We start from the raw sequence: 54921 nt of genomic DNA, 5'->3' as shown, positions 1-54921 counted from the left end.
CGGCCGCCCGAGCAGGCCGAACCCGGCGCGGGCATCGACGCCCGGGCCGATGTGTACAGCCTGGGCGCGGTCGCCTACCACCTGGTCACCGGCACGGTTCCGGGTGAGCCCGGCAGGGTGGTACGGCCCGACCGGCTGCGTCCGGATCTGGCCCCCGCGGTCAGGCGGGCCCTGCTGCGGGCACTGGCACCGGACCGCAGGCGCCGCTGGCCCGATGCCGAGTCCTTCGCTCAGGAGCTGGAGCGGCTCGCCGCGTCCGGTCACCGGCCCCGAAGACGCCGGACGGCGGCCTTCACTCTGACGGGTGCCGTGGCCGTGGTCGCGGCCGTCGGCGTGACGTTGGCGCTGGTGAACCGGCAGTCCCCGGCCACGGAGGTACGGGTCACGGACACGACCGGACGGGTCGTCGCCGAGGTCCCCCGCGGATGGGACCGCCAGGTACGCGACTCCGGGTGGGATCCGCGGGCGCTCGGCCTGCCCTCCGGCCACGAGCCGGGGTTCGCCGTCGCGGACCACCTGACCCGGTGGCAGGACCTGACGGCCGAGGTGAACGGCGTGCTGGTGGGCCTGAGCGAGCACGGCGACCTCCCGTCCGCGGTGAACGCCCTCACCCACCCCGGCTGCCACTACGGCGGCGGCCGCGCCTACACCGGCACCGTCTGGCACGGCAGGGTCCGCACCTGGGACGGCTGCCCGGGCGGCGGTTCGGTCACGGAGGCCGCACTCGCCCCGGCGGACCGCAGCGAGCAGACTCGGGTGTACGTGCAGATCCGCCAGGGTGGCCGAGCCTCGGCGACCGACCGCATCCTCGCCTCCGTACGCATCGGAAGCTGACGCGGAACACTCGAGCCGCGCGCGAACTTTTTCGTCCCGCCACGCATCGGACCTGTGTGACGGGGCACAGAAGCGCCGTACGTACACGCCAGAGCGTGTGCGCGGAATCACCGGGAGTGTTGAGGCACATGGCGAAGAAGTCCCCCTCCGTCCACCGGGCGGCCCTGCTGGCGAGTGCGGTCGCGGTGCTGGGGCTGCTGACGGCCTGCGGCAGCAGCGGCGGCGGCACGGCGAGCACCCAGACACTGCCCGGCACGGCCGCGCCCGCCACCGGGGGCCACAGCACCGACGCGGCGAGCGCGTCCGCATCCGCCTCCGCGTCGGGCACCGCTCCCGGCGGAGCCACCGTGACCGCGTCCCCGGCGAAGTCCACGCCCGCCGGCACGACCGGGGGCCGTTGTCACACCTCCGAGCTGCGGGCGACCGTCGGGCGCAACAACCCCGGTGCCGGGCAGGAGAACTTCCCCATCGTCCTGACCAATGCGTCCTCCCGCACCTGCACGGTGCGGGGCTACCCGGGTGCCGCGTTCGTCGACGCGTCGGGCAGGCAGCTGGGCCCGGACCCGAAGCGCTCATCGGGCACTCCTACGACGGTGACACTGGCGCCGGGCAAGAGCGCCTGGGCGGGGCTGACGTTCTCCAACCCGGAAGTCAGCGGCGCCCATACGGCCACCCCCGCCTCGCTGCTGGTGACGCCGCCGGACGAGCGGGACCACCTCACGGTGGCGTGGAAGGGCGGTCAGGTTCCCGTGTCCGGCAACGCCTCCTCGGTGTGGCTGACGGTGTTCAGCCCCGGCACCGGCGCCTGAGCGGGCAGGGCCCCGGCGGGTCTGTCACCGCGACCTGTTTTCATTGAGGGTCCCCCACTGATCCGCCCTGAAGGACCCTGCCCTGAACACCCCGCTTGCCGAAATACTGTCCGTCGCCCTGCTCGTCGCAGTCCTTGCCTGGGCGGTGCTGCGCCCGAGGGGCCTGCCGGAGGCCGTGCTGGCGGTCCCGGCCGCGGGGATCGTGATCGCCACCGGTGCAATCTCGCCGGCCCACGCCCGGGAGGAGGCCGCCGGTCTCGGGCCCGTCGTCGGCTTTCTCGCCGCCGTGCTGGTGCTGGCCCACTTCTGTGACGTGGAGGGGCTGTTCCAGGCGTGCGGGGCGTGGATGGCCCGGCGGGCCGCGGGCTCTCCCGGGCGGCTGCTGGCGGCGGTCTTCGTGCTGGCCTCGGCGATCACGGCCGTGCTCAGCCTGGACGCCACGGTGGTGCTGCTGACGCCGGTGGTGCTCGCCACGGCCACCCGGGCCGGCGTGCGGGCCAGACCGCATCTCTACGCGTGCGCCCACCTGTCGAACACGGCCTCGCTGCTGCTGCCCGTCTCCAATCTCACCAACCTGCTGGCGTTCGAGGCGAGCGGGCTGAGCTTCACCAGGTTCGCGGCGCTGATGGCACTGCCGTGGCTGGTCGCGATCGGCGCCGAGTACCTGGTCTTCCGGCGGTTCTTCAACGACGACCTGACCGCGTCCGTCCACTCCCCCGAACCCGGCGAGACGCCCGAGCTGCCCCTGTTCGCGCTGGTCACCGTGGGATGCACGCTGGGCGGATTCGTCGCGGCCTCCGCGGTCGGCATCGACCCGGCCTGGGTGGCCGCCGCGGGCGCGCTGGTGCTGGCCGGCCGTGCGCTCGTACGGCGGAAGGCCACCGCGCTGTCGGTGGTGCGGGCCGCGTCCCCGGCGTTCCTGGCGTTCGTCCTCGCGCTCGGCATCGTGGTACGGGCAGTGGTCGACAACGGGCTCGCCGACCTGCTCGGCCAGGTGCTGCCCGGCGGCTCGGGGCTCGTCGCGCTGCTGGGCATCGCCGCGCTGGCCGCCGTACTGGCGAACCTGATCAACAACCTGCCCGCGGTGCTCGTCCTGCTGCCGCTGACCGCCGCCGGCGGGCCCGGTGCGGTGCTGGCGGTGCTGCTCGGGGTGAACATCGGCCCGAACCTGACGTACGCGGGATCCCTGGCGACGCTGCTGTGGCGGCGCATCCTGCACCGGCACGATCAGGAGGTGCAGCTCGGGGAGTTCACCCGGCTCGGCCTGCTCGCCACCCCGGCCGCGCTCGTCCCGGCCGTGGCGGCGCTGTGGCTGTCGCTCCAGGTGGTCGGCTGAGCCTGTCGGTCAGCGGTGGCCGCCACCGCCGTATCCGGAGCCGTTGCCGTACCCGGAGCCCGAGCCGTAGCCGCCCCATCCGCAGTAGTTGGGGTTGTAGTAGCAGTAGGGGTTCGTGGGGTAGGCGCCCGTCGGCGTCGGCTGTGCGGTCGTCGCAGTCGCGGACGGCGTCGGTGTGGGGCTCGGTGTCTTCGAGGCCTTGGTGGTGGCCTTCGGCGAGGGCGACGGGCTGTTGTCGGCGTCCCAGTTGACCACCTGCATCTGGAGGTCGGCCTTGGACGTGTCGAACACCCAGTGCTGGGCGGCGCCGTCGTCGCGGGTCTTGACCACCAGCGCACCCGAGCCGTCGGTGGCTGCGGGAGTCAGGGCCAGGTCCTGGTCCCAGCGCGGCACCAGGGTGCCTTGCAGGGTGAAGTCGTAGCGGATGTTCTTGGCACCCGGCTCGGAGGCGCCCGTGCACGGGGCGAGCTGCACCGAGTAGCCGAGATGGGAGTCCAGGCACAGGTCGGGGTCCGCGACACTGCGCAGGCGGCCGTCGGTCTCGTACGACCACTGCTGGACGGATGCCGAGGAGCAGTCGGCGAGTTCGGTCTCGGCTCCCTTGACGGCCTTCTTGCCGACGACGGCGACGCACAGCCCGGAGTCGGCGTTGTGCAGCTTGCCGCGCATGGTGCCCTGGGAGCCCGTACTGGTGCCGACCCAGGACGGGCCCGCGGACGGGGTGCCCTGGCCGCTGCCGGGGGTTTCGGAGGGGTGGTCGCCGTCGGCCGTGGTGGTTCCGTCGCCGGAGCCGAGGACGGACCACAGGACCAGTGGGAGGACGACCAGCCCGCTCACCGTCAGGACGGCCGCGGCGAGATTGCGGCGGCGGGCGGCGGCGTGCCGGGCGGCCTTGTGGGCGGCACGGCGGGCGGCGGAGCGGCCACCGGGGCGGGGGCCTGTGCCGGGAGCCGGGTGGGCGGGGGTGAAGAAGGGCTCGCCCGGCATGGGCGGGGTCGGGACCTCCTCGGGAAGCGCGCCGGGGCTCTCGGGCGCGACGACCCGGGACTCCACGTAGGCCCGCGCGCCCCAGCCGAGCACCGCCTCGGCCAGTGCGAGGCCGAGTCCCTGGTTGAACTGTGCCAGTTGGTCGGCGGTGTGGCTGCAGTGTCTGCAGCGGGCGAGGTGGACGTTCAGGTCGGGGTCGATCTCGACTCCGCCGCGCCGGTAGGTGACGTCGAGCATCCGCAGGTAGCGCCGGCACTCCTGCTCGGGGGCGAGCTCGCGGTGGACCTGGAGGCACTCCTCGCGCAGCCGTTCGCGGGCCCGCTCCAGTTCGACGCGCGCGTCCTCCTCCTCGATGCCCAGCAGGCCGGCGGGTATCGCCAGCGGTTCGGCCTCGACCTCCACGTGCCACAGCAGGCAGCGGGCCGTCTGGGGCAGCCGCTGGAAGGCCCCGGACAGCAGGCGCCGGTCGGACGGCGGAAGCAGGCGGGCCGCGACGCGGTCCCCGCCCTCGGAGCCCAGCTCGGGGTGGAGGTGTTCCCGTCTGTGGTCGTTGTCCCACTCCGCCGCGATACGGCGCACGGTGACGAGGAGTTGGGGCCGCCACGCGGAGGTCGGCCCGTTCTGCCGCAGGGTTTCGCCGAAGAGCCTCGTGAACGCGGCCGTCGTGAGCATGCCCGCCGAAGGGACGCCGTCGGTGCACAGCCGGGCGTAGGCGAACGCCGCTTCCCAGTGCCGGTCGAGGAGTTCGCCGACGGGCTGCAGCGCGGGCGTCGTCCCCGTCCACTTCTTCAGTTCTGCGCTCAGCTGTTCGTCCGTCACGAAGAACCGGCGGTCGGGCGTGGGGGAATTCGACAGGCCCGCGTCTTTCACGGCTGCATTCCTCTCGGGGGCATGCGTCATAAAGTCCATACCAACAGGTATGGGTACAGGATTCGGCAACTCCAACGCCCGCCTGGGGAAGCTCTTTTGGAGCGTAGGTCGAACAAGAGGTGCCTCGTGCACACAGGGGGAAAATATATTGTCCGTGCGCCGACAGGCACACCTTTGCACAGGTCAGGGAGGCCTAACAAGAGATCCAGCGGTTTTGTGCTTTGCCTGCCCGCCGACGGGATTTGACCGGACGTCAACCTGTCGGGGCGGCAATTGGGAATGGGATCCAGTTGGCTGGCGCACAGTCTCCCCCCAACAACCATTGACCTGGCGTTCCGCCGCACATCCGAGGCGTCGGCCGGGGTGCTTCGGCTCATGTCCCAACCATTGAGCCGCCGGTCCGGTAGGCGCCGGGCGGCACCCCGTAGCGTGCGCGGAAGACCCGGTTGAAGTGAAACGGGCTGGCGAATCCCGAGGCCGCGGCGACCCGGTCCACGGACAGGTCGGTGCTCTCCAGGAGCCGTGCGGCATGTCGCAGCCGGGCCTCGCGCAGGGCCCGCATCGGGGACTGGCCCAGTTGCCGGGTGAACAGATGGGCGAACCGGGAGGGCGACAGGCAGACGCTTTCGGCGAGCGAGCGCACCGTGTGCGGGGCGCCCGGGTCGGCGGCGATCAGCGCCTCGGCGCGGCGCACCCGGGCGTCGACGCCGGGCGGCGGCGACGGGGTGCGCGCGGTGGCGGCGGTGAGCAGGACGATCTCCTCCAGGGAGGACAGGGCGAGCTCCCGCGCCGCGGTGCCGTGCGCCACGGCGACCCTGTCGTCCGGCGCGGCGGCGGGTGGTGCCTCGGTGCCCGTCCAGCGGGCGTCGGCGAGCATCCGCCGGAAGGCCGCGCCGACCCGGTCGTGCAGGGCGGCCGGGGTCGGCGTGACGACGAACAGTCCGTCGCCGGTGTCGTAGGGCCGCAGCCACGGCGACCAGGACGGGCGCGCCTGGCAGTGCACCCACCAGAACTGCCAGCCGTGGGCGCCCGGTCCGACGGCGTACTCGTGCCGGACGCCCGGGGCGAGTGCCACCAGGTCCCCGGCACCGGCCCGCGTCTCGGCCCCGCCCTGGCGCAGCCGGCCATGCCCGCCCGTGGTCCAGGTGAACAGCCAACTGTCCGCGCCGCGCGGCCGGTTGACGCCATACCCCGGCAGCTGGTCGTAGCGGCCGACCACGACGAGGCCGGGCGGCGGGGCGGGATCGCCGGGTGCAGCAGTCTCGGGCAATCCGTCAGCGTTCACGGGCATCCTCCTGAAGTGCACGGCGACCTAGCGTGATGTGCCGAGGACACCTCACCGAGGGAGCGGACACATGACAGCCATGGGAATGGGCGCCGCCGGCGCTTCCATCCTGACCCAGGACGGGCTGAGGCGGTTCCAGGAGGACGGGTTCACCGTCGTACGCGGACTTTTCGGGTACGACGAGATCGACCGGCTGTGCGCGCAGTTCGCGGCGCTGCACGCGGCCGGGCCGGTGCCCGGGCACTTCGAGCCGCGCGCGTCCGGGGATCCGCTGGCGGCGTACCCGAGGGTGATGCACCCGCACGAGATCATCGAGGCGGCGCTGCGCGTCCTGCTCGACGCCCGGCTGCGCACGGCGCTTCAGGCTCTGCTCGGCGAGGAGGTCCTGGCCGCCCAGAGCATGTTCTACTTCAAGCCGCCGGGCGCGCGGGGGCAGGCCCTTCACCAGGACAACTTCTATCTGCGGGTGGAGCCGGGCACTTGTGTGGCGGCGTGGGTGGCCTGCGACGTCATCGACCGGGACAACGGCGGTCTGGAGGTCGTTCCCGGTACGCACCGGATGGACCTGTTCTGCCCCGAGGAGGCGGACGCCGAGGTGTCGTTCGCGCGGGAGTACGTTCCTCCGCCGCCGGGCCTTGCGGCCGTGCCCGTCGACATGGCGCCGGGGGACGTCCTGTTCTTCAACGGCAGCCTGGTGCACGGCTCCCAGCCCAACGGGACCACCGACCGGTTCCGCCGGTCGTTCATCGGCCACTACGTGGGGCGCTCGGCCGAGCGTATCGGGCACTACTACCGCACGCTGTCGATGGACGGCGAGCGGGTGGTCCTTGCGCAGAGCGAGGGCGCGGGCCCGTGCGGCACGGAGTTCGCACCGCACGGGCCTCACTGAGCGGCACCGGTCAGCTGTGGCCGACGATGGCATGCGGGGTGTAGGGCTGCTCGAGCTCCTCGATGTCCTTGTCGCTGAGCTCGAGTTCGACGGCGGCCACGGCGTCCTCGATGTGCTGCGGCTTGGCGGCGCCGACGATCGGTGCGGCCACCGTGTCCCGGTGCAGCAGCCAGGCGAGGGCGACCTGGGCGCGCGGGACACCGCGGTCGTTCGCGATGCGGGTGACGGCCTCGACGATGGTGCGGTCGCCCTCCGAGTAGAGGCGGCTGCCGAAGTTGTCGTTGGAACTGCGCTCCGTGACGGTGCCCCAGTCCCGGGTGAGCCGGCCGCGGGCGAGCGGGCTCCAGGGCAGGACGCCGACGCCCTGGTCGGCGCAGAGCGGCAGCATCTCGCGCTCCTCCTCGCGGTAGAGGAGGTTGTAGTGGTTCTGCATGGACACGAACTTGGTCCAGCCGTGCCGTTCGGCGGTGTACTGCATCTTCGAGAACTGCCAGGCGAACATCGAACTCGCCCCGATGTAGCGCACTTTGCCCGCCTTCACCAGGTCGTGCAGGGCCTCCATCGTCTCCTCGACCGGCGTGTGGGGGTCGAAGCGGTGGATCTGGTACAGGTCGACGTAGTCGGTGCCGAGGCGGCTGAGGCTGTGGTCGATCTCGGCCATGATCGCCTTGCGGGACAGGCCGCCGCCGTTGGGCCCGGGCCGCATCCGGCCGTGCACCTTCGTCGCGAGGACGATCTCGTCGCGGTTCGCGAAGTCGCGCAGTGCCTTGCCGACGATCTCCTCGCTGGTGCCGTCGGAGTAGACGTTCGCCGTGTCGAAGAAGTTGATCCCGGCGTCCAGTGCCTGCCGGATCAGGGGACGCGAGGCCTCCTCGTCGAGGGTCCACTCGTGCACGCCGCGGTCGGGCAGGCCGTAGGTCATGCAGCCCAGACAGATCCGCGAGACGTCCAGGCCCGTCGAACCGAGCTTCACGTACTGCATCGTTGCTGCTCCTGCCTTCGGGATGGGTACGAAGGGGAGCGTACGGCTTGGCCCGTACTTCAAGTACCACGCCCGCCGGGCGCCGGCCGTTGCTGCCCGCAGGTGACCGCCCGGCGTGGGAGCCGCGGGGCGGTCGGCGCGCTCGCGCATCCTCGGGCAGGTGACCGGCGCCCGGCCGGTCGTGGCCCTGCGGGAGGAATCCGGTGCCGACACGTCCGACGAAGCTGAAGCTCCTGATCGGAGCGGCAGTACTGCCCCTCACTCTGCCCCTCATGCCGGTCTCGCCCGCGTGGAGCAGTCCGAGTCCGCCTCCGCAACCGTCGACGCTGTGCGCACCCGCGGGGATCCTGCGGGGCGCGGACGGGCAGCGTGCCTCGGTCAGCCTGTGCGCGGGCAGCGGCACCCCGACGATGGCGGTGTCGGCCCCGGCGACATGCAGTGGACCGGAGTCGGACGGCGGCCTCGCCTGTCTGACCTCGGGCACCTGGACCGCGCGGAAGGGCGGCGTGACGGCGGTGTCCGGGAAGCTGCCCGGTTCGGGCGAGTATCCCGGTCCGGGGACGTACGACGTGACGGCCGACGTCCATGTGACGTCGTCGCCCGCCGGCGTGGACCTGCACGGCACCGTCCGCGCCACGCTGACCCTGACCGCGCCGAAGCCACCGGCCACGCACCGCATCGAGGTCGACCACGGCACGCTGCGGCGCGGCGCGGCGACCACGCTGACGTACCGGATCTTCCGCGACAGCGAGCAGGGCGACGGCAGCGCGCGGTTCGGGCTGATCGGGGAGGAGAGCTCGGGGGTGCGGCTGTCCACGTCGGACGCCCGCTGCGTCAATCCGCTGACCGGCCGGTATCCCGCGACGACCAGGAACGCGTACGCCCTCGACTGTGCCATCACCGACCTGCAGCCGGGCCACCCGGCCACGGTCGTGGTCCGCGCCTCGGTCGGCACCGACTGCTCGACGGTCGTCTCGAAGCTGGGCTACTGGATGCCGCAGGGACAGGCGCTGTACACCGGGGGCATGCTGGCGGGCCCGACGGTCGGCTGTGCCTGACCGGTCACCGCCGTTCGATCAGGTCCAGTGCCCGCTCCCAGCCGAACTCCGGTCGCGAGCCGTCTTCTTCCGGCTCGCCGGAGTACGGCTCGCCGAACCGGACGCCCATCCCGCGCAGCCGTACCAGGCTGTCCCGATAGGCGGGGTGGGCGGCCAACGCGTCGGCCACGCACGGGAGTACGGCGACCGGGACGCCCAGGCCGTACGCCTCGCACAGGGTGGCCACGGCGAGGGTGTCGGCAAGCCCCGCCGCCCACTTGTTGACGGTGTTGAAGGTGGCGGGCGCGACCACGACGGCGTCCGGCGGCGGGAAGGGGCGCGGGTCGCCGGGAGTGCGCCAGGCGGAGCGTATGGGGCGGCCGGTCTGCGCCTCGACCGCGGCGGTGTCGAAGAAGCCGTTCATGGCGACCGGCGTGGCGATGACGCCGACCTCCCAGTCCCGCTCCTGCGCGGCGGTGATCAGCTTGCTGACGTCCGCGGCGATCCCGGCGGCGCACACGACGACGTAGAGGAAGGGCTTGTCGGCCTGTTCGGTCATCCGCGAACCCTACTCACCGGCAACGCTATTCGAGCGGGAAGGACCGTCCCCGCTCGGCCTCGGGCCGCGGGCCGTGGATGCGGCGCTCCTTCTCCTCGATCGGCATGTCGTTGATGCTCGCCTCGCGCCGGGTCATCAGGCCGTGCTCGTCGAACTCCCACAGTTCGTTGCCGTAGGAGCGCCGCCACTGGCCGTCGGCGTCCCGGGACTCGTACTGGAAGCGGACGGCGATGCGGTTGCCGTCGTACGCCCACAGGTCCTTGCGCAGGGCGTACTCCTGCTCGCGCTCCCACTTGGCCGTGAGGAACTCGACGATTTCGGCGCGGCCGGTGACAAAGGTGTCCCGGTTGCGCCACACCGAGTCCTGCGAGTAGGCGAGGGCCACCTTGTGCGGGTCGCGGGTGTTCCAGGCGTCCTCGGCGGCCTGGACCTTCTGTGCGGCCGTTTCGCGGGTGAAGGGGGGCAGGGGCGGGCGGTCGGCCATGGTTCCTCCTGGATGGGCGGACAGACGCGGAGAACGAGCGTTCTCCGACGGGCTGCTACCGTAGGAGAACGCTCGTTCTCGCGTCAAGGAGAACACGTCAAGGAGGGGTTGTGAGCCGCATGGCCGTCATGGACAGTGCAGTCGCCCGGGAGCAGGCGCTGGACGCCGCGGAGGAGCTGTTCTACGGGCGGGGCATCCAGTCCGTCGGCATGGACGACATCCGCGGCGCCTCGGGGGTCTCGCTCAAGCGGCTCTACCAGTTGTTTCCGGCGAAGGAGCAGCTGGTGGAGGCGTATCTGGAACGGCGCGACGTGCGCTGGCGCGCCCGGCTCGCCGAGTTCGTGGAGCGGCAGGAGGGGCCCGAGGAGCGGATCCTGGCGGTCTTCGACTGGCTTCAGGTGTGGTTCGGCGAGGACGGTTTCCGTGGGTGCGCGTGGATAAATTCCTACGGTGAGCTGGGCGCCTCGTCGGCCCGGGTGGTGGCCCAAGTGCGGGCGCACAAGGGGGCGTTGCGGGAGTATCTCGCCGGGCTCGTGGCGGACGCGGGGCTGCCCGGCGCCCTGGCCGGGCAGCTGTTCCTGCTGGCCGAGGGCGCCATGGTCACCGCCGGGATCACCGAGAGCACCGAGCCCGCCGGGGAGGCGCGCGAGGCGGCACGGCTGCTGCTGCGGGCCTGCTGAGCCTCAGAGCCCGTTCACCGGCTCTCAGCTCTCGGACACGGTGATCGCGCCGACCGGGCAGGCCCGGGCCGCTTCCCGCACCATCGGGTCGCCGCCGCCGTCCTCCCGTCCCGGCAGCAGCATGCTGAATCCGTCGTCGTCCTGGGTGAAGACGCCCGGGGCGGCCAGGGCGCACTGGCCCGCGCCGATGCAGACGTCCTTGTCGATCTCGATGTGCGTGTCGGTGTGCATGGCCTTGAGCCTCTACCAGGTCACGGGGAGTTCCAGCATCCCCTGGATCGTGTCGCCGGGTTTGAAGGGGATCTCGTCCGCCGGGGCGGCGAGGCGAAGCGTCGGCAGCCGGTCGAAGAGGGTGTGCAGGGCGATCTCCATCTCGGCGCGGGCAAGGTTCTGGCCGAGGCACTGGTGGATGCCGAAGCCGAACGCGACGTGATGGCGGGCCGAGCGACGCCAGTCGAGGGTGTCGGGGGCGGGGTAGACGTCCTCGTCGCGGTTGATGACCGAGGTCGCGAAGACCACGCCGTCGCCCGCCCGGATCGTCGTGCCGCCGGCCTCGATGTCCTCGGTGGCCCTGCGCAGCAGGCCGTCCGCGATCGACAGCATGCGCATCAGCTCCTCGACGGCACCGGGCAGAAGCTCCGTGTTGCCGCGCAACTCGGCCAGCCGCTCCGGGTGCTGGAGCAGGGTGAACGTGCCCAGGGAGATCATGTTGGCGGTCGTCTCATGACCGGCGATCAGCAGGATGGTCGCGAACGAGATGACCTCCTGGCGGTCGAGCACCCCCTCGCGCAGCTGCTGGTGGACGAGTTCGTCCAGCACGCCGTCGCCGGGCTCCGGCTGCTTCAGCTTGCTGTCGATCAACTCCTCGAAGTAGGCGTCCAGTTGGTTGCGCGCGTCCTGCACGTCGTCGACCCCGGGGCCGCGCAGCAGCCGGCGTGACTGCCCCTCGAAGAACTCGTGGTCGGCGTACGGGACGCCGAGCAGCGCGCAGATCACCATCGACGGCACGGGCAGCGCGAAGGCGTTCACCAGCTCGGCGGGCGGCCCCTGCGCGATCATCGCGTCGAGCCGCTCGTCCACGATCCGCTGGATCTGCGGCCGCAGATCGGCGGCGCGCCGGAGGGTGAAGCTGGGGACCATCATCCGCCGCTGTGTGCGGTGTTTCGGGTCGTCGACGCCGAGCAGCGCGACCCTCCGGTCCTTCACCGCGGCGAACCGCTCGGTGGGCGCCGGGAAGTCGGGGTGGGCGCGGTCGGTCGACAGGCGCTGGTCGGCGAGCAGCTCGCGGGCGAGGGCGTGCCCGGTGACGAGCCAGGCCGGACGGCCGTCGTAGAGCGTGATCCGGCTCAGCGGGCGGGTGGCGCGCAGGGGATCGTAGGCGGTGGGCGGGTGGTAGGGGCAGGTCCGGTCCTGGGGGAACGCGACGGGTTCCGTTTCCGTCATGGAAGACCTCGCAGACGAAGAGTGCGTCGTGCAGATCTTCATTAGATGCCCGGGGCATCTATGGGGCGACGTGAAGTTCGGCCAGATCGGTGGCGCGGGCAATCTGGCCGGGGATGCTCGCTCGTGCATCTGAATTCGGCCGGGGCACGGGCAGTGGCCGCCTCCGCAGTCCGGCCATGCCCGCGGCCGTGGCAGGGGCGGCCGGCGACGGCACGTTGTCGAGTGGCGTGATCACGACTCCAAGGGCGGTGCGGTATGGATGAATCTTGCGCACACCGGTGTTGAAGCACGGTGCCAGTCAGCTGCAGGACTCGACGATGGGACGGATGACATGCCTCTTGAGGGCGAGTACGAACCCAGCCCCACGCAGTGGGTGCGTGAGCAGGTGGAGCTGTACGAGAGCTCCGGCGGCACGAAGGGGACGACGCTGCGGGACACCGGCCTGCCCGTCATCCTGGTCACGACCCGCGGTGCGAAGAGCGGCAAGATCCGCAAGACGCCGCTGATGCGCGTCGAGCACGACGGGCGGTACGCCCTGGTCGCCTCGCAGGGCGGCGCGCCCAAGCACCCGGTCTGGTACCACAACCTCAAGGGAGATCCCCGTGTGGAGCTCCAGGACGGGCCGGCGAAGCAGGACATGACGGCGCGTGAGGTCACCGGCGCGGAGAAGGCCGAGTGGTGGGAGCGTGCCGTGGCGGCGTATCCGCCGTATGCGGACTACCAGAAGAGGACGGACCGGCAGATCCCGGTGTTCGTGCTGGAACCGGCCGGCGGAGGGCAGTGATCCGGGCCCGGGTCGGCAGCGCCTGAAGCGGGCCCTCCATCGGCCTGCGAACCACCCTCCGAACCAGGCCGGAAAAAATCTTCGTTCGAGGACGCATGAACCGGGTGCCGCCGGGCACGCGTGCGTCAGGCCCCGCCGCGTTCCCCCGTCGCGGCGGGGCTTTCTCGTGCCTCCTGGGCCGGCCGGTCGGTGATGTCGAGGAAGATCTCGTCGGCCTCGGGCACGGTGTTCGCGAGGGACCGCTTGATCCGCACGGCGACCTCCTCGACCCGCTCTCCCCCACTCTCGGCTCCGCTCGAGCGGGGGGACCCCCAGTCCAGGCCGGGCACCAGGTCGATACGGGCGGCCACGAGAGCCGTGTCGAGACCCGTCTTCATCGTGAAGAGCGCCTCCACGCTGTCGATCTCGGGCTGCGCCTCCAGCAGCGCCTGGATCCGGGCCGCCGTGCGCGGGTCGGCAGCCTCCCCGATCAGCTGGTCGCGGGCCTCGCGGCCCAGGTGATAGGCGACGAAACCGAGCAGCACACCGATCGCGAGCGAGGCGGACGCCTCCCACACCACCTGCCCGGTGACCATGTGCAGCCCCATGCCTGCGGCGGCCAGCGTCACGCCGAGCACCGCCGTGCCGTCCTCGGCGACCACCGTGCGCAGCGCCGGGTCACGCATGCGCTGCGTGCCGCCCTGGCGGCGCACCTGATGCAGGGCCCGCAGCAGTGAAATGCCCTCGGCGACGAAGGCGACGCCCAGCACGATCAGGCCCGCGACATAGCCGCTCAGTTTTTCCTCGGCACCGTTCTTGAGGGCCTCGACGCCCTGGAAGACGGAGAAGCAGCCGCCCATGACGAAGATCCCGACGGCTGCGAGCAGCGACCAGAAGAACCGTTCCTTGCCGTAGCCGAAAGGATGCCGTTTGTCGGCCGGGCGGCGACTGCGGCGCAGTGCGGCCAGCAGGAAGACCTCGTTGAAGCTGTCGGCCACGGAGTGCGCCGCCTCCGACAGCAGGGCCGGTGATCCCGCCGCCAGGCCGCCGACGGCCTTGGCCGCCGCGATCACCAGGTTGGCAGCGAGCGCCACCAGCACGGTGACGTGCGTCCTGCGGTCCTTCTTCTCGTCCGAGGGTGTCCCGCTCACCCTCGCCGACTGCCCCTCTCTTGGCGGCTCACACCGTGCAGGAGACGGAATTGGGGGGACTCGAGGGAATGGGGGGGGGAATGGGGCCATCAGGGGATACTCGACCCAGGGAGGAATCATGGGCGGCGGGGGCAACAGCGCTTACGGGCAGAGGACGTTCAAGCGGTCCAAGAGCCACTTCACGGACCGGATCACGGCGGACGGCCGGGACGGGTGGCCAGTGGCGGCGGGCCGTTACCGACTGGTGGTCTGCCGTGCCTGTCCGTGGGCGAGCCGGGCGCTGGTCTCGCGCCGTCTGCTGGGCCTCGAGGACGCCCTGTCGCTGGCCGTCGCCGACCCCATCCAGGACGACCGCAGCTGGCGCTTCACCCTGGACCCGGACGGCCGCGACCCGGTCCTCGGCATCCGCTTCCTCAGCGAGGCCTACGACCGGCGGGAGACCGGCTACCCGGGCGGCGTGAGCGTACCCGCGATCGTCGACGTACCCAGCGGGAAGCTGGTCACCAACGACTACCAGCAGCTCACCCTGGACCTGGCCACCGAGTGGACCGCCCTGCACCGCTCCGGGGCGCCCGACCTGTACCCGTACGCCCTGCGCGACGAGATCGACACGGTGATGGCGGACGTCTACGAGGACGTCAACAACGGCGTGTACCGGGCGGGTTTCGCCACGGACCAGGAGGAGTACGAGGCCGCGTGCGCCGGTGTCTTCCAGCGGCTGGAGCTGCTGACACCACGGCTGGCGCGGCAGCGCTATCTCGTCGGCGACACGATCACCGAGGCGGACATCCGGCTGTTCACCACCCTGGTCCGCTTCGACGCCGTCTACCACGGCCACTTCAAGTGCAACCGCTGGAAGCTCACGGAGAACCCGGTCCTGTGGGCGTACGCCCGCGACCTCTACCAGACGCCCGGCTTCGGTGACACCGTCGACTTCGACCACATCGAACGGCACTACTACCAGGTGCACACCGGCATCAACCCGACCCGGATCGTGCCCCTCGGGCCGGACCTGTCCGGCTGGCTGACGCCCCATCACCGCCAGGAGCTGGGTGGCCGGCCGTTCGGCGACGGGACGCCGCCGGGGCCCGTGCCGGCGGCCGAGGAGGTTGCGGCGCCCGGGCGCCCCTGACCGACGAAGGAGACAGAAGTGGCGAAGTCGAAGAAGAAGAAACTGAAGCTGCCCCTCGCCTACAAGCCCCTCGGGTTCGCCATGGGCTGGGCCAGCGGTGCGATCGCCGGGTTCGCGTTTCGCAAGACGTGGACGGCGCTGCGGCACGAGGAGGACGCACCCGACGCCCTGGACCGGGACCGCGGCTGGGGAGAGATCCTGCTCGCCGCGGCGGTCCAGGGCGCCCTGTTCGCCGTGGTGCGCAGTGCGGTGGACCGCACGGGCGCGAAGGCCATCGAGCGCTCGACCGGCGTGTGGCCGGCGGCCGACAAGGGCGGCCGGGACTAGGTCTGTCCGGCGGCTCAGGTCGGCTGCAGGGAACAGTGCTTGCCGGGCGCCCCGAGCTGGGGCATGGGGTCCCCCACGCCCTCAAGAGAGTGGCAGAGCCCGCGACGCCGAGCTGATCCGCCGGACAGGCCCTTCCGTCGGCCAGATGTCTCAGGCCTGCTTGGGCGCCGTCGGTGTGACGCGGCGCAGGGTGAAGGAGTGGCCCGCCGGGTCGGCGTAGCCGCGTTCCTCGAAGGGGCCGGGCGCGTCCTTCGTCTCCAGGGGGCGTCCGCCGAGTTCGATCACCTTGCGCTCCACCGCGTCCAGGTCGTGCACCATGAAGTCCAGATGGACCTGGAGGGAGTTCTCGGGGCGCGGCCAGCTCGGCGGCGTCGCGTTGATGTCGCGGCGGAAGGCCAGCCGGGTGCCGTCGGCGCCTCTGATCTCCACGCGGTTGGCGGTCGCGTCCGTCTCCTCGGCCGCCAGCAGCTCCTTGTAGAACACGGCCAGCTTCTCGGGCTCGAGGCAGTCGAGCACCACGTAGCCCGCTTCCACCAGTGGCATGTCTCCTCCGAACGGTCCCGGGCGCGGGACTTCGTGCCCCGCCGCCCTGTACCTCACGGATATCCCGGTCGGGCCGATTCAGTCGGCGAGCAGCCACTTCGGGCGGGGCGGGGCCGTCAGACCTCTGCCTCCTCGCGGATTTCCGCCAGCCGTGCCGCCGCGGCGCTCAGGAGCAGGTCCAGGGCGGCCGGATAGGAGCTGCGCGGCATGTCGGCCACGAGGTGGCGGGCCGTCGCGGCGATGTGCGGGTGTGTGCCGGCGGGCAGCCGGGCGTAGGTCGCCCGCCATACGGCCGTCTCCGCCTCCCGGGCGGCCTTCGGCAACGCCGCGCTCGCCGAGTCGAGGGCGCCGAAGGCAAGGGACTGGTCGACGAAGGCGTGATAGATCCGCACCGCCTCCACATCGGGGAAGCCGGCGTCGCGCAGCACGCCGAGGATGGTCTCCACGGCCTGGATCTCGTACGCCCGCCCGGTCACCCGGTACGAGCTCAGGACAGCCGCCCGGGGGTGGGCGAGGGCGCCCGCGTGCATGCGCAGGCCGAGGTCGCGCAGGTCGGCGCGCCAGTCGCCGGTGGGGCGCCAGATGCGCAGGGTACGGCCGATGAGCTCGTCGGTGATGGCGAGCATCAGGTCGTCGGTGTGCCGGAAGTAGCGGTACAGCGAGCTCGGGTCGGCACCGAGGGCGCGGCCCAGGCGGCGGACGGACAGGGCCTCTGTGCCGTGTTCCTCGATCAGCCTGAGGGCCGTGGCGACGATCAGTTCCTCGGAGAGGACGACGCCCTGTTTGGTGGGGCGTCTGCGCTGCCGGGCGGTGGGCGGGACGACGCGCTCGCTCATGGACTGCCTCCCTGGGCCGGTGCCCGCACCTTATGACAACACCGTTGACCTGTTAAGTGCCCGGGCAGTTTCATGTGCGTTCACCGGGGCCGACCAGGCCCCCCGGTGCGAGCGGAGACCCAGCCATGTCCGACCTCCCCTTCGGCGCAGACCCACCGGCGCGGCCCGCGCTGCGCAAGTCCCTCGGCGTCCTGGACGGCATCGCCATCGCCGCGTCCAGCACGGCCGCGACCACCAGCATCGGCATCGGTCTCGGCGTGACGGCCGGGGTCGTCGGGCTGCATCTCCCGGCGATCATGCTGCTGGCGTTCCTGCCGGTCCTCGGCATTGCGGGCGCCTTCTCCCGGCTGAACCGGGTGGAGCCGAACGCGGGCAACGGTTATGTCTGGGTGGGCCGTTCGCTCAGCCCTTGGCTGGGCTTCATGGTCGGCTGGGTGAACATCGTGGCGACGCTCGCGTTCCTCGCGTACACCACCGCGGTGACCGGGTCGGCGCTGATCCAGCTCGCCGGGGAGGCCGGGCTGCACCGGGTGGCCGGGCTCGCCCTGGACCCGGGTTCGACGGCGCAGACGACCGTGGTCGGCATCGTGGTCCTGATCGCGGTCACGCTCACCGCCGTCACCGGCATCCGGACGGCGGCACGGCTGCAGACCGGGCTGCTGGTCTTCGAGTACGTCGTCCTGCTCGGGTTCTGCGGATACGGCATCGTCCACGGCCCGCACGCCTTCAGCCTGAGCTGGTTCGACCCGTTCGCGATCCCGTCGGCGTCTGCGCTCGCCCAGGGGCTGCTGCTGTCGGTGTTCTGCTACTGGGGCTTCGAGGCCGCGTTCAGCGTCAACGAGGAGGTGCGCGACCCGCGGGACGCCTCCCGTGCCGGGATCATCACGCTGGTCACGATGCTGACGCTGTTCCTGATCGGCTCGGTCGCCTTCCAACGGGTCCTGTCCGAGCCGGAGTTGGCCGGGCACGGCGCCCAGGGGCTGGCGTACTTCGGGGACCGGCTGGCCTCCCAGCCGCTGGCGGCACTCCCCCTCGTGGCGCTGATGTTCTCGGCGGTCGCCTCGCTGCAGGCCGGCGTGATTCCGACGGCCCGGGCGATGTTCGCGATGAGCCGGGACCGTACCCTCGGGCCGGTGTGGTCCAAGGTCAGCTCCCGGTACGGGACTCCGGCCGCCGGGACGCTGCTGATCGGCGCGCTGGCGACGGTGATCGCGGCACTGGCTCTGGTCATTCCGCGGCTCGCGGACATGATCATGGCGACGGTGAGCGCCGTGGGCATCGTAGTCGCCCTGTCGTACGCGCTCACGGCTCTCGCGGCGGCCGTGCGCTTCCGCGCGCTGCTGCGCGAGGACTGGCGCCAGGGCGTGCGGGCGGTGGTGCTGCCCGCCGTGAGTGCCGTGGCGCTGCTCGGCCTCGGCGGGTATCTCGGCTGGTCCTTCTACACCTCCGCCGACCATTTCGAACTCAGTGCGAACAACGGCTGGTTCCTGCTTGTCACTCCCCTGGCGATGATCGCGTCGGGCTTCGTGGCCGCCGCGTGGGCCAAGTGGGTGCGCAGGTCGCGGTACTTCCGCACGGGCGACGGCACGGACGCCGACGCGCCGCAGCTGCTCGCCACCCCCAACTGACCCCCAACAGGAACCGGAACATGCGCGCAGACCTCCTTTTCACCGGCGGCCCGGTCCTCACCCCCGAGGGCCGCACCGCCACCGCCGTGGCCGTCACCGGCGACCGCATCACCGCCGTCGGGCACGACGAGGTCCACGATCTCGCCGGGCCGCGGACCGAAGTGGTCGACCTGGCCGGGCGGTTGCTGCTGCCGGGCTTCCAGGACGCGCACGTCCATCCGGTCCCGGCCGGGCTGGAACTGAGCCAGTGCGATCTGACCGGGGCACGGACGGCGACCGAGACGGTCGCCGCGGTGCGCGCGTACGCCGACGCACACGCCGAGCGGGAATGGATCCTCGGCGGCGGCTGGTCCATGGAGGCCTTCGAGGGCGGTACGCCGACGAAGGAGCTCCTGGACGCGGTCGTGCCCGACCGGCCGGTCTATCTGCCCAACCGTGACCATCACGGCGCCTGGGTCAACAGCCGTGCCCTGGAGCTGGCGGGCATCGACCGGGACACGCTGGACCCGGCCGACGGGCGGATCGAGCGGGACGCGGCGGGCGAGCCGAGCGGCACCCTGCAGGAGGGCGCGATGCAGCTGGTCGGGCGTCTGACGCCGCCGGCCACCGCGGCTGACCGGCTGGCCGCGCTGCTGCACGCGCAGCGCCATCTGCATGCGCTCGGCATCACGGCCTGGCAGGACGCGCTGGTCGGGGACTTCCTCGGCATGGACGACCCCTCGGGTGCATATCTGGCGGCCGCGCGCGACGGCTCGCTGACCGCGCGGGTGGTCGGCGCGCTGTGGTGGGACCGCGAGCGCGGGGCCGAGCAGATCCCCGAACTCGTCGAGAAGCGGGCCGCGTTGAGCCACGGCCGGTTCCGCGCCGCCACCGTGAAGCTGATGCTGGACGGGGTCGCCGAGAACGGCACGGCCGCGCTGCTCGATCCCTATCTGGACAAGTGCGGCTGCGCCACCGCCAACCGCGGCAAGAGTTTCATCGACCGTGGCCAACTCCCCAAGTACGTGACCGAGTTGGACGCCCTCGGCTTCCAGTGCCACTTCCATGCGCTGGGCGACCGGGCCGTACGCGACGCCCTGGACGCCGTCGAGGCGGCGCGCGCCGCGAACGGGCCGAGCGACACCCGGCCGCATCTGGCGCACCTTCAGGTCGTCCACCCCGACGACGTTCCGCGCTTCGCCCGGCTCGACGCGACGGCGAACATCCAGCCGTTGTGGGCCGCGCACGAACCGCAGATGGACCAGCTGACCATTCCCTTCCTGGGGTCCGAACGGGCCGCGTGGCAGTACCCGTTCGGTGCACTGCTGCGCTCCGGGGCCAGGCTCGCGGCGGGCAGCGACTGGCCGGTCAGCAGCCCCGATCCGCTCCAGGGGATCCATGTCGCGGTCAACCGCGTGACGCCGGACGGCGACGGCGCCCCGGTGTTCCTGCCCGGCGAACGCATCGATCTCGCCGAGGCGTTGGCCGCGTACACCGCGGGATCGGCCCATGTGAACCACCTCGACGACACCGGCCGGATTCAGGTCGGCGCGCTGGCCGATCTGGTGGTTCTGGACCGAGACCCGTTCGACGGGCCGGCCGAGGCGATCGCGCAGACGGGTGTGGCGCTGACCTATGTGGGAGGGGAGGGAGTGTACGCAGCTCCTGAGGTCTGAGCAGTAACGGATATCACGGTGAGGTCACGAGTAGATCATTTAGGCTCTGGGCAGCCTCGTACCGCTTCTCGGTTCAACTTTCGGCCACAGAAGCTGAGTTCGAGCGCACGGGTGGCCAGAAGACCACCCGTTGGCAGGGCGGGGGGACTCTGCAACTGCCGTCTCCCGGAAGGAAGCACATGCCTCAGGACGTTCGGTTCGACCTACCGTTCGACACCCCCGTCAGCGAGCATCTCGAATACGCCAGGGCCCGGCATCTGCGCTGGATCTGGGACATGGGACTGGTGCGCAGCAAGGACGGGTTCGAGGAGTACAAGTCCTGGGACCTGCCGCAGGCCGCGGCCCGCACCTACCCTCACGCATCCGCCGACGACATGGTCGTCCTGATGAACTGGTTCTCCCTGGCCTTCCTCTTCGACGACCAGTTCGACGCGGCTCAGCCGGATCGCGCGGACCGGATAGCGGAGGTCGCGCGCGAGCTGATCGTCACGCCGCTGCGCCCGGCGGGCTACCGGCCACGGGTGGTCTGCCCGATCACGCTTGCCTGGGCGGAGGTCTGGAGCCATCTCTCAGCTGGCATGTCCCTGACGTGGCAGACGCGTTTCGCCGCGTCCTGGGGCCGGTTCCTGGTGGCGCACTGCGAGGAGGTCGACCTGGCGGCCCGGGGTCTGGCCGGGACGCTGGGCCTCGACGAGTACGCGCTGTTCCGGCGCCGCACGGTCGGCATCCACCACAGCATCGACGCGGGCGAGCGCAGCCGCGGCTTCGAGGTGCCGGCTCAGGCGATGGGGCACCCGCTGATGGAGCGGATGCGTGACCTGGCCGCGGACACCATCGGGTTCATGAATGACATCCACTCCTTCGAGCGGGAGAAACGGCGGGGTGACGGCCACAATCTGATAGCCGTCCTGCACCGGGAGCGGCGCCTGTCGTGGCAGGAGGCCGCCGACGAGGCGTACCGGATGACGACGGACTGCCTCGAGGAGTATCTGGAGCTGGAGGCCGGGATACCGCGCATGTGCGACGAGCTGCGCCTCGACGAGGACGAGCGCGCCCGGGTGCGCAAGGGCGTGGAGGCCATCCAGCACTGGATCAACGGCAACTACGAGTGGGCGCTGGTCTCGGGCCGCTATTCGGCGGCCAAGGACGGCCCGGTGGCCACGGCCGAACTGGCCGGGCGGGGTTCGGTGGACGACCTGCTGGCCGTGTGAGATGACAGCGCTGCCCGGCCGGGTGTCCGGCCGGGCAGCGGTGGTGTCGGACGGGGTGTCAGACGGGGAACTCGACCGGCAGGGTGTCGAGTCGGGACTCCCAGGTGGAGGAGGTCGAGGTCAGCTCCTCCGGCGGTACGGCCAGTCGCAGCCCGGGCAGCCGGTGCAGCAGGATGTCCACCGCGACCTCGATGATGGAGTGGCCGGTGTTCTGCCCCGGGCACTCGTGCGGTCCGGCGCTGAAGGCCAGGTGGGACTGGTTGCCCTGGACGGAGACCCCGGCGTCCGGCCGGATCTCGGGGTCGGCGTTGCCGGCCGCCAGGCCCAGCACCACCAGGTCGCCCTCCTTGATCCGGCAGCCGCCGAGTTCGAGGTCGGCGGTTGCGAAACGGCCCGGCAGGACGATGAGCGGCGGGGTGTTCCACATCACCTCCTCCACCACGGCGGAGATGTTCAGCTGGCCGCTGACCAGCCCGGACAGCCGGGACTCGTCGGTGAGCACCAGTTGCAGCACCCGCGCCAGCAGGTTGCTGGTCATGTTGTGGGCGGTGATGAGCACCAGACGCAGATGGCTGACGATCTCGTCCTCGTCGAGGCCCGCATGGTGGTCGAGGAGCCCGGTGGTGAAGTCGGAGCCCGGTTCCGTGCGCTTGCGGGCGGCGAGTTCACCGAGGATGGCCATGACGCGCCCGTTGTGCTCGAGCGCCTCCTCGCCGCCGTTGAGGACCAGCTTGCAGGACTCCGCGAGGCTGCGGCTCTCCCGCTCGGCGAGCCCGAAGACCCGGCACAGGACCAGCATCGACAGGTCGTCGGCGAACTCGGCCACCAGATCGGCACGGCCCTCGTCGATGAACCCGTCGATCAACTTGTTGGCGTAGTGGGTCACATGGCGGCGGATGCCGCGGCCGGTCATGGCCTGCAGGTTGTCGGTCACCGCCGCCCGCAGTCTGCGGTGCGGCTCGCCGTCCTGCGAGACGGCGTCGGGGCGCCAGCCCAGCACCTGGATCAGCGGCGAGGTGTCCTCGACCCGGCCTTCCTTCCAGTCCCGCCAGATGCGCGAGTCCCGGGCGAACTGCAGGGGGTTGTCCAGCACCCTGCGGTTCTCGCGGTAGCCGAGCACCAGCCACGCGGGGATGTCGCCGTCGAGCAGGACGGGGGCTACGGCACCGTACTCCTTACGCAGTTGCGCATAGACACCGTGCGGGTCGGTCGCCGCTCCGGGGCCGTACAGCCGGGTGATGTCCTCGCCGTGCGCGACGGGGCACCCGCCCGGGGTGTCCGGACCGTTTAAGGGCTGGGCGTTCATCGGGACTCCATCGCGACGGCAGAGCGTTCCTTCAGGTGCTGTATCAGGGCGACGAGCACATCCCGGCTGGAGGCCCGGTCGCGGGCGTCGCAGGCCACGACCGGGATGTGTTCGGGGATGTCCAGGGCGTCGCGGATCTCCTCGACGGGGTGCTCCTTGGAGTCGGGGAAGACGTTCAGCGCGATCACGAAGGGGACGTTCTGCCGCTCCATCTCCTCGATGGCCCGGAAGCTGGAGGCGAGCCGGCGCGTGTCGACCAGGACAACCGCGCCGAGCGCGCCCTTGAACAGGCCGTTCCACAGGAACCAGAACCGTTCCTGCCCGGGCGTGCCGAACAGGTACAGCATCAGGCTGTCGTTGAGGGCGATCTTGCCGAAGTCCAGGCTGACGGTGGTCTCCGTCTTGTCCGCGACGCCGATGAGGTGGTCGACGTCGGCGCTGGCCTGGGTGAGCGTCTCCTCGGTGGTCAGCGGCTTGATGTCGCTGACTGAGCGGACCATGGTGGTCTTCCCGGTGCCGAAGCCTCCGGCGATCATCACCTTCACCGAGCGGGGGCCGGACCCGCCGGGCCGGCCCGGATGGTCAAAGCCTTTCAAGTCCACTGAGTACCTCCTCAAGGAGCGCGAGGTCGGGCCCGCGCCCGGCGCCGTGCGCCGGGATGGGGTCACGGGCTTCGACGCGGCCTGCCTCGAGCAGATCCGCCAGCAGCACCGCGAGAATGTTGAAGGGCAGTCCCAGATGGGCGCCGAGTTCGGCCACCGACAGCGGATCGCGGCAGCGCCGGAGGATGTCCTCGTGTTCGTGCTGCATGCCCGGTACGGGAGCGGCCAGGGAGACGATGAGGGTCGCCACGTCGAGACTCGACGCCGAACCGCCCGGTCCGCTGCGCCCCCCGGTGAGGACGTAGTAGCGCTCGAGACCGGACGGGTCCGTGGGCCTGCGGGGAGCACTCATCCAGAGTGCTCCTCCAGGCGCGGAGTGGTGCCGAGGAGCTCGCCCATCCTCCGGGCCAGGTCCCTCATCTGGTGTCCGAGCAGCCCCTGGTCGAGGCCTTCGCGGGCAAGGACTCCGAGATACGTCTCCACACCGGCCCGTACGACGAAGAGGTGCCCGCCGTCGACCTCGATCATCGCCAGCCGCAGCTGCCCCGCATACCTGGGGAACTGCTCGGCGACCGGCTGGGCCAGCGCCTGCAGTCCTGCCACCACGGCCGCGAACCGGTCCACGTCGTCGGGGTCTTCGGCGCCAAAGGAGGTGATGGCCTTGCCGTCGCTGGAGGCCACGAGGGCGAAGCGGATCTCCGGGATGGACTCCACCAGATCGCGGAGCGCCCAGCTCACGTCGGTTCCCTGTTGCGTCATGTGGACTAGTCGCTCTCTTCAGTGCGGTGCTCGGTGGACTCGCGCCCGGCAGGCGCCGTGCCCTCCGTGGTGGGCTCCTCGGCGGACTCGCGGCCGGCGGTGGCGAAGGCGGCCAGGCCGGCGAACGAGGCATCCGGCGGGACGGCGGAGACGACGGTCTCCTCGGTCCGCTCCGGGCGCTCGGCCGGCCGGTGCCCCACCGCTTGGGCCTCGCCGGTGCGCCTGCTGCGGCGCCGGGGCAGTCCGCCGGGCGTGGTGTCCACGGCCTCGGCGGGCCCGGCCACCGGTTCGGCGGCGGCCGTCTCCCGCACCGGGGCGGCCTGGGCCTGCGACGTCGCCTGAAGCGCCGGGGTCGCGGCGGTGGCCGTGGCCGGGGCGGCGGGCAGCGGGCTGAAGTACTTGTGCGGAACCACCACCACCACCGAGGTGCCGAGCCAGGGCGAGTCCGCGAAGGTGACGCGGATGCCGTAGCGACGGGCGAGTGCGCCGACGACGCGCAGACCGAGGTTGGCGTCCTCGGAGATGCCGCCGAGACCGGGCCCTGCCGCGGTGCCGGCGAGGGCGTCCGCGGCTTCGCGCTTCTTCTCCTCGCTCAGGCCCTTGCCGGAGTCCTGGATCTCGATGCCGACGCCGTTGGGGACCTCCTTGCCGGACACGAGCACCGGCTCGGTGGGCGGCGAGTAGCGGGCCGCGTTGTCCAGCAGATGCGCGAAGATCAGCGTGAGGTGGTCCACCAGACCGCCGTCGACGCCGAGTTCGGGCAGATGGCGCACCTCGACGCGGTGGAAGTCCTTGATCCGGCCGATGCCGCCGCGCATCACGCTCAGCAGACGCTGCGGCTCCTGCCACTGACGTCCCGGCCGGTCCGAGCCGCCGAGCACACCGATGCTCGCGGCGAGCGAGTCGGCGGGGCCGAGCTCCTGGTCGAGCTCCATCAGGCCCCGGGCGACGGACGGCAACCGGCCATGCTCGCCCTGCATCTCGTGCAGGCGGCCGCGGAGCTTGCTGGTCAGGACGTGGATACGGCTGCCGATGCTGACGACGGCCTGTTCCGCGGAGGTCGAGCGGTTGAACTCCTCCTCGACGCCGATCAGGGCGGTCCTGAGCACCTTGCGCAGTTCGGCCTGCAGATCGGCGCTGACCTTGGCGCACTGGCCCGCCTCGGGCAGCAGGTCGTCGATGGCCTCACCGGCACGCAACTGCTGCAGCGCGTCGGGCAGCTGCTCATTCGCCAGCCGGGCCACCGCGGCCTGCTGGTGGGCGATCTGCTCCTGCCAGACCTCGGCCCGGTCGGCGAGCTGGGCCTCGTAGGACTTGGCCTGGTCGGCGAGGCGTCCCTCGAAGGCCCGTGCCTGTTCGGCGAGTTGGGCCTCGTACGTCGAGACCTGCTCCGCCAGCTGCGCCTCGTAGGCACCGGACTGGTCGTTGAGCTGGGCCTCCAGCGAGCCGCGCTCGGCGGTGAACTTCCGCTCCAGGCCCACGACATGCTGCTGCCACTGCTGCGAGTGCTCGGCCTGCGTGGTGCGGAAGGAGCCCTCGGTGCGGCTCAGCTGCGTACGGGTGCGGATCAGCAGCCGGACGCACACGGCGCTTGCGGCGGTGGCCGCGACGCCCGCGACACCGGCGGCTATTCGCTCGGAGCTCATGAACGTGGCGGCAACCGTCCCGCCTCCTAAAGCCAGCGGCATCAACCACCAGCTGTACCAGGCGACAGGGGCCCGCGCCGCCGGCGGCGGAGTGGCGAGTTCCATCTGCATCCTTACAAGCAACACGATCGAACGGGGGGGTGTGCAAGGGGGGAGTGCACTGATGCATACGCACTACGGGACGACCGATCGCGATCGAGTCAACTCGCAGCGCCGCACAGGAGCTTATCGGGTTTGAACCCGAAAGGATCAACCTCGATCATCTGACGGAAGTGAGGGTTCCGTCACTCTCAGCCAACGGCCCACACATCGACAAATCCCTTTGCGGACCTGCGCACTTGTCATGTGGTGACAATTCGTACGCCCACGACTGTCCGCCGCTGATAAGCCCTGACGGATTACTGACGGGTATCGTCGCGCCGTGCCGAAGATAGCCGCTGTGCCGGTCGATGAGCCGGGCGGCCCGTTCAACGCGTTGCCGACGGGCCTGCACCACCACCTCAGACCGTTCTTCGCCGACATCACCGAGGAGGTCGTACGGGCGATCAGGACCGAGATCCCCGAATACGCACGTCCCGCCGACGACACGTACATGCAGGGTGTGCACCGTGGCGTGGACCATGCGCTGCAGGGCTTCCTCGAGCGGATGGCCAAGCCCGACACGGACTGGGAGCCCGTGAAGGCGACGTATCAGCGCATCGGCCGCGGGGAGGCGGAGGAGGGGCGCAGCCTCGACTCGTTCCAGTCGGCGCTGCGGCTGGGTGCGCGGGTGACGTGGCGCCGGGTGAACGCGCTCGTCGACGCCGATCTGCTGCCGCGCAATGTGCTGGCGGCCTTCGGCGAGGCGCTGTTCCTGCACCTGGACGAGATGGCGGCCGCGACGACGGCCGGCTACACGGAGGCACGGCTGCACGCGGCCGGCGAGCTGCAGCAGCGGCGTACCCGCCTGATCGACCTGCTCACCGCGGATCCGCCGGCCTCGGCCGAGGCCATCGCGGAACTCGCGCACAGCGCACGCTGGCCGCTACCGCGCGCACTCGCGGTGGTGGCGATCGACCACCACCCGCAGACGGGCGCACAGCCGATCGTGGCGCCCGAGTTCCTCGCCCGCTTCGACGTCCAGCCGGCCGTGCTGGTCGTGCCGGACCCGGAGGGCCCGGGCCGGGCGCGGGCCGTGGCCGGGGCGCTGCACGGACGGCGGTCCGCGATGGGCCCGACCGTGGCCCTGCAGGAGGGTGCGCGATCGCTGCGCTGGGCCTCCGAGGCGCTGGACCTGGCGCGGCGGGGCGTCCTCGCGGACACCGAAATGGTGCGCTGCCAGGACCACTTGGCCACGCTGCTGCTCCTGCGCGACGACGCCCTGATCGACGCCATGACCGAGCACCGGCTGCGCCCGCTGGAGCAGGTGCGCCCACCGCAGCGCGAACGCCTCGCGGAGACCCTGCTCAGCTGGCTGCAGTGCGGTCACAACGCCAGCGAGGTGGCCGTGCGGCTGGCGGTCCACCCCCAGACGGTGCGCTACCGCATGCGCCAGCTGGACGAACTGTTCGGCGACCGGCTGCACGACCCGGCCGCCCAGTTCGAGATGCAGCTGGCACTGCGCGCCCTGGAGCTGCGCCGGGGCGCTACAGGGGCTGCCGCAGGGTGACCGTCATGGCGGTGAAGCCGCCCCGCTCGTAGAACCGGATGGCGTCCGTGTTCGCCGCGTAGGCGGTCACCTCCGCGTGCGCGGCTCCCTGCCGCCGGGCCCAGTCCAGGAACTCCTCCACCAGCCGGTCCCCGGCCCGCGCGCGCCGGTGCCCCGGGCGGACGTAGATGCTGACCAGGGTCGCGGAGGTGACCGTCCGCTTCGCCGTGGGTCCGGCGACGGATCCCATCAGGTGTCCGACGACCTGCCCGCCGTGCTCCACCGCGAGGACGAGCCGCGTCGGGTCCTCCAGTGCCGCGGCGAACGACTGCGCGCCGTGCTCGCGCGGCCAGTCGACGTTCATGCTGCTGTCCCGTGTGCCCCCGTCCTCGGCGAACAACCCGGCGCTGGAGGCGACGAGACCAGGTATGTCCTCGGCACGAGCGCGTCGCACGATCACCTGTTGATCAGTCATGCGCGCAGGCTATCGGCGACCACTGACAGTGGAACTTCCTGGACACCTGTCCAGCTATAGTGGACACCTGTCCAGGAACCTCATACAAGATTACGGAGCCCAGCAATGGAGACGGTCGCGAACGTACTGGTCGGTCTGGTGGCCGCCCTGCACGCCTACATCCTGGTGATGGAGATGTTCCTGTGGCAGAAGAAGCCCGGGCGGGCGCTGCACGGGTTCGACAGGGAGATGGCACGGGCGACCGCGCCGATGGCCGCCAACCAGGGGCTCTACAACGGCTTTCTCGCGGCCGGTCTGGTCTGGGGGCTGATCGCGGCGGACCCGACCGGCTTCCGCGCCCAGGTGTTCTTCCTGTGCTGCGTCGTGATCGCGGGCGTCTACGGCGCCGTGACGGCCAACCGCCGCATCCTGTTCGCGCAGGCACTGCCCGGCGCGCTCGCCCTGGCCGCCGTCCTGATCGCGCAGTGACCCGCCCCGCCCCGCAGGACCCGCGGGCCGCGCGCACCCGGGCGCGGCTGCGGGAGGCGCTGCTCGCGGAGTGCGCGCAGCGGCCCCTGGCGGAGGTGGGGGTGGCGGCGCTGGTGCGCCGGGCCGGGGTGGGACGGGCCACGTTCTACGTCCACTACGCCGACCTCGAGGCGCTGGCGGTCGACGCCTGCGCGGATGTCGTCCGCGAGGCCGTGGAGGCGCTGCACGCCTGGTCGGGCCGGCCCGACCCGGTGCACGCGCCGCCCGCGCTCGCCGAGTTCTTCGCCTCGCTCACCCCGCACGCCGGCCTGTACCGCGAGCTGCTGACGCCGGGCGGCGGCGGCCCCCTCGGCCGGGTGCTGCACCGGGACCTGCGCGCCTACAGCCTCCGCGAGCGCGAACGGGCGGGCGCGGCGGACGCACCGCTGGTCGCGTCGGCCGTGGCCGCCACGTTCGCAGGTGTGCTGGCCGACTGGCTGCACGGCCTCCTGGAGGCCGACGCGGCTCAAATCGCCGACGAGGTCTGGCAGTTGCTGATCGCCCTGCACGCAAGCCGGTGACGGTTCGCTCCGCTGGAAGAGCTGATGAACGTGCGGGCCGGTGGGGGCTTGTCGCGCCCCCCTGCGCAGTCGCCTATCGACACAGCCCCGCGCCCCTTTGGGGCGGTCAGCGGGCGGTCGTCTGGAACGTGCGGCGATAGGCCTGCGGTGAGACCCCGATCGCCGCGTGCAGATGCTGGCGCAGTGAGGCGCCCGTCGCGAAGCCGACGTGGCCGGCGATCTGGTCGACGGACAGGTCGCTGGACTCCAGCAGGTGCCGGGCCCGGGCGATGCGCTGCTGGACGATCCAGCGGCCGGGGCTGAGGCCGACCTCTTCGTTGAAGCGGCGGGCGAAGGTGCGCAGGCTCATCCGGGCGTGGCCGGCAAGGTCGGACAGGGCGAGCGGCTCGTCGAGGCGTTCGAGCACCCAGGCGCGGGTGGCGGCGGTGCTCGCGGCCCCGCTCTCCGGGACCGGCTGCTCGATGTACTGGGCCTGACCGCCGTCCCGGAAGGGGGGCACGACGCAGCGGCGGGCCACCGTGTTGGCCAGCTCGCTGCCGTGGTCGGTGCGGACGATGTGCAGGCAGACGTCGACGCCGGAGGCGGCGCCGGCCGAGGTGAGGATGCGGCCGTCGTCGACGAACAGGACGTCCGGGTCGAGGTCGACGTTCGGGTACCTGCGCCGGAACAGGTCGGCCACATGCCAGTGGGTGGTGGCCCTGCGGCCGTCGAGGAGGCCCGCGGCGGCAAGGACGAACGCGGCCGTGCAGATGGAGACGATCCGTGCGTCCGGGCGGATCCGGGCCAGCGCGGCGGCAAGCTCCGCGGGCAGTTCGGTGGGGATGTACGAGGGCGTCACGGAGGCGACCACGACCGTGTCGGCCGTGGCCAGGATCTCGGGGCCGTGTTCGACGCCGATGGTGAAGTCGGCGTTGGTGCGCACCGGTTGGCCGTCGACGGTGCAGGTCAGCACCTCGTAGCGGCCGTCGGCGGCCCCGAAGATCCGGCTGGGGATGCCCAGCTCGAAGGGGTAGACGCCGTCCAGGGCCAGCACCACGACCCGTTCCACATGTCCCTTGCCACCTCTCATGGCACGATCCTATCGAAGCTTGGCAATCGTGCCATTTTCTTGCCGGGCCACCCCCGGCAGGCTGGTTCACCATGAGCACTGTGAACACGATGCGAGCCATCAGCCAGGACGTTCTCGGCGGTCCCGAGGTCCTGAAGGCCGTGGAGCTGGAGCGGCCCGAGCCGCGTACGAACGAGGTCCTGGTCCGGGTCCGGGCCGCCGGCGTCAACCCGACCGACTGGAAGCACCGCGCGACCGGCGGTCTGCTGGGCGAGCCGCCCTTCGTCCTGGGCTGGGACGTCTCCGGCGTGGTCGAGGCGGTCGGCATCGGCGTCGCCCGGTTCAAGCCCGGCGACGAGGTCTTCGGCATGCTGTCGTACCCGTTCGGCCACGGCTCGCACGCCGAGTACGTCACCGCCCCGGCCCGCGCCTTCGCGCACAAGCCGGCCTCGATCGACCACGCGCAGGCGGGCGCGCTGCCGCTGGTCTCCCTGACCGCCTGGCAGGCCCTGGTCGAGTACGCCGATCTGCAGGCGGGGCAGCGGGTGCTGATCCACGCGGCGGCCGGCGGGGTCGGGCATGTGGCCGTACAGATCGCCAAGGCCCGGGGCGCGTATGTGATCGGCACCGCGAGCGCGGGCAAGCACGACTTCCTGCGCGGGATCGGCGTGGACGAGGCGATCGACTACCGCGAGACGGACTTCGCCGAGGCCGTGAAGGACGTGGACGTCGTCCTGGACACGATCGGCGGCGACACCTCGACGCGATCGCTGCGCGTACTGCGCCCGGGCGGGATCGTCGTGTCGATCCTGCCCGTCGGTTCGAATGACTTCTATGAGGAGGCCGAGCGGCTCGGTGTGCGGGCGCTGCGGATACTCGTGGACGCCTCGTACAGCGGTATGAAGGCGATCGCGGAGCTGGTGGAGGCGGGGAAGCTGCGCCCCGCGATCGCCAATACCTTCCCGCTGGCCGATGCCGCCGAGGCACACGCGCTCGGCGACACCGGCCGGACCACGGGAAAGCTGGTCCTGCTGGTGGGCTGATCCCGGTCAGAAGGTGAGCACGGGTTTGATCGCCTTGCCCGCGCCCATGTCCCGCACCGCCTGGTCGATGTCCGCGAACGGATAGGTGCTGATCAGGCGGTGCAGCGGGAGCCGTCCTTCCTTGACCAGCTGGACGAGCGCCGGGATGAAGGTCTGTGTCTCGGCGTCGCCGAGGGTGAGGCCGACGACCTGCTTGCCGCCCAGCAACCCGTTGACGTCCAGGGCGACCTCGGTGCCGAACGGCGGGGCGCCGACGACGACCAGGGTGCCGCGGGCGGCGAGCGCATCGACGCCCTGACGCAGTACGGCGACGCTGCCGGTCGTCTCGACCACACCGTCGGCGCCCTGGCCTCCGGTGATCTCCGCGAGGGCTTCGGCGAGGTCGGCCTCGCCGACGTTGACGGTGTGGGTGGCCCCCAACTCCTTTGCCAGCGAAAGGCGTTCGCCGACCTTGTCGACGGCCACGATCCGGGTGGCGGGGGTGAGGACGGCGGCCATCACGGCGGACAGGCCGACGGCGCCGGCGCCGAGGACGACGATCGTGCTGCCCGTCACCGGCTTCAGCACGTTCCAGACGGCGCCCACTCCGGTCTGCACCCCGCAGCCGAGCGGTGCGATGGACTCCAGCGGTACGTCCGCGTCGACCTTGACGAGGCTGCGCTCGTCCACCAACGCCCGCTCGGCGAAGGAGGACTGGCCGAAGAAGTGGCCGCCGAGCGGGGTGCCGTCCCGGCTGATGGTGCTGGTGCCGTCGGCCCGGCGGCCGCCGATCAGGTTCAGCGGCAGCCAGGTCGCGCAGTACGCGGGGTGGCCGCCGTGGCAGTTGCGGCACTCCCCGCAGGAGGTGAAGGACAGCACTACGTGGTCGCCGGGTGCGATGCCGGTGACGGCCGGGCCGACGGCCTCGACGACGCCGGCGCCCTCGTGGCCGAGCACGCCCGGCAGGGGGAAGGGCAGGCCGCCGCTCGCGACTCCGAGGTCGGTGTGGCACAGGCCGGTGGCCACCATGCGGACGACCGCCTCGCGGGGCCCCGGCTCGTCGAGCTCGACGTCGGCGAGGGTGAAGGGCGCTCCGCCGGACTCGACGACCGCGGCGCGGGTGGTGATGGACATCGTACGAACTCCCTTGGTTCTGGGGCGCGTTCGGGCGGGATCGAGCGGCTTCAGTCGAGCGAGACGACGACGGACTTGACCTTGGTGTAGGCGGCGAGGGCCTCAGGCCCGTACTCGCGGCCGAAACCGGAGTCCTTCACACCGCCGAAGGGCACGGCGGGGTCGAGCATGGCCCAGTCGTTGATCCACACGATGCCCGCCTGGAGGCGGTCGGCGATGCGGTGCGCGCGGGCCAGGTTCTGGGTCTGGATGCCCGAAGCGAGGCCGTACGGCGTGGAGTTGGCGAGCTCGACCGCCTCGTCCTCGGTGTCGAAGGGCTGCACGGTGAGGACCGGGCCGAAGATCTCCTCCTGGACGACACGGGAGTCGTTGGACAGGTCGGCGATCACGGTGGGCTTGTAGTAGTAGCCGCCGTCGAGGTCGAGCCGTTCGCCGCCGCAGACGATGCGCCCGCCCTCCTTGCGGGCGATGTCGACGTATTCCTCGACCTTCTTCAGGTGCTTCGCCCCCGCCATCGGGCCGACGACGGTCTCGGGGTTGCGCGGGTCGCCGACCGGGACGCCGGGGACGGCCTCGGCGAGGATGCCGAGGACGGTGCTGTAGACCGGGCGGGCCACCAGCAGGCGCGGGCCGCCCATGCAGAACTGGCCGGTGTTGAAGACGAACGCCTTGATGATCGCGCCGACGGCCTTCTCCAGGTCGGCGTCCTCGAAGACGATGTGGGCGGCGTTGCCGCCGAGCTCCATGGTGACCGGCTTGAGGGCCTCGCCGGCGGTGCTCGCCACGTGGCGGCCGATCGCGGTGGAGCCGGTGAAGGCGACCTTGTCGACGCCGCGGTGGCGCAGCAGCGCCTCGCCCGCCACCGGGCCCGTGCCGGTGACCACGTTGACCACCCCGTCGGGTACGCCCGCCTGCTGCAGCAGCCGGGCCATGTAGAGGGCGCTCAGCGGTGTCTCGTCGGCCGGCTTGTGCACCACGGTGTTGCCGGCAGCGAGCGCCGGGCCGATCTTCGAACCGGCCAGGATCAGCGGGAAGTTGAAGGGTGTGATCGCGGCGACCACGCCGATCGGTTCGCGCTTGGTGTACGCGAGGGCGTTCATGGGGGTGTCGCGGACGGCGCCGTCCAGGGAATGGGCGAGGGCCGCGAAGTGCTCGTAGTCGTTGGCCGCGTTCGTCACGTCGACGGCGTGGCACAGCGAGATGGGCTTGCCCACGTCCAGGGATTCGAGGCGGGCGAGGTCGTCGGCGTTCTCGCGGATCAGCTCGGCGACGCGGTGCAGGATGCGGCCGCGCTCGCGTCCGCTCAGCCCGGACCAGGCGCCGCCGTCGAAGGCCTCCCGGGCGGCCCGCACGGCCGCGTCCACATCGGCGGCGCCCGCCTCCGCGACGGTGGTGACGACCGCGCCCCGGGACGGGTCGACCACCTCGGTGCGCGCTCCGTCGGCGGCCTCGCGCCACTGTCCCCCGACAAACAGCCGTCCGGGTTCGATCTCGAAGGTGGTCATCACCACTCCTCAGCCTCATCGCCAAGATTTCAACCAACAGGATTCCTGTTGGTTCGCAGTTTCATTACAGACAGGTTTCCTGTCAATGCTCTAGGCTGAACTCATGCTCGACACCCAGGCGACCAAGACGTCCCCGTCACTGCTCTACATGGTGAAGCAGGTGGAGCTGGCGGTGCGCTCGCACCTGGACGAGCTGGTCAAGCCGTCCGGGATCACCGCGCTGCAGTACACCGCACTCACCGTCCTGGAGCGCCACGACGGCCTGTCGGCCGCACAGCTCGCCCGCGACTCGTTCGTCACCGCCCAGTCCATCGCCGATCTCGTACGGTCCCTGGAGGGCCGCGGGCTGGTACGCCGGGAGCGCAATCCGCGCAATCGTCGCGAGCTGCTGATCCTGCTGACCGGCGCCGGCCGGGAGCTGCTGGAGCAGTTCGCGGCGCCCGTGCGGGAGCTGGAGGAGCGGATGGTCCGGGATCTCACGGCGCACCAGACCGAGCAGTTCCGCCAGGCACTCTCCAGGGCCTGGCACGCTCTGTCGTAAGGCTTCATCGCAATTCGAAGACATATGTCAATCGAACATGCTCAAATTCACTCCATCGAGGGTAACTTGCAGGGCGGAGAACGGATTTGCGCTCACAGGGGACCCGGGGGCTCGTCTGCGCTCGTTACGCTCGCTGCACGATGTCACCCCGGCCCCCGGTGACCTGCAACTCCGCAGCGGGCGGAGCAGGTTGGAGGCGATGTCGTCGTGCAGCAGGAACCCGCGCCGCCGACCCGGCATCTACGTGTCCACCAGGACCGGGGTCATACGGTGCTGGAGTTCCGCGGCGAGATCGACATCGCCGCGGCCCTGGAGATCGCCCCCTTTCTGGACCGGGTGACGGCGCGCCCCGACGTCCGTCTGGTGATCGACCTGCGGCCGGTCGACTTCTTCGACTGCTCCGGGCTGCGACTGCTCTACCGGGCCCGAGCCCGGGTCCTCGACCAGGACGGGGAACTGCGGCTGGTCTGCACGCACCCGCTGACGCTGCGCATCCTGCGGGTCACCGGGCTGACCCGGCTGCTGCCTCCGCATCCGACCCTGGACGCGGCGCTGGGCCAGCCCGAGGCCACGTCCGGGACGTTATGACGGCAACTGACCGACAGAGTCCGCTACTTGAGGATCTTCGTCACCTGGCCGGCGCCCACCGTCCGGCCGCCCTCACGGATGGCGAACTTCAGGCCCTCCTCCATGGCGATGGGCTGGATCAGCACGACATGGATGCTGGTGTTGTCGCCCGGCATGACCATCTCGGTGCCCTTGGGCAGGGTCACCACACCGGTGACGTCCGTGGTGCGGAAGTAGAACTGCGGCCGGTAGTTGTCGAAGAACGGCGTGTGCCGGCCGCCCTCGTCCTTCGACAGGATGTACGCCTGCCCCTCGAACTCCGTGTGCGGGGTGACCGTTCCGGGCTTGATGACGACCTGCCCGCGCTCCACGTCCTCGCGCTTGACACCGCGCAGCAGCAGTCCGACGTTCTCGCCGGCCCGGCCCTCGTCGAGCAGTTTGCGGAACATCTCGATGCCGGTGACGGTGGTCTTCGTCTTCTGCTCGTGGATGCCGATGATCTCGACCTCGTGGTTGACGTGCAGCACACCGCGCTCGATCCGGCCGGTGACGACGGTGCCGCGGCCGGTGATGGTGAAGACGTCCTCGATCGGCATGAGGAACGGCTTGTCCACGTCACGCTGCGGTTCGGGGACCGCCGTGTCGACGGCGTCGAGGAGGTCGAGCACCGACTGGGTCCACTGCTCGTCGCCCTCGAGGGCCTTGAGGGCGGAGACCTTGACGACCGGGACGTCGTCACCGGGGAACTCGTACTCGGTGAGCAGCTCGCGCACCTCCAGCTCCACCAGTTCCAGGATCTCCTCGTCGTCCACCATGTCGGTCTTGTTGAGGGCGACCACGATGTACGGCACACCCACCTGCCGGGCCAGCAGCACATGCTCCTTGGTCTGCGGCATGGGTCCGTCCGTGGCCGCGACGACCAGGATCGCGCCGTCCATCTGGGCGGCGCCCGTGATCATGTTCTTGATGTAGTCCGCGTGCCCGGGGCAGTCGACGTGCGCGTAGTGCCGGCGCTCGGTCTGGTACTCGACGTGGGCGATCGAGATCGTGATGCCGCGCTGCCGCTCCTCGGGCGCCTTGTCGATCTGGTCGAACGGCGTGAACGGGTTCAGGTCGGGAAACCTGTCGTGCAACACCTTGGTGATGGCCGCCGTGAGCGTCGTCTTGCCGTGGTCGATGTGACCGATCGTGCCGATGTTCACGTGCGGCTTGGTCCGCTCGAACTTCGCCTTCGCCACTGCAACCCCTCCTGAGCATCCCTGTTGATGCCGAGCGTTGCTCCGCTACGTCATGTCTATTCGCTTCGCGGCGCGTCGAACAGGGCGCTGACCGACTCCCCGTTGTGAATGCGGCGTACGGCCTCGGCGAGGGCGGGGGCGATGGACAGGATCCGCAGTTTCTCGGTGCGCTCCTCCTCCGGCACCGGCACGGTGTTGGTGCACACGATCTCCAGTACGTCGGGCTGCTCGCCGATCCGCTTGAGCGCGCCGTCCGCGAACAGGCCGTGCGTGCAGGCGACACGGATCGACCGGGGCCCCGACTCCCTGAGCCGCTCGAGGAGTTCGAGGACCGTGCTGCCCTTGGCGATCTCGTCGTCCAACACGATGACGTCCCGGCCCGCGACCTCGCCGATCACGGTACTGATGCTGACCTGGTCGTCGGCGAACCGCTGCTTGGCACCGGCAGCGACCTGGGCGCCGATCATCCGGGCGAACGCGGCCGCCTCCTTGGCGTTGCCGAGGTCCGGCGAGACGACGGTCGTGCGGGACAGGTCGTACTGCCGGAAGTACGCGGCCAGTTCGCGCCGGGCGTGCAGATGGTCGACCGGCACCGAGAAGAAGCCGTGCACCTGCGGCGAGTGCAGCGTCATGGCGAGGACGCGGCTCGCGCCCGCCGCGACCATCAGGTCCGCCACCAGCCGGCCGCCCAGGGAGATCCGGGGCGCGTCCTTCTTGTCGGAGCGGGCGTAGGAGTAGTGCGGCATGACGACGGAGATCCGCGCCGCCGACGCGCCGCGGGCCGCGTCGCACATCAGCAGCAGTTCCACGAGGTGTTCCTGGACCGGCTTGACCAGTGGCTGGATCAGGAAGACGTCCCGCTCGCGGCAGTTGGCCTGGAGCTGCACCTCCAGACAGTCGTTGGCGAACCGGCTGACCCGGGTGGGGCTGAGCGGCACACCGAGATGCGCACAGACCTCCGCGGCCAGGTCGGGGTGGGCGCTACCGCTGAACACGGAGATGTCTCGCACGATCCGCTCCTCGCGTGATCATTCCGGGGGACGGGTTCATGCTACTGACCGCGGAAATTCGGTTGCGGTGCGCCACCGGCCGCACGGCATCATGGCGGCGACCGGCTTCCCTCACCTCAGGAGACCTCATGCGCCGACTCCTCGGAATCAACCAGCGCCCACACTGGCCCACGGTTCTCGAGGACTCGACCCCGTATGCACACCCTGAACATCGGAATTCTCGCCCACGTCGACGCCGGTAAGACCAGCCTCACCGAGCGGCTGCTGTTCGACCACGGAGCGATCGACCGGCTCGGCAGCGTCGACGGCGGTGACACCCGTACGGACGACGGGGAGATCGAGCGGCAGCGCGGCATCACCATCCGCTCCGCGGTCGCCTCGTTCACCGTCGGCGACACCCGGATCAACCTCATCGACACCCCCGGGCACTCCGACTTCATCGCCGAGGTCGAGCGCGCTTTGGAGGTCCTGGACGGGGCGGTGCTGCTGCTGTCCGCCGTGGAGGGCGTGCAGGCGCAGACGAGGGTGCTGATGCGGACGCTGCGGCGGCTGCGGCTGCCCACGCTCGTCTTCGTCAACAAGATCGACCGCGCGGGTGCCCGGTCCGGGGGCCTGCTGGCCGACATCCGGCGCAGGCTGACGCCGTACGTCGCGCCGCTCACGGACGTGTCGGGCATCGGTACCGCCGAGGCTCGCGTGACGGCACGCCCACCCGGGGATCCACGGCTGGCCGAGGCCCTCGCCGAGGTCGACCAGGACGTGCTCGCAGCGGTCGTGGACGGCCCCGCGCCCACGCCCGACGACCTGCCCAAGGTGCTCGCCGCGCGGACCGCCGACGGCTCGTTCCACCCCGTCTTCTTCGGCTCGGCCCTCGGCGGACAGGGCGTCCCCGAGCTCGTCGAGGGCGTGATCGGGCTGATCCCGCCGGCCCCGGCGACCGAGGGCACCGTCCCGCGCGGCACGGTGTTCGCCGTGCGGCCAGGGCCGGGCGGCGAGCGGACGGCGTATCTGCGGCTGTACGGCGGTGAGGTGACGCCGCGGCAGCGTCTCACCCTGCTGCGGCGCGAGGCCGACGGCCGCACCACGGAGGTCTCCGGACGGGTGAACCGCCTCGACGTGATGGGCGGGACGGGGCCGTCACTCACCGCCGGGAACATTGCGGCGCTCACCGGTCTCGCAGGCGTGCGGGTGGGCGACCGGCTCGGTGATCCCCCATCCCACCGTGCCCCGCAGTTCGCGCCACCGACACTGGAGACGCTGGTGCGGGCCCGCCACCCCGAACAGGCCGCCCCGCTCCGCACCGCCCTGCTCACCCTCGCCGACCAGGACCCCCTGATCCACGCCCGTCCCGGTTCCGCCGGCACCACGGCCCTCCTCCTGTACGGCGAGGTCCAGATGGAGGTCCTGGCGGCCACCCTCGCCCAGGACTTCGGCATCGAGGCCGACTTCGAACCGGGTCGCGTACGGTACCTGGAGCGCCCGCGGGGCTTCGGCGAGGCCTGCGAGGACATGCCGTGGCACCTCGGTACGCGCTACTGGGCGACGATCGGGCTGCGTGTCGAGCCGGGGCCTCGTGGCTCGGGCGGGGTGTTCACTTACGAGACGGAACTCGGTGCACTCCCCCGTGCCTTTCACCAGGCCATCGAGGACACGGTGCACGCGACCATGGAGACCGGCCTGTGCGGTGCGGCCGTGACGGACTACCGGGTCACGCTGATCCGCTCCGGCTACTGCGCGCCGATCAGCACGGCCGCCGACTTCCGGGCGCTCACCCCGGTCGTGCTGCGCAGCGCACTGCAAAGGGCGAGCACCCGGCTGTACGAGCCCTACCACGCGTTCGAAGCGGAAGTCCCGCTCGACGCACTGGCCCTGGTGACGGCCCAACTCGCCTCAATCGGAGCAGAGTTCACAGGCACTACGGGCGGCTCGACGGCGTGGCTGATCACCGGCGAACTGCCGGCGCGGCGGGTACGGGAGGTCGAGCTGCGACTGCCGGGGCTCACGCACGGCGAGGGGGTGTGGTGGTCGCGTCCGTCGGGCGACCGGGAGCTGCGGTCGCACTGAGCGCTCCGCGGGCCGTGCCGCCCGGCGGCGGAGCCGCATGTCGATACAGCCGGCTGCGCCGCGGGGCGGCGAGGTGCCGCGGATCGTCCGCGGCATCGTCGTGGCCGGTCGCTCCCCCACTCTCGACTTCGCTCGAGCGGGGGGACCCCCATCGCGGCGGAGCCGCATATCGATACGCCCCGCGCCCCTTTGGGGCGCGGCCGAACCGCAGCGGATTCCGATGCGCCGCCGCCCGCACTCACGTCAGCCCCAAGCGGCCTCGGTGACATGTCAGCACGCTTGTGAACCCGGCTCCCACCGCACCATGTTCACCACGACACCGGCAGCCGCCTCGGACTGCGGGTCATCTGGCCCTCCCGCCACTCGATCGTCCCCGGTGTGAACTCGGCGCGCAGGCCGGGGAAGCGGGCCGTCAGGCGGTGCAGGGCGAGGCCGATTTCCAGGCGGGCGAGCCAGGCGCCGAGGCAGTGATGGGGGCCGGCGCCGAAGATCACGCTGGGTGCGGTCAGCGGGGTGAACAGGTCGGGCGGGCCGGGCGGGAACACGTCGGGGTCGCGGCTCGCGGAGTTGGTCTGGACGGCGACCACGCTGCCCGCCGGGATGGTCACGCCGCCGACCTCGGTGTCCTCGACGGCGCGGCGGATCAGGCCGGGCAGCACGCGCCCCTCGCTCAGCGGGACGGCACGCAGCAGCTGTTCGGCCGCGACGGCCGCCGCCTCCTCGTCCTCGGCGAGGCCGGGCCAGGCCTCCTGCCGGTCGGTGAGGAGGTAGACGACGATGTTGCCGAGCGCCGTCATGGTGGTCTCGTGCCCGGCGACCACCAGCCCGCACACCAGGGTCACCAGCTGCCGCTCGGCTATGTCCAGGCTGTCGCCCGCCGCCACCAGCCCGCTCACCAGGTCGTCGCCGGGAGACTTGCGCCGCTGGGCGACCAGATCGGCGGCGAACGCCCCGAACTCGTGCATGGCGGCGACGACTTGCTCTCGCGTGTGCGCGCCGCCCGAGAGCGCGTGGTCGGCCCAGTGACGGATGCGTTCGCGGTCCACGTGGTCGAGCCCCATGAGCCGGGAGATGACGGAGACGGGCAGCGGGCGGGTGAATCCCTCGATGATGTCCGCGGGCCGGTCCTGCACGGCGAAGTCGTCGAGGAGTGTCTCGACCACCGAGGCCACCCAGGGACGCCAGCGGGCGATCGCGCGGGGCGTGAACGCCCGCTGAACCGTGCCGCGCAGCCGCTGGTGGGCCTCGCCGTCCTGGTTGAGGAGCCCGTTCGGGTCGTCCAGCAGGTTCGGTACGACGAGCAGCGGCGGGGCGTCCTCGGCGTGCAGGGAACTCCGGTTGAACCGGGGGTCCATGAGCACCTGACGTACGTCGGCGTAGCGGGTCACCAGCCACACCTGGGTGCCGGTGGCGAGGGTGCCGGGCCGGGGCGGTCCGGGCTCCGGGAGGCCGATGCGGTGCATGGGGCAGAGGGGCCGGGACGTGCTGTCTGTACTCATCCGGGACTCCAGGCGCGCCGGTAAGGACGGTTCTCCACGCTAGTGCGCCCGCACTGCTTCCGTCAGGGGCGCCAATCGGCCAACGGGACGGTCTGCCAAGGGGTTTGGGGGGCATTCGGAACAGTAGGAAGGAGGGCCGTCGCCATGACGACTCCCATCAGGCGCATGTCCAGGCGCATGCCCGGCTGGGCGAAGGCGGTGAGCGCCGTAGTACTGGTGCTCGTGGTGTTCTTCGCCGGGATCCGGCTGAGTGTGCTCCCTGGCCTCAAGGACCTGTTCGGCACCGAGACGCACGACCGCTCGGGACCCGCACTGCTCCAGTCCATCCAGGACATGAGCCGTTACGACGCCGCCTCCGGCAACTTCCAGGTCGTCGTCGACCTGGAGAAGGACACCAAATACCTGCCCGACGCGATCCGCGGCTCCCGCACGCTGTACATCGGTGCGGGGACCGTCGACGCGTACGTCGACCTCGGCAAGGTCGGCAAGGACGACGTGACGGTCAACGGCGACCGTACGTCCGCCACCCTCCGGCTGCCGCACGCGGCGCTCGGCAAGCCGGCCCTCGACCCCGACCGCTCCTACGCCGTCTCCAAGCAGCGCGGTCTCCTCGACCGCCTCGGCGACCTCTTCTCGGACAACCCCAACAGTGAACAGGCCGTGCAGAAACTCGCGGTCAGGCACATCGGTGACGCGGCGAAGGACAGCGGGCTGACCACGCGCGCCGAGACCAACACCACCGACATGCTCGACGGTCTGCTGCGTTCCCTCGGCTTCAAGGAGGTGCATATCAGCTACGGCAGCTGATCAGGCGCCCAGCACCCATGCGACGTAGTCCCCGACGTGCCCGGACTGGGCGCCGCAGCGGCGGCGCCCAGTCCGGGGCGGCGAGCAGCGTCGGCAGGAGGCCGAGCAGGGCGCCTGCCGGGGTCCGGTGCACGGAGGTGATCGCACCTCCCTGGCGGCATTCTCGGCCGCCGAGTGGGTAACCGGCTTACGACGCAGGGAAGTTGAAGACTGGAGGACCGGATGGCCCGTGCAGCCTTACGACCACGTTCAGCGTTGCGCCTGCGTACCACCAAGTCCGACAAGCCCACCAAGTCGAGCAAGTCCACCAAGGCCGCCAAATCCGCCAAGGCCGGGGGCAAGCCGCGGCCTGTCCCGCGCGAGCGACACGTCCTGGCCTTGCCGATCCGTCTGCTGGCGATGCTGTGCGCCTTCGGGGTCATGGTGGCGTTCGCCGTGGTGCTGGCCCGGCTGACGCTGGAGCCCTCCCCCGCGTCGGCGGCGATGGCACACACGAACTTGCATCCGGGAAGCACCATGCGGGCCTATCTGGATCAGCCGGCGCTGCGGGACGCCGTGAAACAGATCGGCGGCAATGTACTGCTGGGGGTCCCGTTCGGTGTTCTCGTCCCGGTTCTGGCCCCGCGGGCCCGCGGGCTGCTGCGGGTGCTCGTGCTGACCGCCGTGGTCATGCTGCTGGTGGAGTTCGCTCAGGGTGCGCTGGTGACCGGGCGCGCCTTCGACATCGACGACGTCATCCTCAACACCACCGGCGCACTGATCGGTTACGTCCTCCTGGGGCGGCGGATGGGCCGGGCGGTGCACGCGCGGGAGCGGCTGCACAGCCGGGCGGCGAAGCGGGCAAAGGACGCATAGCCGGGCCGCCCCGCACCCTGGTCCATACCAAGGTATTGACGCCCACTTATCTCACTCCTTAAATCAAGAGGCGACGCCTTCACCCCCCACCTCGGCCGGCCCACCCGTGCGACCGGCCGCCGTACGGAAGGAAGTGCCGTGGCCTCCCCACGACTGCTGCGCAGATGTCTGTTCGCCGCCCTGTCCGCCGTACTGGTCGCGTCCGCCGCGACCGGTGCGGCACAGGCGGATCCGCCGGAGGTGAGCGCTGCCGCGGTGACGTTCTCCGACAGCTTCGACGGGCCCGCCGGGGCCGCGGTCGACTCCTCGAAGTGGCAGACCGAGACCGGCGACAACGTCAACAACCACGAGCGGCAGTACTACACGTCCGGCAACAAGAACGCGGCCCTGGACGGCCAGGGGCACCTGGTGATCACGGCCCGGCGCGAGAACCCGGCCAACTACCAGTGCTGGTACGGCACTTGCCAGTACACCTCGGCGCGGCTGAACACCTCCGGGAAGTTCAACGCCCAGTACGGGCACGTCGAGGCGCGGATGAAGATTCCGCGCGGGCAGGGCATGTGGCCGGCGTTCTGGATGCTCGGCACGCCGGTCAACTGGCCGGACTCGGGCGAGATAGACGTCATGGAGAACGTCGGCTTCGAGCCGTCCACCGTGCACGGCACCATCCACGGCCCCGGCTACTCGGGCTCGGGCGGCATAGGCGCGGCCTACTCGCTGCCGAACGGCCAGGCCTTCGCCGACGCCTTCCACACCTTCGCCGTCGACTGGGCGCCCGACTCGATCACCTGGTCCGTGGACGGCAACGTCTACCAGCGGCGCACGCCCGCCGACCTGGGCGGGAAGACCTGGGTGTTCAACAAGCCGTTCTTCCTGATCCTGAACCTGGCGGTGGGCGGCTACTGGCCCGGCGACCCGGACGGCTCCACGGTCTTCCCGCAGCAGCTGGTGGTGGACTCGGTGTCGGTCACGACCAGTGACACGGCCACCGGGGCGGCCATCAAGGGGCTGGCCGGAAAGTGCGTGGATGTCGCCGGGGCGAACGCCGCCAACGGCACCCCCGTCCAGCTCTACGACTGCAACGGCACCGCCGCCCAGCAGTGGACCGTCGGCTCGGACGGCACGCTCCGCGCGCTCGGCAAGTGCCTGGACATCACCGGCAACGGCACGGCGGACGGCTCGACCGTCCAGCTGTGGGACTGCACGGGCGGCCCCAACCAGAAGTGGACGGTCACCGCGGCGCACGACATCGTCAATCCGCAGGCCGACAAATGCCTCGACGTGACCGGGAACAACCAGGCCAACGGCACGCGGCTGCAGATCTGGACCTGCACGGGCGGCGCCAACCAGAAGTGGACGGTCGGCTGACCGGCTAGCGGAGCCTCCACGTGAACTTGTCGCCGCCGACCCAGCGCACCACGTCCGGGTCGTCCATGTCGTGAACCGTGATGCCGAAGGCGGCGGCCGCCTCCAGCACGTCGGTGACGACTTTCGCCTCACCGACCACAATGCCGTCGATCTCCACGATCCGGAACGGCGGTGTGCCCGGCTGTACCCCGAGCACCATGATCCGCGGATGGGAGACGCGCGGGCTCGCGATTTCAGTCATGCAATAGAGCGTAGGACGCAAATCGCCCGGGCGCGGTCGGACGGAGCCCGCGCGCTGCCGGGAGCCGCGGAGCAGGAGGTCACCATGGATCCGGTTGAGGCATTGGACCGCATCGCCTTCCTGCTGGAGCGGTCACTGGCCCCGACCTACCGCGTCCGCGCCTTCCGCACGGCGTCCCGCCTGCTGGCTTCGCTGCCCGGCGACGAGGTGCGCGAGCGGGCGGCCGACGGGTCGCTGGAGTCGCTCAAGGGCATCGGCCCGAAGACGGCACAGGTGGTGCGGGAGGCGCTGGCCGGGCAGGTGCCAGGCTATCTGCAGAAGCTGGAGGGCGAGGCCGGGGTGCTGCACGCCGAGGGCGGTGAGGGGCTTCGGGCGCTGCTGCGCGGGGACTGCCATCTGCACTCCGACTGGTCGGACGGGGGCAGCCCGATCGACGAGATGGGCAGGGCTGCGGCAGCGCTCGGGCACGAGTGGGCGGCGCTGACCGACCATTCGCCGCGGCTGACCGTCGCGCGCGGCCTCTCCCCCGAGCGGCTGCGGGAGCAGTTGGAGGTGGTGGCGGAACTGAACGCGACCTGGGCGCCGTTCCGGCTGCTCACCGGCATCGAGTGCGACATCCTCGACGACGGCTCGCTCGACCAGGAGCCGGAACTGCTGGAACGGCTCGACGTCGTGGTGGTGTCCGTGCACTCCAAGCTGCGTATGGACGCCCGTTCGATGACCCGCCGGATGGTGGCCGCCGTACGCGATCAGCACTCGGACGTCCTCGGTCACTGCACGGGGCGACTGGTGACCGGGCGGGGGCGGCCCGAGTCGGAGTTCGACGCGGACGCCGTGTTCGCTGCGTGTGCCGAGACGGGCACGGCCCTGGAGATCAACAGCCGCCCGGAGCGGCTCGACCCGCCGCGGCGGCTGCTGCGCCGGGCGGTGGACGCTGGCGTGCTGTTCTCGATCGACACGGACGCGCACGCCCCCGGCCAGCTGGACTGGCAGATCCACGGCTGTGCCCGGGCGGAGGAGTGCGGGGTGCCCGCCGAGCGCGTGGTGACCACCTGGCCCCTGGACGACCTGCTGGCCTGGACCCGGGACCGGCGCACACCGGCGTGATCGCGGCAGGCGGGTACCAACGGCTCCGCTCGACCACCCTTTTCCGCTTGACTTCGAGCGCACTCCAATTCGTAGCGTTCCGGCATGAGCACTGCACAGCACAAGATCGGATCCGGGTTCGGCGCCACCAGCACCGCCGAGGAAGTCCTCAGGGGCATCGACCTGGACGGAACGCTGGCGATCGTCACCGGCGGCTACTCGGGGCTCGGCCTGGAGACCACCCGCGCGCTCACGAAGGCGGGCGCCCGGGTCGTCGTTCCGGCCCGTCGCCGGGCCGCCGCCGAGGAGGCGCTGGCCGGGATCGGCGGCGTCGAGGTGGACGAGCTGGACCTCGGCGACCTGGAGAGCGTGCGCGGCTTCGCCGAGCGGTTCCTCGCCTCCGGGCGGAACATCGACATCATGATCGACAACGCCGGGATCATGGCGTGCCCGGAGACGCGGGTGGGGCCCGGCTGGGAGGCCCAGTTCGCCACGAACCACCTCGGGCACTTCGCCCTGGTCAACCGCCTCTGGCCGGCGATCGCGCCCGGCGGCGCGCGCGTCGTGTCCGTGTCCTCCCGCGCCCACCACTTCTCCGGCATGCGCTGGGACGACGTCCACTGGCAGCAGGGATACGACAAGTGGCAGGCCTACGGGCAGGCCAAGACCGCGAACGTCCTGTTCGCCGTGCACCTCGACAAGCTCGGCCGCGACGCGGGCGTGCGCGCCTTCTCCCTGCACCCCGGCGGCATCATCACCCCGCTCCAACGGCACATCCCCAAGGAGGAGATGATCGAGCGCGGCTGGATCGACGAGAACGGCACCGTGCTCAACCCCTCGGGCTTCAAGACCCCGGAGCAGGGCGCGGCCACCCAGGTGTGGGCGGCGACCTCCCCGCAGCTGGACGGCCTCGGCGGCGTCTACCTGGAGGACTGCGACATCGCCGAGCCCGCCCTCGCGGACGGGCCCACGGGTGTCAAGGACTGGGCGACCGACCCCGAGCAGGCGGCACGTCTGTGGGAGCTGTCGGCGCAGCTGACGGGCGTGAACGCCTTCGCCGGCTGACGGCTTTCGAGTTCTCTGGGCCTGTAAAGAGCCGCGGGCGCCCCCGTCATCAGCGCCCAGTACCGGTCCCCGTACGACCAGTGCCACCACTCGGTCGGGTAGTTGACCAGGCCGGCCGTGTTCAGTGCCGTCCCGAGCACGACGCGGTTGGCTCGGGTCTCGTCGGTGATGTCGTCGGGGCCGGCGTTCCTGGGGGTGCCCAGGTCGAGTTCGCGGCCGCCGGTGTCGGCGAGGGGCTCACCGTTCTCCTGCACGGGTAGGGCGGCAACACGGGCGTCGGCCATCGCGATGATCTCGCCCATGGCTTGATCGTCTCCCGGACGGCTCCCGAGTGCGGGGCGCCCTGCCTGCCGGTGCCGGCCTCGTCGGTGTCGGGGACGTCCTCGGCGGACTCGTCGACGTCGGCCGCGTCGGGGTCCCCTCCCACGGATCCTCGCCCTCGCGGGCCTGCTGGTCCGGCAGATCCCGCGGCACGGGCTCGCCGTCCTGGCCTGTACGCGGCGAAACCCGAGTTCCGGTGTCCGGTTGTCAGTGCGGGGCGCGCTCCTCCAGTGCCGTGCGCCAGGCGGGGGCCGGGCCCTCGGGGGCGGGTTCGGCGCGGCGGCCTCCGCGGGCGAAGAAGTCGGCAAGGGGCAGGATCGCGGCGCCGACGGTGACCGCGTCCGGGCCGAGCCGGCCGAGGTCGATGGTGACGTTCTCGGCCGGGTGGCGCAGAGCGTACGAGACCGCGTGCCGGCGTACGGCGGGCAGGAACCGTGCGCCGAGCTGAAGCCCCGCCCAGCCCCCGATGAGGATGCGCTCGGGCTGGAAGAGGTTGATCAGGTCGGACAGCCCGGCACCCAGGTACTCCGCGGTCTCCTCCAGGACGGCCAGCGCCACCGGGTCGGCTGCCCCGCCCCCGGAGGGATACGCGGCGGCCAGCATCGCGGTCAGTGCCGTCTCCTCGTCGGCGCCCTCGGGCGGGCGCCCGCCCTCCTCGCGCCAGCGGTCCAGCAGGGACTCGGCGCCCGCGTACGCCTCCAGGCAGCCGAGCGCACCGCAGCGGCAGCGCCGCCCCCTGACCCGTACGGTCAGATGCCCCCACTCGACCGCCCGGCCGTGCTCCACCTCGGGGGTGACGAGGCAGGCGCCGACGCCGGAGCCGAACAGCACGACGACCGCATTGCGGGCGCCGCGTCCGCCGCCGAACCACATCTCCGCCTGGCCGAGGGTCTTGGCGCCGTTGTCGATGAAGTACGGGACGGTGGCCGGGAGTTGGGAGGTGGAGCGGAGCAGGCTCTCCAGCGGGACCGCGTCCCAGCCGATGGTCTGCCCGTGGACGACGGCCCCGCGGTCCGGGGTGCGTTCCACGATGCCGGGGACGCCGATGCCGACGCCGAGGAGCTGCTCGGGTGCGATGCCTGCGCCGGCGAGCACCTCGGCGATGCCGTCGCGGATGTGGCCGACGATGACCTCGACCTCGTAGCGCTGCTGCTCCAAGGGGCGTTCGGCGCGGGCGAGTTCGGTGAGGGTCAGGTCGAACAGCTCGATCCGCACCCGGGTCTCGCCGACGTCGACGCCGATCATGTGGCCGCTGCCGGGTGCCACGCGCAGCAGGGTGCGGGGGCGGCCGCCGTCGGAGTCGACGCTCCCGGCCTCCTCGACCAGGCCGTCCGCGACCAGGTCCGCGACGACGTTGCTGACCGATCCTGAGCTGAGCCCGGTCGCCGGGCCGAGCTCGAAGCGGCTGAGGGGCCCGTCGAAATAGAGCCGCTGCAGCACCGCCGTGCGGTTGGCCCGCCTGAGGTCGCGTACCGTGCGCCCGTTCCGCCCCGCAGCCATGTGGCTCCCTTCGCACCCTGTTCGACCTGCAACATACCTCCGGTTGCGGGCCCGGCGCGACATTCCCCAACCCTTAGTTCACGATGTGAGCTAAGAGGTGGCCAGCTCCTCGATCTCGTCGAGGGCCGCAACGAGTTCCGGGGCGACGACATCCTGGACCCAGCGGTCCTGTTCCTCGCCGGCCTCCCGGGGGACCGTCTCGGTGAGCATGATCAGGTAGAGGTAGGTGCGGTAGAGGGCGAGGCGGAGGAGGGCCGGGGTGTCGAACTCGGCCCGCCCGCCGGCCTCCCGGTAGCCGTCCAGGAACGCCTCGTCCTTCTTGATGTCCCCCAGCAGCGCCAGCGAGACGAAGTCGGCCAGCGGGTCGCCCCAGAACATGCGCTCCCCGTCGATGAGCCCGCCGATGCGGGGCTCCCCCGCCGAGCGGTCGACGAGGATGTTGCCCGGCCACAGGTCGAAGTGGACGAGGCTCGGGGTCGTCACCTCGTCGAGCGCGGGACAGGCCGTGCGGACGGTGCGGGCCACCTCGTCGGCGGTGCGGGGCAGCCTCGCGCCGTATCGGCGGGCGTCGTCGAGGATGGCGTCGAGCATCGTGGTGAAGGCGGTCCGCCAGTCGGGGGCGAGCGGGCCGAGGGCTCCGGACGGATAGCCGAAGCCCGGTCCGGTCACCCGGTGCAGACGGGCCACCTGGCGGCCCAACTCCCCGCGCAGGGCCGCCTGTTGGCCGTCGGCGAGCGAACCGTCCCAGCCCTCGCCCGGACAGGCCGTCATCAGCAGATGACGTGCTGCGGTGCCACCGCCGACGGATATGAGGCGCGGCGCGGGTACGTCCGCCTCGGCGGCACGGCGGTAGAACTCGGCCTCGGAGACGAGCAGTTGGCGCTCGTAGCGCAGTCCCGGGGTGTCCGGTGCGACCTTGAGCACGTAGCGGCTGCCGTCGGTGAGCCGGAGTTCCTCGACCGTGTTGTACGTGCCGCCGTGCAGGGGGCGCAGGTGGGCGAGGCGGTCGGGAGGGATCCGTGCGTCCTCCAGGATGCGCCGGGCTCTTTCCCAGGAGTCCGCCACCGTGCGCCCACCTCTCCCCTTCGGTCAGCCGGCCGCGTACACGTCCTCGACGTAACGCCCGTCCGCGATCAGGCCGTTCAGCCACTCCTCGGCGGCCATGCCGTCCGCGTGCGGCGTGCGGTCCAGGTACAGGGTACGGAACGCGTCGCGCACACCCGGCGCCATCCGCGAACCGTCGCCGCAGACGTACACCCGGGCCCCGGCGCCCAGCAGCTCCCACACCTCGTCGGCCTCGGCGGCGATGCGGTGCTGCACGAAGGTGCCCGCGGTGCTGAAGGCCGGGCGCAGCGAGACGGCTCCGGCGGTCTCGGCGGCGCGCAGCTCCTCGGCGTGCAGGAAGTCGGCGTCGGGTGCATCGCAGCCGAAGTAGCAGAGGGCTGGGGCGAGTTCGGCACCCGAGGCGAGGGCGGCGGTGCGGTCGGCGACGGTTCCACGGAAGGGGGCGAGGCCCGTACCGGCCGCGATCATGATCACCGGAGTCGCGCCGCTGATCCTGAACGCCTCGCGGCACGGCTGGACGCGGGCGTACACCGTGTCGCCGGGTTCGACGGCGGCGAGATGACCGGAGCCGACCCCTCGGTAGACACCCTTGCCCGAGCGTGCGGGGGCCTCCAGCAGGGAGACCATCAGGTCCGCGTGGCCCGGGTCGACGGCGGGCGAGGAGGAGATGGAGTAGTGGCGGGGGCGCAGCGGGGTGAGGATCTCCAGGAGCTGCGGCCAGTCGAGGGCTCCGCGCAGGGCGGGGTGGTCCTCGATCAGCTCGACGAGGGTGCGCGGGTCGTCGCCGGTGAGGGCGGCCAGGGCCGTGCGCTCGGGCGGGCAGGGGTTGGCGGCGGCGAGGGCGGTTAGCTGGGCGGGGGTCGGCCGGTCCTGCAACTCGACGTGGTGCGTGAGGAGTTGGCGTACCGTCAAGGGGCGGTCCACCGCGAGGCCGTCGCGGCGGGGGCGGGCGGCCCGGATGTCCAGGACGGTGTCGGGGTCGACGCCGAGGGCAGCAGCGGCGCGGTCGACCAGAGCCGGGGCGTTGGCGGGCAGCACGGTGAGGTGGTCGGCGGTGCGGTAGGCGGCGGAGTCGGGGAGGGCGAGGCGGACGAAGCGCTTGCGGCGCGGGTATCCGGGGGCGGTGAGGTCGTGGGCCTCGGTGACCGTCATGGGGACGAGTCCATGCCGCTCGGCGAGCGCGTCCAGGGGGCCGCCGGTCAGGGTGCGCACCTCGTACGCCGTGGTGGGCTCGCCGCCGGCCGGGTCGGTGGCGTCCGGGTCGCCGTACTGCTCGAGGAGGGTTGTCCGCAGCCGGGCGGTGAAGTCCCTCACTGCGCCCGTCAGATCACCCGAGGCGTCGGCGGCCGCGCGGTCCACGAGCCGGCGGGCGCCCAGCTCGGCGAGGCGGTCGTCGATGCGGGTCGGGACGTGCTGGTAGGTGGCGGCCCAGTTGCGGTCACCGACGCCGAGGACGGCGTAGGTGACGTCCGTCAGGTCGTGGGTGTCCTCCAGCCAGGCGGCGAAGGCGGTGGCATCGTCGGTGGGGCGGCCGTTGTAGGAGGCGGCGGTGATGACGACGGGCCGGTCTGTGGGCAGGCCGCCCGCGTAGGCGTCCAAGGCTGCGACCTGGGTCTCGCAGCCGAACTCGGCGGCCTCGTCGGCGAGTTGGGAGGCGAACTCGCGGCAGGTGCCGTAGTTGCTGCCGTGCAGGAAGAGGACGCCGGTGCCGGGGCGGACGCGGGCGGGGAGGGTATGCGGGGCGAGGCTCTGCGGGGCCTCGGCCGGCCGGACGCCCGGCAGGGCACCGTGCTCGCGGTCGGCGGGGGTGCGCGGCGTGAGGGTCAGGGTGAAGCCCTCGGGCTTGAGGGTGAGGGTCTCCTTCACGTTCAGCGCGTAGTCGGCGTGGTCGTGCAGCCGGTAGCGGTGGACGAGCATCGCCAGCAGCATGGTCGCCTCGTGCAGCGCGAACTGCCGCCCGATGCAGGCGCGTTCACCGGTGCCGAACGGCTTGAAGGCGTGCACCGGCCGCGCTGCCTCCGCCTCGGCGGTGAACCGGGACGGGTCGAACAGCTCGGGATTGTCGCCCCACACGGGCTGGCGGTGCAGCATCGGGGCGAGCACGCTGACGGCCTGCCCGGCGCGCAGCGGGATCCGCCCGCCGAGCAGTGTGTCCTCGAGCGCGTGCCGGCTGAAGGCGGCGGCCGTCGGCCACAGCCGCAGCGCCTCGTTTAGGACCTGGCGGGTGTAGGTCAGCCTGCCGACCTCGTCGTAGGTCGGCTCCGGGTCGGCCTGGTCGCCCCACAAGGCGTCGGCCTCGCGCTGCACGAGCTGCAGCGCGGTCGGGTGCTTGGCCAGGTAGTACAGGGCGAAGGACATCGCGCCGGAGGTCGTCTCATGACCGGCGATCAGGAAGGTGATGACCTGGTTGCGGATGTTGGCGGCGTCGAGGGTGGTGCCGTCGGCGGGGTGCCGGGAGGTGAGCATGAGGCCGAGCAGGTCCTCGGCACCGGTCTGGTCGGCGCCGGCGCGGGAGGCGACGACGTCGTCGACGACCTGGGCCAGGTAGGCGGAGTCGTCCCGGAAGGCGGCGTCCGCGGCCGAGTAGTCCTTGCCCGGCGTGCGGGCGAGGCGGGTCATGGCCCACTCCAGGCAGCGGACCATGGACTCGACGAAGGGGTGGGCCTCGTCCCGTTCGAAGGACCCGAAGTCGTAGCCGAATCCGGCGAGTCCGATGGTGTCGAGGGTCATCCGGGTCATGTCGTCGGGCACGTTTACCGACTCCCCCGCGCGAGCCGCGCGGTCCCAGGACGCGATGAGCCGCTGAGCCACCTTCAGCATCACCGGGTGGTAGGTGCGCATCGAGCCGAGCGCGAAGGCGGGCATCAGGATGTCGTGCGCCCTGGCCCAGTTGGGCTCGTCGTTGTACGCGGTGAACAGGCCGTCGGCCGTGAACTCGCGGACGTTCTCCAGTGCGGGCCCGACATGCTTGGCGAACCGCTTCTCGTCGGCGAGGTCGGCCACCAGGTCCAGGTCGCCGACAAACAGCGCGTCGCGCCCGTGCAGCCGCCGCACGAGCACCGGCCCGTGCTCGCGCATGAGGCCCATCACCTGCTGGATGGGCGTGCGGCCCGGTCCGGTGGCAGTGATGTCGACGACGGGTACGCCGGGGAGGGTGTCCGCGGTGTGGGGGTGCAGGGCGGTGGGGGGCATGGCGCGACAACTGCCTTTCGCGGTACGGGAGTACTGCGGTCAAGGTTGGTCGAGCGGGCCCGGTCGTTCGCGCCACGGGACTACATGATCGTGTAGTCAAGAACGTCCTCGGGGGCTTGCGGAAGTCCTCAGGACCGGTTCTCGGCCTCGGTCGCCGGCCCGGTCGGCCGTGCGGTGGTGCCTCGCGGGATCACGTGGGTCGGCAGGACGATGTGCCGCTTGCCGTCCGCCTCGGGGTCGTTGATCAGCTGCAGGACCAGTTCGCCGGCCACCCGCCCCATCTCGGAGGGCGACTGGGCCACCGTGGTCAGGTCGAACCACTCGGCCAGCGGCTGGTCGTCGAAGCCGAGGACGGACATCTGCTCGGGCACCTCGATCCTGGCCCTGCGCAGAGTCCAGATGAGGGCGGCGGCGAGCTCGTCCTGCTCGGCGAAGACGGCGGTGGGCGGCTCGCGCAGACTGAGCAGTTGCCCCAGCGCCTCCGCGACGGCGCGTTTGTCCGCGGCCGGAGCGGCCACCACGAGGGAGTCGTCCAGGGGAATGCCGGCCTCGGCGAGCGCCTGCTGGTAGCCGAGCAGTCTCTCGTGGGAGCTGAAGGAGAAGCCGCTGGCGCCCGGGCTCTGCATGAAGGCGATGCGGCGGTGCCCCAGGTTCAGCAGGTGCCGGGTGCCGTGCCGGGCCCCGGCCGCGTCGTCGACGTAGACACTCGGGCGCCCTTCGGCGTGCTGGCTGACGTAGATGACGGGCATCCCGAGGTCGTCCAGCCGTGCGCCCTCCTCCTCGGTGAGGTCGAAGCAGTGGACCAGCAGCGCGTCGGCGTTGCGCCGGGCCGGCAACTGCTCGAAGAACGAGGCGCGTTCGGCCAGGTCGGGTATCACGTAGACGGTCAGCTCCATGTCCGCCGCGCGCAGCAGCGGGCCCAGGCTGGACAGGGCCGAGCCCATGAACCACGAGTTGAGCGTGGGCACCAGTACCGCGACGACGCCGGTCCTGCCGGTCACCAGGCTGGAGGCCTGCCGTGAGACCGCGAAGTTCAGCTCGCGCGCGGCCTTCTCGACCCGGGTACGGACGTCCGGCGACACGCTCGACAGCCCCCGCAGCGTGCGGGAGACGGTGGACACGGAGACCCCGGCCCGTTCGGCGACATCGGCCATCGTGGGGTGCCGTTGAGCTGCAGGCATGGGCGGACGTTAGCACAAGCGTGCACGAATCCGCCGCGCCCGGTGACAGCGCTGTCATCGAATTACTTGCGCGTAACGCATTGACGTGCCAGCCATGACCCTCCTAGCTTGCAAGCGTTGTCTCACAGAGAGCGCACGAGGCCTCAGAAAGTAGTCATCACATGCTCTGAGCTGCGTAATCATTCTTGCAATCGCTGCCCGGGAGAAACATTGAAGAACAGGACGACCAGAGCGCTGCAACGCTCGGGTGCGCTGTGCGCGGGGCTGGCGGCCCTCGCCGCGTGCGGCGCCAATGGCGGCTCGGTGTCGAGCACGGGGCGGGGCCCCATCACCTACGTCGCCGGTGCCGACAACACCGGCACGGTGGCGGCGGTGCTCGACCGCTGGAACAAGGCGCACCCGAAGGAGAAGGTCACCTTCGTCCAGCTGCCCACCGACCCCGACGCGCAGCGGCAGCAGATGATCCAGAACGCGGCGACGAGGTCGGACGCCTTCACGGTGCTGTCCCTCGACGTGGTGTGGACCTCGGAGTTCGCGGCGCACCGGTGGGTGGACCGGCTGCCCGAGGACCGCTTCCCGCTGGACGAGATGCTGAAGCCGATCGTGGCGACCGGAATGTACCGGGGTGGCCTGTACTCCGTCCCGGCCAGCTCGGACGGCGGCATGCTCTACTACCGCACCGACCTCCTGAAGCAGGCCGGCATCGACCAACCGCCCACCACCTGGGCCGAGTTGAAGGCCGACTGCGCCAAGGTCCGCAAACTGCCCGCGGCCAGGGGCGTGTCCTGTTACGCGGGCCAGTTCCAGAAGTACGAGGGCCTGACCGTCAACTTCGCCGAGGCGGTGAACTCCGCGGGCGGGGTCGTCACCGACGCCAAGGGGCGCCCGCACCTCGACACCCCGCAGGCCAGGAAGGGCCTGGACTTCCTGGTCCGCTCCTTCCGGGACGGCACCATCCCGAAGGAGGCCGCCACCTACCAGGAGGAGGACGCCCGCCGCGCCTTCCAGTCCGGCAAGCTGGTCTTCGAACGACAGTGGCCGTACATGTATCCGCTGGTCAACAAGAAGGACGGCGCCAGCAAGGTCGCCGGGAAGTTCGCCGTCGCACCGCTGCCCGGCCTCGACGGCCCCGGCGCCTCCAGCCTGGGCGGCCACAACCTCGCCCTGTCCGCCTCGGCGAAGAACAAGGCCACCGCGCTGGACTTCATCCGGTTCTTCACCAGCCAGGACACCCAGCGGTTCGCGCTGGCCTACGCGCCGGCCGCACCCACGTACCAGGCCCTGTACGCAGACCCCCGCCTGGTGAAGAAGTATCCGTACCTGCCCGTCCTCAAGCAGTCGATCCTGCACGCGGTGCCACGGCCGCGCGTCTTCGGCTACGGCGATGTCACCGCCGCGATCCAGCGGGAGGCGTTCGCCGCGCTGACCGGGGCCGAGAGCAGCACGAGCGCACTGCGCAATCTCCAGCAGGACCTGCGGCAGCAGGCGGCCGGGAAGTGAGGAGACACGACATGGTGACCACCCACAACCCGCCCGACCGCCTCGACCGGCCGGAAGCGAAGGCGCGCGAAAACGCCACCGGTCGGGCCCTCCCGGGCCGCCGCCGCAAAGCCACCTCCGGCGAGGGCAGGATGGCCGCCCTCCTGGTCTCGCCGACGCTGCTGGTCCTGGCGATCGTCGTCCTCTATCCGACGATCGTGGCGCTGAAGGACTCGTTCTACGGCACCC

54 protein-coding genes and 1 pseudogene (2 of these 55 only partly in view) are annotated in these 54921 nt (G+C 71.3%); 27 read left to right on the top strand and 28 right to left on the bottom strand.

Annotation, left to right across the window (positions count from 1 at the left end; genetic code table 11):
* The 3 genes from ACFY10_RS28395 to ACFY10_RS28385 form a co-directional block, all read left to right on the top strand.
* Positions 1–834, top strand: partial view of a serine/threonine-protein kinase gene (locus tag ACFY10_RS28395; RefSeq protein WP_390668034.1) — the 3' portion only. The gene continues 531 nt to the left of window position 1, outside the view; 834 of the gene's 1365 nt are visible here — the last part of the coding sequence; its start codon lies off the left edge, out of view; it ends in the stop codon at positions 832–834.
* 128 nt (positions 835–962) lie between these two features.
* Positions 963–1643, top strand: a complete 681-nt coding sequence (locus ACFY10_RS28390; protein ID WP_390668033.1) for a DUF4232 domain-containing protein — start codon at positions 963–965, stop codon at positions 1641–1643.
* 82 nt (positions 1644–1725) lie between these two features.
* The gene (locus ACFY10_RS28385) at positions 1726–2979 is read left to right on the top strand and encodes an SLC13 family permease (RefSeq protein WP_390668243.1); all 1254 of its coding nucleotides are present in this window, start codon (positions 1726–1728) and stop codon (positions 2977–2979) included.
* Between the two features lie 9 nt (positions 2980–2988).
* Here ACFY10_RS28385 and ACFY10_RS28380 read toward each other — a convergent pair whose 3' ends face one another.
* Positions 2989–4836: a ricin-type beta-trefoil lectin domain protein gene (locus ACFY10_RS28380; RefSeq protein ID WP_390668032.1), complete on the bottom strand. Its 1848-nt coding sequence runs from the start codon at positions 4834–4836 to the stop codon at positions 2989–2991.
* Positions 4837–5209: 373 nt separating this feature from the next.
* Complete coding sequence (locus ACFY10_RS28375) at positions 5210–6127, bottom strand: helix-turn-helix domain-containing protein (protein ID WP_390668031.1); 918 nt, start codon at positions 6125–6127, stop codon at positions 5210–5212.
* 64 nt (positions 6128–6191) lie between these two features.
* Between ACFY10_RS28375 and ACFY10_RS28370 the strand changes: the two genes are divergently transcribed.
* Complete coding sequence (locus ACFY10_RS28370) at positions 6192–7010, top strand: phytanoyl-CoA dioxygenase family protein (protein WP_390668030.1); 819 nt, start codon at positions 6192–6194, stop codon at positions 7008–7010.
* 10 nt (positions 7011–7020) lie between these two features.
* On the opposite strand, the gene ACFY10_RS28365 is transcribed toward ACFY10_RS28370, so the two are convergent.
* Positions 7021–7992, bottom strand: coding sequence for an aldo/keto reductase (locus ACFY10_RS28365; RefSeq protein WP_390668029.1), 972 nt, complete (start codon positions 7990–7992; stop codon positions 7021–7023).
* A gap of 203 nt (positions 7993–8195) precedes the next feature.
* Between ACFY10_RS28365 and ACFY10_RS28360 the strand changes: the two genes are divergently transcribed.
* Positions 8196–9050: a hypothetical protein gene (locus ACFY10_RS28360; protein ID WP_390668028.1), complete on the top strand. Its 855-nt coding sequence runs from the start codon at positions 8196–8198 to the stop codon at positions 9048–9050.
* A 4-nt stretch (positions 9051–9054) separates the two neighbouring features.
* Here the strand turns inward: ACFY10_RS28360 and ACFY10_RS28355 are convergent, their stop codons facing one another.
* Together ACFY10_RS28355 and ACFY10_RS28350 are read right to left on the bottom strand one after the other, a co-directional pair.
* Positions 9055–9588 carry a flavoprotein gene (locus ACFY10_RS28355; protein WP_390668027.1) on the bottom strand — a complete coding sequence of 178 codons (534 nt, stop codon included), beginning with the start codon at positions 9586–9588 and terminating at the stop codon, positions 9055–9057.
* Between the two features lie 25 nt (positions 9589–9613).
* A complete protein-coding gene (locus ACFY10_RS28350; protein WP_390668026.1) occupies positions 9614–10072 on the bottom strand; it encodes a DUF1348 family protein in 459 nt (152 codons plus the stop codon).
* A gap of 128 nt (positions 10073–10200) precedes the next feature.
* On the opposite strand from ACFY10_RS28350, the gene ACFY10_RS28345 reads away from it, so the two are divergent.
* Positions 10201–10752, top strand: coding sequence for a TetR/AcrR family transcriptional regulator (locus tag ACFY10_RS28345; protein WP_390668242.1), 552 nt, complete (start codon positions 10201–10203; stop codon positions 10750–10752).
* 24 nt (positions 10753–10776) lie between these two features.
* On the opposite strand, the gene ACFY10_RS28340 is transcribed toward ACFY10_RS28345, so the two are convergent.
* Together ACFY10_RS28340 and ACFY10_RS28335 are read right to left on the bottom strand one after the other, a co-directional pair.
* Positions 10777–10983, bottom strand: coding sequence for a ferredoxin (locus ACFY10_RS28340; RefSeq protein WP_390668025.1), 207 nt, complete (start codon positions 10981–10983; stop codon positions 10777–10779).
* Between the two features lie 12 nt (positions 10984–10995).
* On the bottom strand, positions 10996–12195 hold the full coding sequence (locus ACFY10_RS28335) for a cytochrome P450 (RefSeq protein ID WP_390668024.1): 1200 nt from the start codon (positions 12193–12195) through the stop codon (positions 10996–10998).
* On the opposite strand from ACFY10_RS28335, the gene ACFY10_RS28330 reads away from it, so the two are divergent.
* Entirely contained in the window at positions 12194–12328 is a 135-nt protein-coding gene (locus ACFY10_RS28330; RefSeq protein ID WP_390668023.1) for a hypothetical protein, read from the top strand. The genes ACFY10_RS28335 and ACFY10_RS28330 overlap by 2 nt on opposite strands.
* A 198-nt stretch (positions 12329–12526) precedes the next feature.
* Positions 12527–12979 carry a nitroreductase family deazaflavin-dependent oxidoreductase gene (locus tag ACFY10_RS28325; RefSeq protein ID WP_390668022.1) on the top strand — a complete coding sequence of 151 codons (453 nt, stop codon included), beginning with the start codon at positions 12527–12529 and terminating at the stop codon, positions 12977–12979.
* A 125-nt stretch (positions 12980–13104) separates the two neighbouring features.
* On the opposite strand, the gene ACFY10_RS28320 is transcribed toward ACFY10_RS28325, so the two are convergent.
* Complete coding sequence (locus ACFY10_RS28320) at positions 13105–14109, bottom strand: cation diffusion facilitator family transporter (protein WP_390668021.1); 1005 nt, start codon at positions 14107–14109, stop codon at positions 13105–13107.
* A gap of 118 nt (positions 14110–14227) precedes the next feature.
* Between ACFY10_RS28320 and ACFY10_RS28315 the strand changes: the two genes are divergently transcribed.
* Both ACFY10_RS28315 and ACFY10_RS28310 read left to right on the top strand, forming a co-directional pair.
* Positions 14228–15241, top strand: coding sequence for a glutathione S-transferase family protein (locus tag ACFY10_RS28315; protein ID WP_390668020.1), 1014 nt, complete (start codon positions 14228–14230; stop codon positions 15239–15241).
* A gap of 18 nt (positions 15242–15259) precedes the next feature.
* Positions 15260–15568 (top strand): DUF4235 domain-containing protein, encoded by a 309-nt coding sequence (locus tag ACFY10_RS28310; protein WP_390668019.1) that lies wholly within the window; start codon positions 15260–15262, stop codon positions 15566–15568.
* Between the two features lie 150 nt (positions 15569–15718).
* Here ACFY10_RS28310 and ACFY10_RS28305 read toward each other — a convergent pair whose 3' ends face one another.
* Both ACFY10_RS28305 and ACFY10_RS28300 read right to left on the bottom strand, forming a co-directional pair.
* The gene (locus ACFY10_RS28305) at positions 15719–16111 is read right to left on the bottom strand and encodes a VOC family protein (RefSeq protein ID WP_390668018.1); all 393 of its coding nucleotides are present in this window, start codon (positions 16109–16111) and stop codon (positions 15719–15721) included.
* A 116-nt stretch (positions 16112–16227) separates the two neighbouring features.
* Entirely contained in the window at positions 16228–16947 is a 720-nt protein-coding gene (locus ACFY10_RS28300; protein WP_390668017.1) for a TetR/AcrR family transcriptional regulator, read from the bottom strand.
* A gap of 125 nt (positions 16948–17072) precedes the next feature.
* On the opposite strand from ACFY10_RS28300, the gene ACFY10_RS28295 reads away from it, so the two are divergent.
* The 3 genes from ACFY10_RS28295 to ACFY10_RS28285 all read left to right on the top strand — a co-directional run bounded on the left by ACFY10_RS28295 (position 17073) and on the right by ACFY10_RS28285 (position 21441).
* A complete protein-coding gene (locus ACFY10_RS28295) occupies positions 17073–18575 on the top strand; it encodes an APC family permease (protein ID WP_390668016.1) in 1503 nt (500 codons plus the stop codon).
* 20 nt (positions 18576–18595) lie between these two features.
* Positions 18596–20230: an amidohydrolase gene (locus ACFY10_RS28290; RefSeq protein ID WP_390668015.1), complete on the top strand. Its 1635-nt coding sequence runs from the start codon at positions 18596–18598 to the stop codon at positions 20228–20230.
* A gap of 179 nt (positions 20231–20409) precedes the next feature.
* A complete protein-coding gene (locus tag ACFY10_RS28285) occupies positions 20410–21441 on the top strand; it encodes a 7-epi-alpha-eudesmol synthase (RefSeq protein WP_390668014.1) in 1032 nt (343 codons plus the stop codon).
* A 58-nt stretch (positions 21442–21499) separates the two neighbouring features.
* Here ACFY10_RS28285 and ACFY10_RS28280 read toward each other — a convergent pair whose 3' ends face one another.
* From ACFY10_RS28280 to ACFY10_RS28260, 5 genes are read right to left on the bottom strand one after another with little or no spacing between them, the layout of a single operon-like run.
* Positions 21500–22747 (bottom strand): cytochrome P450, encoded by a 1248-nt coding sequence (locus ACFY10_RS28280; RefSeq protein WP_390668013.1) that lies wholly within the window; start codon positions 22745–22747, stop codon positions 21500–21502.
* Entirely contained in the window at positions 22744–23349 is a 606-nt protein-coding gene (locus ACFY10_RS28275) for an ATP/GTP-binding protein (RefSeq protein WP_390668012.1), read from the bottom strand. Before ACFY10_RS28275 ends, ACFY10_RS28280 begins: the two co-directional genes overlap by 4 nt.
* Entirely contained in the window at positions 23330–23701 is a 372-nt protein-coding gene (locus ACFY10_RS28270) for a DUF742 domain-containing protein (RefSeq protein ID WP_388831473.1), read from the bottom strand. The genes ACFY10_RS28275 and ACFY10_RS28270 overlap by 20 nt, the downstream gene beginning before the upstream one ends.
* Positions 23698–24108, bottom strand: coding sequence for a roadblock/LC7 domain-containing protein (locus tag ACFY10_RS28265; protein ID WP_099933429.1), 411 nt, complete (start codon positions 24106–24108; stop codon positions 23698–23700). Before ACFY10_RS28265 ends, ACFY10_RS28270 begins: the two co-directional genes overlap by 4 nt.
* Before the next feature lie 5 nt (positions 24109–24113).
* The gene (locus tag ACFY10_RS28260) at positions 24114–25859 is read right to left on the bottom strand and encodes an ATP-binding protein (protein ID WP_390668011.1); all 1746 of its coding nucleotides are present in this window, start codon (positions 25857–25859) and stop codon (positions 24114–24116) included.
* 316 nt (positions 25860–26175) lie between these two features.
* Here ACFY10_RS28260 and ACFY10_RS28255 point away from each other — a divergent pair, with 316 nt between their 5' ends.
* Positions 26176–27402, top strand: coding sequence for a PucR family transcriptional regulator (locus ACFY10_RS28255; RefSeq protein WP_390668010.1), 1227 nt, complete (start codon positions 26176–26178; stop codon positions 27400–27402).
* Here the strand turns inward: ACFY10_RS28255 and ACFY10_RS28250 are convergent.
* Positions 27380–27856: a GNAT family N-acetyltransferase gene (locus ACFY10_RS28250; RefSeq protein ID WP_390668009.1), complete on the bottom strand. Its 477-nt coding sequence runs from the start codon at positions 27854–27856 to the stop codon at positions 27380–27382. The genes ACFY10_RS28255 and ACFY10_RS28250 overlap by 23 nt on opposite strands.
* Positions 27857–27961: 105 nt before the next feature.
* Between ACFY10_RS28250 and ACFY10_RS28245 the strand changes: the two genes are divergently transcribed.
* Both ACFY10_RS28245 and ACFY10_RS28240 read left to right on the top strand, forming a co-directional pair.
* Positions 27962–28324, top strand: coding sequence for a DUF1304 domain-containing protein (locus tag ACFY10_RS28245; protein WP_390668008.1), 363 nt, complete (start codon positions 27962–27964; stop codon positions 28322–28324).
* A complete protein-coding gene (locus ACFY10_RS28240) occupies positions 28321–28884 on the top strand; it encodes a TetR/AcrR family transcriptional regulator (RefSeq protein WP_390668007.1) in 564 nt (187 codons plus the stop codon). Before ACFY10_RS28245 ends, ACFY10_RS28240 begins: the two co-directional genes overlap by 4 nt.
* A 106-nt stretch (positions 28885–28990) precedes the next feature.
* On the opposite strand, the gene ACFY10_RS28235 is transcribed toward ACFY10_RS28240, so the two are convergent.
* Positions 28991–29953 (bottom strand): GlxA family transcriptional regulator, encoded by a 963-nt coding sequence (locus ACFY10_RS28235; protein WP_390668006.1) that lies wholly within the window; start codon positions 29951–29953, stop codon positions 28991–28993.
* A 71-nt stretch (positions 29954–30024) separates the two neighbouring features.
* On the opposite strand from ACFY10_RS28235, the gene ACFY10_RS28230 reads away from it, so the two are divergent.
* Positions 30025–30975, top strand: a complete 951-nt coding sequence (locus tag ACFY10_RS28230) for an NADP-dependent oxidoreductase (RefSeq protein WP_390668005.1) — start codon at positions 30025–30027, stop codon at positions 30973–30975.
* A 6-nt stretch (positions 30976–30981) separates the two neighbouring features.
* On the opposite strand, the gene ACFY10_RS28225 is transcribed toward ACFY10_RS28230, so the two are convergent.
* A complete protein-coding gene (locus tag ACFY10_RS28225) occupies positions 30982–32088 on the bottom strand; it encodes an NAD(P)-dependent alcohol dehydrogenase (RefSeq protein ID WP_390668004.1) in 1107 nt (368 codons plus the stop codon).
* A gap of 50 nt (positions 32089–32138) precedes the next feature.
* Positions 32139–33593 (bottom strand): aldehyde dehydrogenase family protein, encoded by a 1455-nt coding sequence (locus tag ACFY10_RS28220; protein WP_390668003.1) that lies wholly within the window; start codon positions 33591–33593, stop codon positions 32139–32141.
* A gap of 103 nt (positions 33594–33696) precedes the next feature.
* Here ACFY10_RS28220 and ACFY10_RS28215 point away from each other — a divergent pair, with 103 nt between their 5' ends.
* Both ACFY10_RS28215 and ACFY10_RS28210 read left to right on the top strand, forming a co-directional pair.
* Entirely contained in the window at positions 33697–34134 is a 438-nt protein-coding gene (locus ACFY10_RS28215) for a MarR family winged helix-turn-helix transcriptional regulator (RefSeq protein WP_390668002.1), read from the top strand.
* A gap of 207 nt (positions 34135–34341) precedes the next feature.
* Positions 34342–34722, top strand: a complete 381-nt coding sequence (locus ACFY10_RS28210; protein WP_390668001.1) for an anti-sigma factor antagonist — start codon at positions 34342–34344, stop codon at positions 34720–34722.
* Between the two features lie 23 nt (positions 34723–34745).
* On the opposite strand, the gene tuf is transcribed toward ACFY10_RS28210, so the two are convergent.
* Both tuf and ACFY10_RS28200 read right to left on the bottom strand, forming a co-directional pair.
* A complete protein-coding gene (gene tuf, locus ACFY10_RS28205) occupies positions 34746–35939 on the bottom strand; it encodes an elongation factor Tu (RefSeq protein WP_390668000.1) in 1194 nt (397 codons plus the stop codon).
* Between the two features lie 56 nt (positions 35940–35995).
* A complete protein-coding gene (locus ACFY10_RS28200; RefSeq protein WP_390667999.1) occupies positions 35996–36949 on the bottom strand; it encodes a ribose-phosphate diphosphokinase in 954 nt (317 codons plus the stop codon).
* Between the two features lie 195 nt (positions 36950–37144).
* Here ACFY10_RS28200 and otr(A) point away from each other — a divergent pair, with 195 nt between their 5' ends.
* Entirely contained in the window at positions 37145–39013 is a 1869-nt protein-coding gene (gene otr(A) / locus ACFY10_RS28195; protein ID WP_390667998.1) for a tetracycline resistance ribosomal protection protein Otr(A), read from the top strand.
* Positions 39014–39321: 308 nt separating this feature from the next.
* Here otr(A) and ACFY10_RS28190 read toward each other — a convergent pair whose 3' ends face one another.
* Positions 39322–40512, bottom strand: a complete 1191-nt coding sequence (locus tag ACFY10_RS28190; RefSeq protein WP_390667997.1) for a cytochrome P450 — start codon at positions 40510–40512, stop codon at positions 39322–39324.
* A gap of 144 nt (positions 40513–40656) precedes the next feature.
* On the opposite strand from ACFY10_RS28190, the gene ACFY10_RS28185 reads away from it, so the two are divergent.
* From ACFY10_RS28185 to ACFY10_RS28175, 3 genes are all read left to right on the top strand, one after another.
* The gene (locus ACFY10_RS28185; RefSeq protein WP_390667996.1) at positions 40657–41319 is read left to right on the top strand and encodes a DUF4230 domain-containing protein; all 663 of its coding nucleotides are present in this window, start codon (positions 40657–40659) and stop codon (positions 41317–41319) included.
* A 222-nt stretch (positions 41320–41541) separates the two neighbouring features.
* Entirely contained in the window at positions 41542–42174 is a 633-nt protein-coding gene (locus ACFY10_RS28180; RefSeq protein ID WP_390667995.1) for a VanZ family protein, read from the top strand.
* Between the two features lie 138 nt (positions 42175–42312).
* The gene (locus tag ACFY10_RS28175; RefSeq protein ID WP_390667994.1) at positions 42313–43542 is read left to right on the top strand and encodes a ricin-type beta-trefoil lectin domain protein; all 1230 of its coding nucleotides are present in this window, start codon (positions 42313–42315) and stop codon (positions 43540–43542) included.
* Positions 43543–43546: 4 nt separating this feature from the next.
* Here ACFY10_RS28175 and ACFY10_RS28170 read toward each other — a convergent pair whose 3' ends face one another.
* The gene (locus ACFY10_RS28170; RefSeq protein WP_275772004.1) at positions 43547–43783 is read right to left on the bottom strand and encodes a hypothetical protein; all 237 of its coding nucleotides are present in this window, start codon (positions 43781–43783) and stop codon (positions 43547–43549) included.
* A gap of 84 nt (positions 43784–43867) precedes the next feature.
* Here ACFY10_RS28170 and ACFY10_RS28165 point away from each other — a divergent pair, with 84 nt between their 5' ends.
* Together ACFY10_RS28165 and ACFY10_RS28160 are read left to right on the top strand one after the other, a co-directional pair.
* Positions 43868–44890, top strand: a complete 1023-nt coding sequence (locus ACFY10_RS28165; protein WP_390667993.1) for a PHP domain-containing protein — start codon at positions 43868–43870, stop codon at positions 44888–44890.
* Positions 44891–44974: 84 nt separating this feature from the next.
* A complete protein-coding gene (locus tag ACFY10_RS28160; RefSeq protein ID WP_390667992.1) occupies positions 44975–45934 on the top strand; it encodes an SDR family NAD(P)-dependent oxidoreductase in 960 nt (319 codons plus the stop codon).
* A gap of 8 nt (positions 45935–45942) precedes the next feature.
* Here ACFY10_RS28160 and ACFY10_RS28155 read toward each other — a convergent pair.
* From ACFY10_RS28155 to ACFY10_RS28135, 5 genes and pseudogenes are all read right to left on the bottom strand, one after another.
* Positions 45943–46167, bottom strand: a pseudogene (locus ACFY10_RS28155) (M15 family metallopeptidase); the annotation flags it as partial.
* A 295-nt stretch (positions 46168–46462) separates the two neighbouring features.
* The gene (locus ACFY10_RS28150) at positions 46463–47755 is read right to left on the bottom strand and encodes an ROK family protein (protein WP_390667991.1); all 1293 of its coding nucleotides are present in this window, start codon (positions 47753–47755) and stop codon (positions 46463–46465) included.
* A 90-nt stretch (positions 47756–47845) separates the two neighbouring features.
* Entirely contained in the window at positions 47846–48820 is a 975-nt protein-coding gene (locus ACFY10_RS28145; RefSeq protein ID WP_390667990.1) for a phosphotransferase family protein, read from the bottom strand.
* A 24-nt stretch (positions 48821–48844) separates the two neighbouring features.
* Positions 48845–52012, bottom strand: a complete 3168-nt coding sequence (locus ACFY10_RS28140; RefSeq protein WP_390667989.1) for a bifunctional cytochrome P450/NADPH--P450 reductase — start codon at positions 52010–52012, stop codon at positions 48845–48847.
* Between the two features lie 128 nt (positions 52013–52140).
* Positions 52141–53193 (bottom strand): LacI family DNA-binding transcriptional regulator, encoded by a 1053-nt coding sequence (locus ACFY10_RS28135; protein WP_390667988.1) that lies wholly within the window; start codon positions 53191–53193, stop codon positions 52141–52143.
* Positions 53194–53403: 210 nt separating this feature from the next.
* Here ACFY10_RS28135 and ACFY10_RS28130 point away from each other — a divergent pair, with 210 nt between their 5' ends.
* Both ACFY10_RS28130 and ACFY10_RS28125 read left to right on the top strand, forming a co-directional pair.
* Positions 53404–54693 (top strand): ABC transporter substrate-binding protein, encoded by a 1290-nt coding sequence (locus ACFY10_RS28130; protein WP_390667987.1) that lies wholly within the window; start codon positions 53404–53406, stop codon positions 54691–54693.
* An 11-nt stretch (positions 54694–54704) separates the two neighbouring features.
* Positions 54705–54921, top strand: the 5' portion of a protein-coding gene (locus ACFY10_RS28125) for a carbohydrate ABC transporter permease (protein ID WP_390667986.1). The gene runs 782 nt beyond the window's last position; the window shows 217 of its 999 coding nt (coding positions 1–217); its start codon is at positions 54705–54707; its stop codon lies beyond the right edge, outside the window.

Origin of the sequence: Streptomyces sp. NPDC001401, assembly GCF_042895385.1 — a bacterium.
Classification (GTDB): domain Bacteria; phylum Actinomycetota; class Actinomycetes; order Streptomycetales; family Streptomycetaceae; genus Streptomyces.
The sequence above is the reverse complement of the archived record's forward strand: the minus strand, read 5'-3'. Positions and strand labels throughout refer to the sequence as shown.

Excerpts from the sequence above, each read along its gene's own strand:
- ACFY10_RS28390 (WP_390668033.1), top strand. The coding sequence starts at position 963 with ATGGCGAAGAAGTCCCCCTCCGTCCACCGGGCGGCCCTGCTGGCGAGT.
- ACFY10_RS28375 (WP_390668031.1), bottom strand. The coding sequence starts at position 6,127 with ATGCCCGTGAACGCTGACGGATTGCCCGAGACTGCTGCACCCGGCGAT.
- ACFY10_RS28370 (WP_390668030.1), top strand. The coding sequence starts at position 6,192 with ATGACAGCCATGGGAATGGGCGCCGCCGGCGCTTCCATCCTGACCCAG.
- ACFY10_RS28365 (WP_390668029.1), bottom strand. The coding sequence starts at position 7,992 with ATGCAGTACGTGAAGCTCGGTTCGACGGGCCTGGACGTCTCGCGGATC.
- ACFY10_RS28355 (WP_390668027.1), bottom strand. The coding sequence starts at position 9,588 with ATGACCGAACAGGCCGACAAGCCCTTCCTCTACGTCGTCGTGTGCGCC.
- ACFY10_RS28350 (WP_390668026.1), bottom strand. The coding sequence starts at position 10,072 with ATGGCCGACCGCCCGCCCCTGCCCCCCTTCACCCGCGAAACGGCCGCA.
- ACFY10_RS28345 (WP_390668242.1), top strand. The coding sequence starts at position 10,201 with ATGGACAGTGCAGTCGCCCGGGAGCAGGCGCTGGACGCCGCGGAGGAG.
- ACFY10_RS28340 (WP_390668025.1), bottom strand. The coding sequence starts at position 10,983 with ATGCACACCGACACGCACATCGAGATCGACAAGGACGTCTGCATCGGC.
- ACFY10_RS28330 (WP_390668023.1), top strand. The coding sequence starts at position 12,194 with ATGGAAGACCTCGCAGACGAAGAGTGCGTCGTGCAGATCTTCATTAGA.
- ACFY10_RS28335 (WP_390668024.1), bottom strand. The coding sequence starts at position 12,195 with ATGACGGAAACGGAACCCGTCGCGTTCCCCCAGGACCGGACCTGCCCC.
- ACFY10_RS28325 (WP_390668022.1), top strand. The coding sequence starts at position 12,527 with ATGCCTCTTGAGGGCGAGTACGAACCCAGCCCCACGCAGTGGGTGCGT.
- ACFY10_RS28315 (WP_390668020.1), top strand. The coding sequence starts at position 14,228 with ATGGGCGGCGGGGGCAACAGCGCTTACGGGCAGAGGACGTTCAAGCGG.
- ACFY10_RS28305 (WP_390668018.1), bottom strand. The coding sequence starts at position 16,111 with ATGCCACTGGTGGAAGCGGGCTACGTGGTGCTCGACTGCCTCGAGCCC.
- ACFY10_RS28300 (WP_390668017.1), bottom strand. The coding sequence starts at position 16,947 with ATGAGCGAGCGCGTCGTCCCGCCCACCGCCCGGCAGCGCAGACGCCCC.
- ACFY10_RS28295 (WP_390668016.1), top strand. The coding sequence starts at position 17,073 with ATGTCCGACCTCCCCTTCGGCGCAGACCCACCGGCGCGGCCCGCGCTG.
- ACFY10_RS28290 (WP_390668015.1), top strand. The coding sequence starts at position 18,596 with ATGCGCGCAGACCTCCTTTTCACCGGCGGCCCGGTCCTCACCCCCGAG.
- ACFY10_RS28285 (WP_390668014.1), top strand. The coding sequence starts at position 20,410 with ATGCCTCAGGACGTTCGGTTCGACCTACCGTTCGACACCCCCGTCAGC.
- ACFY10_RS28280 (WP_390668013.1), bottom strand. The coding sequence starts at position 22,747 with ATGAACGCCCAGCCCTTAAACGGTCCGGACACCCCGGGCGGGTGCCCC.
- ACFY10_RS28270 (WP_388831473.1), bottom strand. The coding sequence starts at position 23,701 with ATGAGTGCTCCCCGCAGGCCCACGGACCCGTCCGGTCTCGAGCGCTAC.
- ACFY10_RS28265 (WP_099933429.1), bottom strand. The coding sequence starts at position 24,108 with ATGACGCAACAGGGAACCGACGTGAGCTGGGCGCTCCGCGATCTGGTG.
- ACFY10_RS28260 (WP_390668011.1), bottom strand. The coding sequence starts at position 25,859 with ATGGAACTCGCCACTCCGCCGCCGGCGGCGCGGGCCCCTGTCGCCTGG.
- ACFY10_RS28250 (WP_390668009.1), bottom strand. The coding sequence starts at position 27,856 with ATGACTGATCAACAGGTGATCGTGCGACGCGCTCGTGCCGAGGACATA.
- ACFY10_RS28245 (WP_390668008.1), top strand. The coding sequence starts at position 27,962 with ATGGAGACGGTCGCGAACGTACTGGTCGGTCTGGTGGCCGCCCTGCAC.
- ACFY10_RS28235 (WP_390668006.1), bottom strand. The coding sequence starts at position 29,953 with ATGAGAGGTGGCAAGGGACATGTGGAACGGGTCGTGGTGCTGGCCCTG.
- ACFY10_RS28230 (WP_390668005.1), top strand. The coding sequence starts at position 30,025 with ATGAGCACTGTGAACACGATGCGAGCCATCAGCCAGGACGTTCTCGGC.
- ACFY10_RS28225 (WP_390668004.1), bottom strand. The coding sequence starts at position 32,088 with ATGTCCATCACCACCCGCGCCGCGGTCGTCGAGTCCGGCGGAGCGCCC.
- ACFY10_RS28220 (WP_390668003.1), bottom strand. The coding sequence starts at position 33,593 with ATGACCACCTTCGAGATCGAACCCGGACGGCTGTTTGTCGGGGGACAG.
- ACFY10_RS28215 (WP_390668002.1), top strand. The coding sequence starts at position 33,697 with ATGCTCGACACCCAGGCGACCAAGACGTCCCCGTCACTGCTCTACATG.
- ACFY10_RS28190 (WP_390667997.1), bottom strand. The coding sequence starts at position 40,512 with ATGAGTACAGACAGCACGTCCCGGCCCCTCTGCCCCATGCACCGCATC.
- ACFY10_RS28185 (WP_390667996.1), top strand. The coding sequence starts at position 40,657 with ATGACGACTCCCATCAGGCGCATGTCCAGGCGCATGCCCGGCTGGGCG.
- ACFY10_RS28180 (WP_390667995.1), top strand. The coding sequence starts at position 41,542 with ATGGCCCGTGCAGCCTTACGACCACGTTCAGCGTTGCGCCTGCGTACC.
- ACFY10_RS28170 (WP_275772004.1), bottom strand. The coding sequence starts at position 43,783 with ATGACTGAAATCGCGAGCCCGCGCGTCTCCCATCCGCGGATCATGGTG.
- ACFY10_RS28165 (WP_390667993.1), top strand. The coding sequence starts at position 43,868 with ATGGATCCGGTTGAGGCATTGGACCGCATCGCCTTCCTGCTGGAGCGG.
- ACFY10_RS28160 (WP_390667992.1), top strand. The coding sequence starts at position 44,975 with ATGAGCACTGCACAGCACAAGATCGGATCCGGGTTCGGCGCCACCAGC.
- ACFY10_RS28150 (WP_390667991.1), bottom strand. The coding sequence starts at position 47,755 with ATGGCTGCGGGGCGGAACGGGCGCACGGTACGCGACCTCAGGCGGGCC.
- ACFY10_RS28140 (WP_390667989.1), bottom strand. The coding sequence starts at position 52,012 with ATGCCCCCCACCGCCCTGCACCCCCACACCGCGGACACCCTCCCCGGC.
- ACFY10_RS28135 (WP_390667988.1), bottom strand. The coding sequence starts at position 53,193 with ATGCCTGCAGCTCAACGGCACCCCACGATGGCCGATGTCGCCGAACGG.